Genomic DNA, 47,940 nt, shown 5'->3' with positions numbered 1-47,940 from the left:
TCGGCCAGCTGGAACGACAGCGGGTGGCCGAACTGGAAGGCCGGGGAGTAGTCCAGAGTGCCGATCTGGCGCGCCACGGCCTCGGTGATTTCCTTGTGGGTATCCGCGGCGCCACAGGTCCACAAGCCGGACAGGGCATCGAAGATCTTGCGCCCCTGGTCGTCGAACAGGTAGCTGCCTTCGGCCGCCACGATCAGGCGTGGGTCGCGCTGGAAGTTGCGGTTGGCGGTGTAGGGCATCCAGTGGGCATCCAGCTTGAGCTGGCTGGCGATACCGGCGGTAGCGGTTTCGGGCATGTTCATCGGCGGTTCCTCGGAAGACGATTAGGCAACGATGGATGTTGTTGCAGCTAAATTGGCACGGCGATAAAGTCTGAAAAAGCCAACATTTCTAATCTTCAGACAGGCCCTGACTAAACTAATGAGCCGACGCCCCGATCCACTCGCCCAAGTCAGCGATTTCGACATCCGCCTGCTGAAGATCTACCGCAGTGTCGTCGAGTGCGGCGGCTTCTCGGCCGCGGAAAACGTGCTGGGCATTGGCCGTTCGGCCATCAGCCAGCAGATGAACGACCTCGAGCAACGTCTCGGCCTGCGCCTGTGCCAACGCGGCCGCGCCGGGTTCTCGCTGACCGAGGAAGGTCGCGAGGTCTATCATTCGGCACTGCAACTGCTCAGCGCCCTGGAAAGCTTCCGCACAGAGGTCAATGGCCTGCACCAGCATTTGCGTGGCGAGCTGAACATTGGCTTGACCGACAACCTGGTGACCTTGCCGCACATGCGCATTACCCATGCGCTGGCCGAACTCAAAGACCGCGGACCCGATGTGCGTATCCAGATCCGCATGATCGCACCCAGTCAGGTCGAGCACGGCGTGCTCGATGGCAGCCTGCATGTCGGCGTGGTGCCGCAGACCAGCCCGCTTTCGGGCCTCGAATACCAACCGTTGTACAGCGAGCGCTCGCTGCTGTACTGCGCGGTCGGCCACCCGCTGTTCTATGCCGACGACCAGCAGATCGACGACGACCGCCTGAACAGCCAGGAAGCCATCACCCCCACCTTCCGCCTGCCGGCTGAAATCCAGGCGCATTACCAGGCGCTGAACTGCACGGCCAGCGCTTCGGACCGCGAAGGCATGGCGTTTCTCATCCTTACCGGGCGCTACATCGGCTACCTGCCAGACCACTACGCCACGTTCTGGGTGCAGCAAGGTCGCTTGCGTGCTCTCAAGCCCCGGCAACGCTTCTATGACCTGAGCCTCAGCTGGGTCACGCGCAAGGGCCGGCGGCCGAACCTGGTGCTGGAAAGCTTCCTCGAAAGCCTGGCTGCGACACGCTGATGCCAGTCTGTGCCGCAAACGCTTGTCACTTCGGCACAGGCAGGTAATCTTGTCCGACAGCCGCAGCCACTGACCCGTACGGAATCGTCCATGACCCTAGAAGTCCCTGCGCATCGCCTCTCCGCCTCGGGCAAGCCCGCGGGCCGCATCCGCCAGAAGAACGAACAGGCCATTATCCAGGCCGCCGAAGACGAGTTTGCCCGCCATGGTTTCAAGGGCACCAGCATGAACACTATCGCCCTCAAGGCGGGGTTGCCCAAGGCCAACCTGCATTACTACTTCACCAACAAGCTGGGCCTGTACATTGCCGTGCTCAGCAACATCATCGAATTGTGGGACAGCACCTTCAACGCTTTGAGCGTCGACGACGACCCTGGCGAAGCCCTGAGCCAGTACATCCGCACCAAGATGGAGTTCTCGCGGCGCAACCCGCAAGCTTCACGGATCTTCGCCATGGAGGTGATCAGCGGCGGCACCTGCCTCAGTGAGTACTTCAGTGCCGACTACCGCGAATGGTTCCGTGGCCGGGCCGCAGTGTTCCAGGCCTGGATCGAAGCCGGCAAGATGGACCCGGTCGACCCCGTGCACCTGATCTTCCTGCTTTGGGGCAGCACCCAGCATTACGCCGACTTCGCCACCCAGATCTGCCAGGTAACCGGCCGCAGCCGCCTGACCAAGCAGGACATGGAAGACGCGAGCAACAATCTTATCCACATCATTCTGAAGGGCTGCGGCATCAAGCCGGTTGCCTGATCGTCATTTATGCCTTCTACCCTGCTCGACCTCTGCGAATACCGCGAGGAAATCCGCAAAAGCCGCTTCATCACCCTGGCCGGGCCGATCAGCAGTGCCGCCGATGCGATGAGTTTCATCGAACGCCACAGCGACCTGGCCGCCACCCACAATTGCTGGGCCTGGAAGCTTGGCGCCCAATACCGCAGCAGCGATGACGGCGAACCTGGCGGTACTGCGGGGCGGCCGATCCTCGCGGCCATCGAAGCGCAGGACTGCGACCAGGTGGTGGTGCTAGTGATCCGCTGGTACGGCGGCATCCAGCTGGGCACCGGTGGCCTGGCCAGGGCCTATGGCGGCGGCGCCAACAAGTGCCTGCAACAGGCTCCCAAGCGGCTGCTGGTGCAGCGCAGTGAATACACCTGCAGTTGCAGTTTCAGCGAACTGGCACTGCTGAAGCTGCGTCTGGCGGAGGTTGACGGCCTGGTCCTGAATGAACAATTCACCGCCAATGGCGTGGACCTGCTGATTGCACTCGGCGACACCCACCTTGCGCCACTGCAGCAGCAGTTGGCCGACTTGAGCCGCGGGCGCATTCTGCTCGAAGCACGCTGAACATTGCCCACAGCAACTGTGGGCCGGCCTGTGGATAAGCTTGGGGCATTCGCTTGCAGGCTAATGTTTTCAAGGCGCCCAGAGCTTTGATCATATTTTGATCACTGTTTGATGACAGCCGCAATGTGCTGAATGCTCAGGAGTTATCCCCAGCGCAAGGCCGCAAGCGCCAGCCTGCGGCGCCTCAGCTTGCACACAATAACTGTGGAACAGCCTGTGGATAACCCGTGCGCCAACAGGCGAAGCGCCCGGCCACGCAAGGCTACGGGGCGACTGATCGTTTTTTAACCAGCCAGCGGGCAAGGCTTGAGATTGCCGGGCTGCTTTGCAGCCCTTTCGCGACACAAGGCCGCTCCTACAGGGGATCGCATACTCCTGTAAGAGCGGCCTTGTGTCGCGATGGGCCGCAAAGCGGCCCCGGTGCATTATCCTCAATACCTTTCTTTGCCAACCGATCACGGAGCGCATCCACATGGCTAACGCAAAAACCGCACTTATCATCGGCGCCTCGCGCGGGCTGGGCCTGGGCTTGGTGCAACGCCTGCACGAAGACGGCTGGAACATTACCGCCACCGTGCGCAACCCGCAGCAGCCCGGCGCTCTGGCGGATGTGCCAGGCGTGCGCATCGAACAGCTGGAAATGAACGACACGGCTCAGCTCGATGGCCTGAAGCAACGCCTGCAAGGCCAGCTGTTCGATCTGGTGTTCGTCAACGCGGGTGTCATGGGCCCCCTGCCACAAGATCTGGAGACGGTGCAGAACAAGGACATCGGCGACCTGTTCATGACCAACGCCGTGGCGCCAATCCGCGTGGCCCGCCGCCTGGTCGGCCAGGTACGCGAAGGCAGCGGCGTGCTGGCCTTCATGAGCTCGATCCTGGGCAGCGTGACTATCCCCGACGGCGGCGAAATCTGCCTGTACAAGGCCAGCAAGGCGGCCCTGAACTCGATGATCAACAGCTTTGTCGTGGAACAACAACGGCCCGACCTGTGCGTGCTGGCCATGCATCCGGGCTGGGTGAAAACCGACATGGGTGGCGAAAACGCCGAGATCGACGTACTGACCAGCACCCGCGGCATGCTCGAACAGATCAAGGCACAAAGCGGCAACGCTGGCCTGCGCTTCATCAACTACAAGGGCGAACCCTTGGTCTGGTGATTCACCAGGTCGCAGCCTGGCCGGGCGCAATGCCCGGCCAGGCTCTGTAGAATGGCGGCAACCGTACCTGATCGAGATGACCCACTATGTATGACTGGTTGAACGCCCTGCCCAAGGCCGAACTGCACCTGCACCTGGAAGGCTCGCTGGAGCCCGAGCTGCTGTTCGCCCTGGCCGAGCGCAACAAGATCGCCTTGCCCTGGGCCGATGTGGAGACCTTGCGCGGTGCCTATGCTTTCAACAACCTGCAGGAGTTCCTCGACCTGTATTACCAGGGCGCCGATGTGCTGCGCACCGAGCAGGACTTCTACGACCTGACCTGGGCCTACCTGCAACGCTGCAAGGCGCAGAACGTCATCCACAGCGAACCGTTCTTCGACCCTCAGACCCACACCGACCGCGGCATCCCCTTCGAAGTGGTGCTCAACGGCATCAACCAGGCGCTGAAGGACGGCCGTGAGCAGCTCGGCATCAGCAGTGGCCTGATCCTCAGCTTCCTGCGCCACCTCAGTGAAGAGCAGGCGCAGAAAACCCTCGACCAGGCGCTGCCGTTCCGCGACGCGTTCATCGCTGTTGGCCTGGACAGCTCGGAAATGGGCCACCCACCGAGCAAGTTCCAGCGTGTGTTCGATCGCGCCCGCAGCGAAGGCTTCGTCGCCGTCGCGCATGCTGGCGAGGAAGGCCCACCCGAATACATCTGGGAGGCCTTGGACCTGCTGAAGATCAAACGCATCGACCACGGCGTGCGCGCCATCGAGGACGAGCGGCTGATGCAGCGCATTATCGAGGAGCAGATCCCGCTCACGGTGTGCCCACTGTCGAACACCAAGCTCTGCGTGTTCGACCACATGAGCCAGCACAACATCCTCGACATGCTCGAGCGCGGCGTGAAGGTAACCGTCAACTCGGATGACCCGGCCTACTTCGGTGGCTACGTCACCGAGAACTTCATGGCCCTGCACACCCACCTTGGCATGACCGAAGATCAGGCTCGCCGATTGGCGCAGAACAGCCTGGACGCCCGGTTGGTGTAACTGGAACGGCGACGTGCGCTCAACCGACCTGTAACGTCGCCACGCGGGCAATGCGATTGATCTGCTGGATACCCAGCGCAGAAATATGCAATGCCCGCGAATCCTCGGCCTCGCGCATCCAGCCAGATTGCAGGAACAGCCGGAACAAGGCCTGCCCCAGCACGCCGCCCAGGTGCGGCCCCTGGTCGTTCCACTCGGTGCAGCGGCAGATCACACAGCCACGTTGCTGATGCGGCGCCAAGGCGTCGATGTAGACCCCGACCAAAGCCAACTGCGTCCGCCCCTCCTCGCTTACCATCAGCTGTCGACCACTACCCTCCAGCCAGCCGGCCACCACCAGACGGTGATACAGCTCGCCGGCCAGTTCCCCGCCCAGGTGATCACCGCAGCGACGCGCCCTGCGTATCGACATGGGCAGCGATGATACCGGCGCCTTGGCCCGTTCCCCCCTGGCGCTCTCCAGCTGGACACTGGCCAACGCCTCCACCGCTGCCCCGACTTGCGGGGTGGCCAGCCGGAAGTAGCGCTTGCGGCCCCGTGCTTCATGCCGGAGCAAGCCGGCCGACGACAACAACGAAAGATGAGCGCAGGCCGATGACGAGGTCAGGCCTGTCATTACCGCGAGTTCGTTGGCCAGCCGCGGCGTGCCATCGATCAATGCCCACAACATGGCACTGCGCTTGGGGTCGGCCATCAGGCTGGCAATCTGGCTGATACTGCTGGCTGCGTTCATGTCCCTGTAACTCCCTGCAAGTTCACTTGTGGATGCGATGGCCACCCCTGGCAGGGAAGCGCCTCTCGCTGGCACTGGCCTGGTTCGCCAGTATAAGCCGCAAAAAACGCCAGTCAGGCAGCGCCGCGCAGTGGCACCAACGGCATAAACCACTGGGTATGCCTACCCATGGCAAGCAGTGAAGTAGTGCGTGCAATCTGCCCGGACCGCGCGGGCAAGCGGCCCGGCACACATGGCAGGAGCAAGGAAACGACAGGCGGAAAAAACACCGGATGCAACTTCGGACGCGGCCGACAACCAACTTCCACAAGTAGCGCAAGCTAAAGCGAAGGTTCCACGTGCTTGCGGGCATTGCACCCCAAGCAGGAAAAAACATGTTGAAAACGTTTCCTCCAACCGTCAGTCAGGACACCGATGCAAGTCATGGCAGGCAGAAGGTGTAGCGCTACACTACATCCGCTCTACCCCTTTGGAGGTATGCCGCGATGAAAATTGTCGTCAGTGCGTCGAGCCGAAACCCAGCCTGCCCCTGGCAGGTTCAACTCGACCAACACGTGGTCAGTTTCCGCAGCGAGGCCGAGGCGCGTGCCTTTGTCGCCACGCTGGAAAACCGCCTGCAGGCACCTCACCCGCTTATGCGGGAGCCTTGGCCGACAAGCGTCGGGTCAGCAGCGCGACACTGACCACCAGCGCCCCGCACAGGCTGATCACCAGCGCCATCGGCACCGCACTGCCATCATGTAGCAGCCCGACCAGTGCCGCTGCGCCGGCGGCGACGCTGAACTGCAGGCAGCCCATCAACGCCGAGGCACTACCGGCCCGTGCGCCTTGGCCGCTCATGGCACAGGCAGAGGCGTTGGGGATGATGCAGCCGAGGCTGGAGATGCAGACGAAAAGCGGTACCAGCAGTGGCCATAGCTGTGTTGGATGCATTGCCGCCACGCCCAGCAACACCAGGCCCGCAGCCAGGTACAGCCACACTGCACGCGCCAGCAGGAACGCCGGCCCGCGTTTGGCCAGCAAGCGTGCATTGACCTGCGCCACAAGGATAAAGCCGGCGGCATTGGTGCCGAACAACCAGCCGTAATGCTCGGCCGGCACGCCGTAGAGCTTGATGAACACGAAAGGTGAACCGGCGATGTAGGCAAACATGCCGGCGATGGCTATACCACCGGTCAGGGCATGGCCGATGAACACCCGGTCAGCGAACAGGCGCAAGTACTGGCGCAAGGCGCCAGACAGCGGTTGCCGCGGTATGTGCTCGGGCAGGCTTTCCGGCAGGCCCAGGCTGACCGCCAACAAGCAGCCGGCGCTGAACAGGCTCAGGGCGAGGAAGATCGATTGCCAGCCGGCCACGTTCACCAGCACACCGCCCAGCATCGGTGCCAGAATTGGCGCCAGGCCCATGACCAGCATCAGTTGCGAGAACACCTTGGCCGAGGCCACCGGGTCGCACTTGTCACTGACGATGGCCCGCGACAGCACCATCCCGGCGCAACCGCCCAACGCCTGGACGAAACGCGCCAGCACCAGGGTGTCGAGGTTGGGGGCATAGGCACAGGCCAGGGATGCCAGGGTGAACAGGGTCACCCCGAACATCAGCGGCTTGCGTCGGCCAAAGCGGTCAGCCACCGGCCCGTAGGCCAGTTGCCCGATGGACAGGCCAAGGAAGTAGGCGGCCAAGGTGGCCTGGACATGTTTTTCGTCGGTGGCGAACGCCTGCGCCATGGCCGGGAAGGCGGGCAGGTAGAAGTCGATCGCCAAGGGCCCGAACGCACTGAGTGCGCCCAGGATGAGCACCATTCGCAGGTTCATCAGGAATCCATAGCAGGCTAAGCAAGTGCTCGATTCTACCTGCTGTAGACCCCTTCAGTACGAAAACATTTGCAACAAACTGGCCCCAGCAAGGGCAACTGCCTTGCTCTCAACCCAGGGGCTGGCGCGGTCCCTGTGGGAGCGGGCGTGCCCGCGAAGCAGGCGCCGCGGTGGATGGCACCGGCGGCGCCGGTGTTCGCGGGCGCGCCCGCTCCCACAGGTAAGTGTTCAGGCGACTTCGGCCTGATAACCCTCATCGCGAATGGCCGTGAGGATCTGCTCCTGCGCCAACTCGCTCTGCACCCGCACCTGCCTGGCCGCCAGGTCGACCTCCACCTTGGCCGCAGCATCCTGCTCCTGCACCGCCCGGGTCACGGCCTTCACGCAATGGCCGCAGGTCATGCCTTGTACATTGAACACTTGCATGGGGGTTACCTCCTTCAGGTTTTCCAAGAGTTTCAAGCTTGCCATCGGGGCAAGGTCAAGACCTGCCGACTACAGCCGGGGTGGAAATCCGCGCTCGCGTCGGCCAAGCTGCGCCTTTGATGATCAGGCAAGCAGGAGATTCTTCATGTTCAGGGCAGCATTGGGCGTCGTCGGGCTATTGAGCACGCTGGCTGCAGTGCCACCGGCCAGTGCCGAGGGCAACTCGGACTACAGCGTGCTGATCATTTCCCGGGAGCGCCTGGAGGTGGCCACCAGTTGCGAAATCGGCATCTACCTCAACGATCAGCTCTCCGGGCGCGTGTTTCAGGAGCAGTCGACCTCGTTCAACCTGCCGCCCGGCCCGGTGGACGTGCGCCTGCGCCTGCTGCCTGGGCAAATGCCCGGCTGCGCCCCCGGTGTGGAGGACCAACGCAGCACGCGACTGAACCTGCAGGCGGGCCAGATCAACAAATACCGGATCGCCATGGGGCAATATGGACTGGAGTTGAAGCGAGCCGGCCTGGGCTATTGACCTTACCTGCGTGGCAAGGTTGATGCTGGAGGCCTGTCCAAGGAGGAGAGCCATGCCCGCATCCACCACATACGACCTGCCGATCTCCGGCATGACCTGCGCCAGCTGTGCTGGCCGGGTCGAACGCGCCCTGCGCAAGGTCACCGGCGCTGAACAGGTCAGCGTCAACCTCGCCACCGAACAGGCCCGGGTCCAGGCCCCGGCCAACAGCCTGCCCGCACTGGTCGACGCCGTACGCGAAGCCGGCTACGGCGTGCCCACTCGCACCGTCGAACTGCAGATTGGCGGCATGACCTGCGCCAGTTGCGTCGGCCGCGTGGAGCGCGCCCTCGGCAAGCTGCCGGGGGTTGAACAGGTCAGCGTCAACCTGGCCAGCGAACGCGCGCACCTCGAAGTGCTCGCGGCCCTCGACGACAATCTGCTGATCGACGCCGTGCAAAAGGCCGGTTACAGCGCCAGCCTGCCGCAAACCGCCAGGGACGACCAAAACACTGCCCAGCGCCGCCTGCGTAACGAACGGCTGGCGGTCGGCGCAGCTTTGCTGCTCGCCCTGCCGCTGGTGGTGCCAATGGTGGTGCAGCCGTTTGGCATGCACTGGATGTTGCCAGCGTGGGTACAGTTTCTGCTGGCCACACCGGTGCAGTTCATTCTCGGCGCACGGTTCTACGTGGCCGCCTGGAAGGCCGTGCGCGCCGGTACCGGCAACATGGACCTGCTGGTGGCCCTGGGCACCAGCGCCGGCTACGGCCTGAGCCTTTACCAGTGGGCGCAAGCCCCCGCCGGCATGGCCCCGCACCTGTACTTCGAAGCCTCGGCCGTGGTGATTGCCCTGGTACTGCTGGGCAAGTACCTGGAAAGCCGGGCCAAGCGCCAGACTGCCAGCGCCATCCGTGCCCTCGAGGCCCTGCGCCCGGAACGGGCCTTGCGCCTGGTCGATGGCCGAGAGGAAGACGTGGCCATTGCCCAACTGCGCCTCGGCGACCTGGTGCTGGTCAAACCCGGCGAGCGCTTCCCGGTCGACGGCGTAGTGGAAGACGGCAGCAGCCATGCCGATGAAGCCCTGATAAGCGGCGAGAGCCTGCCAGTGCCCAAGCAGCCAGGGGACAGCGTCACCGGTGGGGCCATCAACGGCGAAGGCCGGCTGCTGGTACGTACCCAGGCACTGGGTACCGAAACCGTGCTGGCACGCATCATCCGCCTGGTGGAAGACGCCCAGGCGGCCAAGGCACCGATCCAGAAGCTGGTCGACCGGGTCAGCCAGGTATTCGTCCCGGCCGTGCTGGTACTGGCGCTGCTCACCCTGGTCGGCTGGTGGCTGGCCGGCGCACCGCTGGAAACCGCGCTGATCAATGCCGTCGCCGTGCTGGTAATCGCCTGCCCGTGTGCACTCGGCCTGGCCACGCCCGCAGCAATCATGGCCGGCACCGGGGTCGCCGCCCGCCACGGCATCCTGATCAAGGACGCCGAAGCTCTGGAGCGTGCCCATGCGGTCAACCGAGTGGTGTTCGACAAGACCGGCACCCTCACCTCCGGCAGCCCACGGGTGGTCCACAGCGAGGCGCAGGTGGGCAGCAGCGCCGACCTGCACCGCCTGGCCGGCGCCCTGCAGCGCGGCAGTGAACACCCGCTGGCCAAGGCGGTGCTGGATGCCTGTGCCGAACAGGGTCTGGAGGTACCCACCGTCGCCGACAGCCAGTCGCTGACCGGGCGTGGCATCGCCGGGCGCGTGGAGGGCCGTGAACTGGCGCTGGGCAACCACCGCCTGCTCGACGAAAGCGCATTGCCACCCGGTGACCTGGCCGCCAAGGCCCAGGCCTGGGAAGCCGAGGGGCGCACCCTGTCATGGCTGATAGAACGCGGCGCGCAGCCGCGGGTGCTGGGCCTGTTCGCCTTTGGTGACAGCCTCAAGCCCGGCGCCGCGCAGGCAATCGATACCCTGCACGCGCAACACATCAGCAGCCACCTGCTGACCGGTGACAACCGCGGCAGCGCCAAAGTGGTGGCCGATGCCCTCGGCATCGACGATGTGCATGCCGAAGTGCTGCCGGCCGACAAGGCCGCGACCGTGGCCGCGCTCAAGCAGGATGGTGTGGTCGCCATGGTTGGCGATGGCATCAACGATGCGCCGGCTCTGGCCGCCGCCGATATCGGCATTGCCATGGGTGGCGGTACCGATGTGGCCATGCAGGCCGCCGGCATCACCCTGATGCGCGGCGACCCCCGCCTGGTACCGGCCGCCCTGGAGATCAGCCGCAAGACCTATGCGAAGATCCGCCAGAACCTGTTCTGGGCGTTCATCTATAACCTGATCGGCATCCCGCTGGCCGCGCTGGGTTATCTCAACCCGGTACTGGCAGGCGCCGCCATGGCCCTGTCCAGCGTCAGCGTGGTGAGCAACGCGCTGTGGCTCAAGGCGTGGAAACCCACCAGCAACAACCAGGAGGCCCCATGAACATCGGCCAGGCCGCCCGTCGCAGCGGGCTCAGCACCAAGATGATCCGTTACTACGAGTCCATCGGCCTGCTCAAGCCCGCCACGCGCAGCGACAGCGGCTACCGCCTGTACCAGGCGGAGGACTTGCACAGCCTGGCCTTCATCAAGCGCTCCCGCGACCTGGGCTTTTCCCTAGAGGAGGTAGGCAAGCTGCTGACCTTGTGGCAGGACCGCCAGCGCGCCAGCGCCGATGTGAAAGCGCTGGCCATGCAACACATCGATGAACTTAACCGCCGCATCGAAGAGCTGGTGAGCCTGCGCGATACCCTTGGCGAACTGGTATCGCACTGCCAGGGAGACGAGCGCCCGGACTGCCCGATCCTCAAGGACCTGGCCAATGGCGCTGCGGGTGGCTGCTGTCACTGAGCCAGCCCGCAACCCTTTGGTATGCCATATACGTCCAAACACGACCAAATAGTCATCAACTGCGACTTTCTCCAATAAATACGGGCGTTTTCCTACATTAAACCCGGATGCTGCCGATGCAATTGATACCTGCCTCGTGTATCGAAAACAAAAAATCCGGGAGCGTCGATGAGCATCAAACAGAAACTGACCTGGGCATTCGCGGTCATCGCCGGCTTGCCCATCGTCCTTGTGGCCACGTTGGTGGTCCTCAACCTGCGTGGCGAAGCCCGCGACGGATTCCTCGATGGCAGCAGCCGGGAAATCCGCCAGGTCAGCAACGCGATGAACATCTTCTTCCAGGGCATCAACCAGAACGTCGAGTACATGGCCGCGCAGCCCCTGGTCGCCGCCACGGGCAGCGAACTGAACAAGTACATGAGCGCAACCCCGTCCTATGAGCTGGGCGAACAGGCCAGCAAAGTGCTGGAGTTCATGACCCGCCTGGCCACTACCCACCCCAGCTATGCGTACCTCTCCTACGGGGTGAGTGACGGTGGTTACGTCGGCTGGCCGGCCGGGCAGAAGTTCGTCAATTACGACCCGCGCACCCGCCCCTGGTACCAATTGGCAATGGCCAACCCTGGCAAGACCTTGCGTACCGGCGCCTACTACTGGGCTGCCGACGACGCAGTGCTGGTCAGTACCGTGCGCACCGTCGCCAACCAGCTGGGCAACCCTGGTGGCGTGGTCAACGTCGACGTCTCGCTCAAAGGCCTCACCGAGATCGTCCAGCAGATCAAGCTGGGTGAAAGCGGCTACGTGCTACTGGTGGAAAACAACGGCAACGTACTGGTCGACCCCCGTGACGCCAAGCACAACTTCAAGCAACTGGCGAGCTTTGGCGACGGGTACGCCGAGCTGGCCAAGCACGGCAAGGGGCTGGCTGAAGTGGAGCTCAATGGCGTGCGCTACATGGCCAACATCTACCCGGACGAACAGCTGGGCTGGACCCTGATCGGCCTGATCGAGCAGAGCGAAGTGATGCAGACCACCACTCGCCTGACCTGGTTGATCGGCGTGGTGGCCCTGGTACTGGCAGCGCTGTTCGCCGTGGTCGGTGCCACCTTTGCCAAGCTGATCGTGCGCCCGATCAACAGCGTTACCAGCGGCCTTGAAGACATCGCCCAGGGCGAGGGCGACCTGACCCGCAACCTGGAAATCCGTGGCCGCGACGAAACCGCGCAACTGGCCAGCTGGTTCAACCAATTCCTCGGTGCCATTCGCAGCCTGATCCAGCATATTGGTGCTGCCGCCAACAAGATCCTCAGCACCTCCAGCAGCTCGACCCGGGTCTCCAGCGACATGGCCGAAGCCGCAGGCCGCCAGCGCGAAGCGGTGGACATGGTCTCTACTGCTTTCCACGAAATGGTCGCCACCGCCAACGAAGTGGCACGCTCATGCAGCCAGGCGGCGCAGTCGGCCGACAGCGGCCAGCAACAGGCGCGCGAAGGCCAGCAGCAGATCGATGCGGCGGTACATAGCGTTGATCGCCTGAGCCAGGAGATCGAGCAGTCGGCGCAGTCGATCCAGCAGCTGGAGCGTGACAGCAACGCCATACAGTCGATCCTCGGCACCATCCGCTCAATTGCCGAGCAGACCAACCTGCTGGCGCTCAACGCCGCCATCGAAGCCGCCCGTGCCGGCGAGCAGGGCCGTGGTTTTGCCGTGGTTGCTGACGAAGTGCGGGCGCTGGCCAAGCGTACTGCCGACTCCACGGCCGAGATCGACGGCCTGCTGGGCAACCTGGCCAGCCGCACTGCCGAAGTGGCCGCACAGATGCACGCCAGCCTGGAGGTTTCGCAGCAGTCGGTGAGCCGCATCGGCCTGGCCCGTGACAGCTTCGGGCAGATTCGCGAGTCGGTGGATGTGATCCGCGACATGAACACTCAGATTGCCACGGCGGCCGAAGAGCAGCACCAGGTGGCGGAGGACATCAACCGCCACATCAGCCAGATTCACGGCGATGCGCAACTGGTGGCCGAACTGGCGCAGGCGGCGCGGGTGGATTCGGAGAGCCTGGCCGGGTTGTCCAATGAGCTGGATGCGCTGGTGCGCAGGTTCCGTACCTGATGTTGCCTGCGCCGGCCTCTTCGCGGGCACGCCCGCTCCCACAGGTACTGCACAGCTTGCAAAGCTGCGGTGATCCTGTGGGAGCGGGCGCGCCCGCGAAGAGGCCGGCACAGGCGACCAATCACTAAAGCCTCAATTCCCCCGGCGTCGCACCGAACAATTGCTTGAACGCCGCAATGTAAGCCGAGGTGGAGTCATACCCACACCCCAACGCCGCCTCGGTCACACTCTCCCCTGCCTCCAGCAACGCCAGCGATGACAACAGCCGCATACGCTGCCGCCAGTTGCGAAAGCTAAGCCCCGTCTCCCGCTGGAACAGCCGCATCAGCGTCTTCTCCGAACAGCCCAGCTCCCGCGCCCATTGCTGCAGGGTCTGCGGCTGATCCGGTGCCGCAATCAACCCATTGCACAGCGCCAACAACCCCGGGTGCCGCGGCAGTGGCAGCGAAAAGCCGACCTCGGGGAGCATGCGCAACTGGTCGAGCAGCACCGCCACCAGCCGCGCTTCGGCGCTGTCACCCTCCGGGTAGTCCGCCGGGAACAGGCAGAACTGCTTGATCAGTTCGCGCGCAAGCGGGGTCACTTCCAGTACCCGGCATTGCTCAGGTGCCCACGGGCAGGCATCCCGGCGCACGTAAAGGCTGCGCATTTCGGCCTGCATCGAGGTGACTACCTCGTGTTCGGCATCGGCTGGTATCCACACGCCCCACTGGGGTGGGGCGAAGTAGCTGCCTTCGCGGGTATACACCCCGAGGACGCCGCTGATGGTGTAGGAGAACTGCACCCAGTCGTGCTGGTGGCGGGTGGTCCACGAACCGGCGCCGAGGCTTTCGGCACGGGCATACAGCGGCCTGGGCAGGTGGTCCAACGCCGGAATGGCGCGAGGGTGTCCGATGATCGGCATGGCGGTTTCTTGTAGTTCTGGCCAGACAAGCCTAACAGCTGATTCGTGATCAAGTCAGGCGCGGTCTCTGTGGGAGCGGCCTTGTGTCGCGAAAGGGCCGCAAAGCGGCCCCAACAATTTTTGCTGTGACGCTGAAACCCCGGGGCCGCTTCGCGCCCCTTTCGCGACACAAGGCCGCTCCCACAAAGCTTGGCTTCACCGCTCGACGATGACAGTCACCCCTTGCCCACCCGCTGCGCAGATCGAAATCAGCCCCCGTCCCTTCCCCGCCTTCGCCAGCAACTTGGCCAGGTTGGCCAATATCCGGCCCCCGGTCGCGGCAAACGGGTGCCCGGCCGCCAGCGAACTGCCCTTGACGTTGAGCTTGCTGCGGTCAATTGCCCCGAGCGGCGCATCCAGCCCCAACCGCTCACGGCAATAATCGGCATCTTCCCAGGCCTTGAGCGTGCACAGCACCTGGGCGGCAAAGGCTTCGTGAATCTCGTAATAGTCAAAGTCCTGCAGCGTCAGGCCGTTGCGCGCCAGCAGCCGCGGCACCGCATACACCGGCGCCATCAGCAAGCCTTCGCGACCTGTAACGAAATCCACCGCAGCGGTTTCGCCATCGACCAGATAGGCCAGCACCGACAGCCCCTGCTGCTCGGCCCATTCCTCGCTGCCCAGCAATACCAGCGAAGCACCATCGGTCAGCGGTGTGGAATTGCCCGCCGTCAGTGTGCCCTGCCCGCTGCGATCGAAGGCTGGCTTGAGCCTGGCCAGTTGCTCCAGGGTCAGGTCGGGGCGCAGGTTGTTATCACGGGTCAACGACAGAAACGGCGTCAGCAGGTCATCCTGCCAACCTTCGGCGTACGCGGCAGCCAGCGCCTGGTGGCTGAGCAACGCCAGCTCGTCCTGTTCGGCACGGCCAATGCGCCACGCCTGGGCCATGCGTTCGCAATGCTCACCCATCGACAACCCAGTGCGCGGTTCGCCGTTGCGCGGCAATTCGGGTTTCAGGTGGTGAGGGCGCAGCTTGAGGAATGGCTTTAGCCGCTCGCCCAGGCTTTTGCCACGGTTGGCTTGCAGCAAGATATGGCGCAGGCCTTCATTGACCGCGATCGGCGCATCGGAGGTGGTGTCCACGCCACCAGCAATGCCGCAATCGATCTGCCCCAGGGCAATCTTGTTGGCCACCAGCAACGCCGCCTCCAGCCCGGTGCCGCAGGCTTGCTGGATGTCGTAGGCCGGCGTCTGCGGCGACAGGCGCGAGCCCAGCACGCATTCCCGGGTCAGGTTCATGTCTCGCGAGTGCTTGAGCACCGTACCAGCCACCACTTCCCCCATGCGCAACCCATGCAAGCGGTACCCTTCGATCAGCCCCTCAAGGGCGACGGTAAGCATCGCCTGGTTGCTGGCCGTGGCGTAGGCGCCATTGGAGCGGGCAAAGGGAATTCGGTTGCCGCCCAGGATCGCGACCCGGCGAAGTAAACGCATGCGCTTGTTCCTCCTGAAACAATTTGATCCGTACAGCCTAGGTGTTTTTACCGCATTCGAACGACCTTGCCACAAAGTTGGTCCACACTTTCAAGCTTGCCTTCCGGGAGACCACTCATGAGCGATCGCTACCTCGGCTTTGCCAACTCCAACCTCGGCCGCCGTCTTGTGGATGCCCTTGGCCTGCCACGCCCGGCGCCGCTGGAGCGCTGGCAGGCCGGCCGCCTGCGCCCGGTCGAAGGTGCCCTGGTACTGGGTGGCGGGCCACTGGCGAGCCAGGTCGAAGCCATTGCCCCGCGCCTGACCGACACGCTTTACAGCTTCAATACCGACCACCTGCAGGCCGAGCCGTGGGTGGCTGGCCTGGGGCCGAAGATCAAGGCCGTGGTATTCGATGCCAGTCACCTGTCCGACAGCGACGCGTTGAAGCAGTTGCGCGAATTTTTCCAGCCACTGCTGCGCAGCCTGGCGCCGTGCGCCCATGTGCTGCTGCTGGGCCGCGCGCCAGAAAGCCTCGACAACCCGTTGGCCAGCATTGCCCAACGGGCCCTGGAAGGCTTCAGCCGCTCGCTGGCCAAGGAACTGCGCAATGGTGCGACCGCGCAGTTGCTGTATGTCGGCCCCGGCGCGGAGGACCAGCTGGAAGGCGCCCTGCGCTTCTTCCTCTCGCCCAAAAGTGCCTTTATCTCCGGCCAGGTGCTGCGCCTGCATGCCTGCGCCAGCCAGGTCGAGGACTGGACCCGGCCGCTGGCTGGCCGACGCGCCCTGGTGACCGGCGCCGCGCGCGGCATCGGTGCGGCCATTGCCGAAACCCTGGCGCGCGATGGTGCCGACGTGCTGCTGCTGGATGTGCCGCAAGCCAGCCAGGACCTCGACGCCCTGGCCGCACGTTTGGGCGGCAAGGCGCTGCCTCTGGATATTTGCGCCAGCGACGCCGCAACACAACTGCTTGCGGCCCTGCCCGACGGCATCGACATCGTGGTGCACAACGCCGGCATCACCCGCGACAAGACCCTGGCCAACATGACCCCGGAATACTGGGACGCGGTGCTGGCGGTCAACCTCAAGGTACCGCAGGTGCTGACACAGGCGCTGTACGACAACGGTGCCCTGGGTGAAAACGCGCGAATCACCCTGCTGGCCTCGGTCAGTGGCATCGCCGGCAACCGCGGGCAAGCCAACTATGCCGCGAGCAAGGCCGGGCTGATCGGCCTGGCCCAGGCGTGGGCGCCCCGGCTCGCCGAGCGCGGCGGCAGCATCAATGCCGTGGCACCCGGTTTCATCGAAACCCACATGACCGCCGCCATGCCCATGGGCCTGCGCGAGGCCGGGCGACGCTTGAGTTCGCTGGGCCAGGGCGGCCGCCCGCAGGATGTAGCCGAAGCCATCGCTTGGCTCAGCCAGCCGGGCTCCGGTGCAGTCAACGGCCAGGTGCTGCGGGTATGCGGCCAGGCCTTGATGGGGGCTTGAGCATGAGCCGACACTGGCACGACCTGCACAGCCCGGCTTCGCGCGCCAGTCTGTACCTGCGCGCGGCCAGCAAGCGCAGCATAAGCGGCGACCAACTGCCGGACGATGGCCTGCGCTGTTTCATCCGCGTCCAGCCGGGCAACCTGGCCGCCTATCGACGGCTGTGCCACTTCACCGACGATGGCCGCCTGCCGGGTACATATCCACATGTCATGGCGTTCACGCTGCAGTTGCAGTTGATGACCGCGCCCAACTTCCCCTTCCCGCTGCTTGGCCTGGTGCACCTGCACAACCGCATCGAAGTGGTGCGCCCACTGGGCGGTATCGAAGGGCTGCGCTTTGCGGTGCATGCAGGCAACCTGCAAGCGCATGCCAAGGGCGGCACCTTCGACCTGGTCACCGAAGCCGAAGACGGCATCGGCCTGCTCTGGCGCGAGACCAGCCGCATGCTGGTGCGCGGGCTGAAGCTGGAAAGCGCGGCAGGTGAGCCTGCCGAGGACGAACCACAAGTGCTGCCAGAGGTGACCCGCTGGTACGCCGACAGCGATATCGGCCGGCGTTATGCCAAGGTTTGCGGGGACTACAACCCGATCCATCTCAGCGCAGCCAGTGCACGGTTGTTCGGCTTTCCCACGGCCATCGCCCATGGCATGTGGAGCAAGGCCATGGCCCTTGCGGCGCTGCGCGGGCACCTGCCGCACAGTGGCTATGCCTTCGAGGTGGATTTCCGCAAACCGGTGCGGTTGCCGTCCGAGCTGGTGCTCGGGGCCAGTGATGCCGGGGTTGCAGGTGAGCTGCGGCTGGATGGGCATGGAGGGGTGCTGCATATGGTCGGGCGCTGGGCACCTCTGTAGGAGCGGCCTTGTGTCGCGATGGGCCGCAAAGCGGCCCCGGCGATGCCAGCGGCGAAGCTGATAATCTGGGGCCGCTTCGCGCCCCATCGCGACACAAGGCCGCTCCTACAGGGACCTTGCCTGTATTGCCGGTATACGCTTGCTTTGCATCGGGCCTGCGCAGAAGCTATGCAGCATTAGGAGACCCCCGATGAACCTGCAAGAACTCACCCAACGCCTGCACCAGATCCGCGACAACAACGACTGGCGCGGCTTCCACAGCCCGAAGAACCTGGCCATGGCCGCCAGCGTCGAAATGGCCGAACTGGTGGAAATCTTCCAGTGGCTGAGCGAAGACCAATCGCGCCAGCTACCCGCCGACAAGCTGGCCCATGCCGGCCAGGAAATCGGCGATGTGGTGCTGTACCTGTTGCTGCTGTGCAGCGAGCTAGGCCTGGACATGGACCAGGTGGTGCGGGCCAAGCTGGCCGACAGCGAGAGGCGCTTCGCCCGATGAACGACCGTCACTTCGATGAGCTGGCCACCCGCTTTGCCGAGAAGATCTACGGCGGCGCCAAGGGCGCCATCCGCCTGGCCGTGCTGCAGGCCGACCTGGCCGAAGCCCTGCCCGACCGCCCGCTGCGCATCCTCGACATAGGTGCCGGCTTGGGTCACATGGCCCTGTGGCTGGCCCAGCGCGGCCACCAGCTGACCCTGGCCGAACCTGCCGCGCCGATGCTCGACGGCGCACGGGCGCGCTTTGCCGAGGCTGGCCAACCGGCCACCTTCATCCAGGCCCCCTGGCAAGACCTGCTCGGCCAGCTGACCGAACCCTACGACTTGGTGCTGTGCCACGCCGTGCTCGAATGGTTGGCCGACCCCGAAAGCATCCTGCCGGTGCTGCACCAGCTCACCGCCCCTTCCGGGTGGCTGTCGCTGGCCTTCTACAACCGCGACGCGCTGGTCTATCGCAACCTGCTCAAGGGCCACTTCCGCAAGTTGCGCAGCAACCGTCTGGAAGGAGAAAAGCAGAGCCTGACCCCGCAAAAACCACTTGATCCGCGCGAACTCAGGGCGCAACTTGAACCTATGTGGCAGGTTGAAAGCGAAAGCGGCGTGCGGGTGTTCCACGACTACATGCCCAAGGAATTCCAGGGCAAGGCCGAGCTGCTCGACCTACTGGAAATGGAACTGGCCTACCGTCGACACCCCAGCTTCGCCGGGCTCGGCCGCTACCTGCACTGGGTCTGCCGCCCCCGTTGACCTGCCCGCCGGGAGGAATACATGCCGTACCGTCTGTTGTGCCTGGCCGTGCTGCCGCTTGCCCTGGCTGGCTGCCAGGGCAGCAACCCCTATGTGGCCAGCAGCCGCCCGTTACCACCGGCACCGGCCCAGGCGGCCAGCACCTTCGATGCCAGTGCCTACCCGACACCGGCCCGTGATTACGGGCACTACCGCAGCTGGAGCTGGCGTAACGGCCAGTTGCCCAGTGGTTCGGTCGATACCGACCCGGCGCAACTAGCCGATGCCGTCAGCGGCGCGCTGGACCAGCATGGCCTGCGTCCCGCCCGGGGCGGCACCGGCGACTTGCTGGTCAGCGCCGACATACGCCTGGAAAAACGCTTGCGCCAGGTACGCGACTACGATGCCTACGACCCTTACTACGGCCCGTACCCCTACGGTGGCGTCGGCTATGGCGGCTACCGCAACGGCTATGGTGGCTATGCTAGCGTGCCCATCGTGCGCACCTACGAGGTGCAGGTGATGGTGGTGCGTATCGATCTGTACGACGCCCGCAGCGGCCAGCCGGTATGGAGTGCCAGCGCCGAAAGCGGCAGCGACAAGGACTCGCCGCGTGAACGCGAAAGCGCCCTGCGTGATTCTGTGCACAAGGCGCTCAACGGCTATCCTCCCAGTTGATATCCAACGGAGAACCATCATGTTGCGCCGTCTTGTTCTACTGTCATTCGCGTTATTGCTCGCCGCCTGCTCCAGCAATAACGTCCAGCAGGATTTCGATGCCAGCCGTGACTTTGCCGCCTATCGCAGCTGGGCATGGCAGGAGCCGGGCTTGCAGTACCGCCCGGACGACCCACGAATCAAGAGCGACCTGACCGAGCAGCGCATTCGCCAGGCAGTCGCAAGCCAACTCGACCAGCGCGGCCTGCGCCCGGTACAAGGTGGCGCGCGGCCGGACCTGACAGTGCGCGCTTACCTGATCGTCGAGCAGCGCCAGCAACAAATCACCACCAACTACGGCGGTGGCTGGGGAGGCTACTGGGGCGGCTACTGGGGTGGCCCGATGTACAACGAAACGCGAAGCGTCGACTATAAGGTCGCCACCATCCAGATCGACTTGTTCGATGGTCGTGACGGCAAGCTGGTGTGGCGCGGCAGTGCCGAGCAGATCATGAACAACTACCCGCCAAGCCCTGAGGAACGCAACAGCGCGATCCAGAACACCGTGGCCAAAGTGCTGGGCAACTATCCGCCGGGTAGCAAAAAGTAACTCCGAGCGCGTTTATGCATGCGCCACAGCCCCTGTGGGAGCGGGTTTACCCGCGAAGAGAACGACGCGGTGCATGGCACCGGCTTTGCCGGTGTTCGCGGGTAAACCCGCTCCCACAAGGGTCGCCTGCAAGGCCTGTTTCAACAGCGACAAAACCCTTCCCGACCACGCCTTTTTCCCTCTCCCGCTCCACTCGCCCGCAGGTTCTTGTCTATCTTCACTTAAGGAAACCTGACTGACCGGGTAGATGCGTTCAACATTTGGGAAAGGCGACCTGCCAATGCAAAGCATTGTTCTACTGCTGTGGCTTGCCTTGTGCTGCGAACAGGATGTGCGTCAACGCCAGATATCCAACATGCTCACCCTTGGCGTGGCTACCTGCGCACTGGCCTGGCTTTTCGCCACCGGTCACAGCTGGATCGGCGCGAATGCCAGCGATGCCGGCTGGGCGCTGGCCATCGTCATGCTGCTGACCCTGCCCGGCTACATGCTAGGCCGTTTCGGCGCCGATGACGTCAAGCTGATGGGCGCGCTGGCCCTGGCAACCAGCCCGCAATACGTGCTTGGCACTTTCATCGGCGCCGGTGTCAGCGTGTTGCTGTGGCTGCTCACCCGTCGGCGACTGTGGACATTGCTCAACCCCAAGGTGAAAAAACGTTTGCAAGCGCTGACCGAGGAAATGGGCGACAAGCAGGCGTTCGTCCCCTATGTGCTGGCCGGCTTTCTTTTGACAGCGGTATGGGTCCAGTGAGCTGGCCTATGTTCGTAACCTTGTACAAATCTTGTACATATTCGCTTGTTGCGACTATTTTTAAACTGCCAGAGCGTCTGGCCCGGGAGCAGGGCCGCATACGAACAGGGAGTGGATCGTGTCCAGACAAGTGAGTGAACTGAAGGTTTTGGTGGTAGACGACCAACCGATCATTGTCGAAGAACTTTGTGAATTCCTCGAAACCAAGGGCTATGGCTGTGTACCGGCCCATTCTGCTGACGAAGCCATCGAGCGCTACATGGCAAACCCGGACATTGGTCTGGTCATCTGCGACCTGCACATGCCGGAACGGGATGGCATCGAACTGATGCGCACCTTGAAGCAGACCAACGGTAACCAGCGCATTTTCGAAGCCATCATGTTGACCGGGCGTGCCGAGAAGCAGGATGTGATCCGCGCGCTACGTGAAGGCTTTGCCGACTACTACCAGAAGCCAGTGGACCTTGATGAACTGCTCGAAGGCGTACGTCGGCAGGAAGAGGCGTTGCTGGAACGCCAGCGCAACTTCCGCGACCTCGGCGGATTGAACCAGCGCCTGCAGAATCTGGCCGAATCGATTGACGAGCTCTACCAGGATTTGGAAAAAGCCCGCGGCCAGGGAACCCATCGGCGTGCAACAGATGTGGAAGAAAGTGAAAGCGAGCTGCCAGCGGCGTTCGAGAAGCTGTCACCACGCCAGCTGGAAGTGGCCCGCCTAGTGGGCAAGGGCAAGACCAACTACCAGATCGCCTGTGAGCTGGGCATCACCGAGAACACCGTGAAGCTGTATGTGTCGCAGGTGCTGCGCCTGACCCACATGCACAACCGCACCCAGCTGGCACTGGCACTGACACCCAGTTCGTCGCCGGTGCATCAGCGGTTTACTACTCATTGAGTGACCGGTAGGCACACCGTTTTTTGTAGGAGCAGCCTTGCGCTGCGAAAGGGCCCTCATGGCAAACAAAAGATTGCGCCTGAACTGGCCTCTTCGCAGCACAAGGCTGCTCCTACAGATCCTCGGTACACCTGTTACAACTGGATAGCCAGATTTAACGTTACGCGCGGACCACGATCCAGGCTGTCCAATGCCACATCCGCCAAAGGCTTGGCCACCTCCAGCGCCACATTGAACAAGCGCCCATCGCCCAACCGCACACCAAGCGCCGCCGAAGCCAGGTGGGCATCCTCCACAGGCCCCCGGTTATGCCAGGCCTGCGCCGTATCCAGCACCACATAGGGCTGCAACAACGCCAGCCAGCTGCGGTGCATGCTGTAGTTCACCTCGTAAGCCACACCCCAGCCCTTGTCTCCGTCCGCCTGGTCGCGCGGGTAGCCACGGCCGAAATTCTGCCCGCCAAACCCCGCACGCTCGCTGTCAGGCAAGCGGTCATCACTCCAGTACAAAGCCCCGGAGACCACCCCCTGCCAGTTACCGAGCAACCTGTCGCTCTGCAAGCCGGAAAGCCGCAACCGCAGAAAATCCAGATCGTAGTCGACATCGCTGCGCGCTCCCAGGTAATCCAGGCCCTGATAGACGCCGGCACTGACGATACGCAAACGGCCCCCGTCCACCTTGCGCCAGTCGCCCTCGAATGACAGCGCACGCACGTAGGTGTCGTAGTCCCGTGCCGGTGGCAGTCCGTCCACTTGGTCTTCGAAGTGCTCACTGACCGAATACACCTGCCCCTGCAGCTGCATCCATTCATCCGGCCTGACGATCACCGGCTGGCGCAGGCCGATCGCGTAGCGATCGCTGTCGCGCTTGCGGGTGATGTCACGGCCATCTTCCAGCCGAATTCGCGTGCCCGGTTCGCTGCGGTAGCGCGAGGCCGACACCAGTAGTTGGCTGCCACCTGCGTCAAGGTACTGGCTGTAGGCCAGGCGCTGGTAATGCACTTGGTCATCCCCTGGCGGCAGCAACAGGCTGGCCTCGAACTGTTCGGCAAAGCGGGTCTGAGCGTGGCTGGTTGCCGTCAGCAGCGCCTGCGCATCGTCGCGGTTGCCATCAGCCACGGTAACAGCAGCGCTGAACGGCCTGCGCTGGGCATGCACGGTCAACCGCGCGGCACCATCAGCGGTTTGCGCCACGGCCAGTTGCGGCTCTAACGTCACCCCTGGCAGGCGCTCGGCCAGGCCCAGGTAGCGCTCCAGCGTTTCCCGGGTCAGCGGGCGCTCGGTTGCAAGCCGCTGCAGCAACTGCTGCAGATAGGCGCTGGCCGGGCCGATATCGCCGTCTACGTGGTAATCACGGATATAACCTTCGACCAGTACCACATTGACCCGGCCCTCGGTCACCTCCTGCGGCGGCAGGTAGGCGTATGACAACAGGTAGCCTTCCTGCCGATAGCGCTGGGTCAGGCGTGCGGTGTACTGCTGCAGCTCGCCCAATGTGGTCTGGCGCCCGATCAGCGGTTGGTAGTGTTCGCGCAGCTCGCTCAGGGGGAACACCGTGCCGCCCTCGAAGCGCACTTTATGCAGCACCAGCCGGGTATCGGCAGGCGCCCAGGCGGGGCTGCCGCCATCCACCGCGGCCATCTGCAGGTGAGCGCTGACCGGGCGGTAGGCGTCTATCGGCAGGTTGGCGGCGGGCAGGCGACGTTCGTACTCATGGCTGTCAAGAAAACCCGGCAACGGTTCGCCATGGGCGGCAAGCGCCCAAGGCAGCAGCAACAAGGGCACGGCCAGAGAACGCATAGGGCGCTCCATGTTCCCTGGGACTGCGTTGCAGCCCTTCGCGGGCGCGCCCGCTCCCACAGAGATCGCGCTTTCCTGAACCCAGCGCCAAACCTGTGGGAGCGGGCGTGCCCGCGAAGGGCCGCAAAGCGGCCCCGAATTGCTTGACTGACAGGCATCAAGGGCGCCAGCCGGTCACACCCGTTACCTGCAAGCGTAGGTGCTGCCCCGGCCCTCGTCGAACGCCTACTCACTGACCTGGAACGCCACGCGCGCCGTCTCGCCGCTTTCATCCAGCGCGCTGATTTCGGCCTGGCCTACCTGCTGGAAGCGCACCAGCAGGCTGTCCTGCCCCTGGGTTTCGCCCAATGGCTGGCCGTTGAGGAACCACCAGCGCCGCCCGCCGCCCCCCAGCGCCGACACATATAGCTGCAACGGTTCGCTGCTGGTGACCGGGCGGCGCAGGTTGTCGCCCGGGCGCACGCCCACGATCGAAAGCGGTGGAGCGCTGGCTGGCACCTGCGGCGGGCAGGCCGGGTCGATGGCCGGCAGGCGCGCCGCACGCCGCTCCGCGCGTGGCAGCCAAGGCTCCAGCGGCGCGGGCCATAGAGCAATGTCGCGGGCCTTGGCGCCCGGGCAACTGCCATCGACGCGCAGCCCCTGGTCGTTGACCCATACGCTTTCACGCAGGCCCAGGCCGAGTGGCTGGTCGGCGGCCTGCAGGGTTGGCGGCGTAGTGCCGTCCAGAGTCCAGGCGAAACGCTGGCGCCGGCAATTGGGGTCCTGCTTGTTCATTGGCTGGCCCAGCGGCCAACAGATCGCCGCCACACCGACATTCGCCGGCACCCGCTCCACCGGCACGCTGATGCCACGCTGGCTGTCACGGTTGCTCAGCAGGTCGTGCACCTGCAGCATCAGCGGCGCTGCCGAAGCCAGCCCGAATTGGCCGGGTACCGGTGTGCCGTCGGGGCGGCCGATCCATACGCCGATCAGGTAGCGCGGGCCCACGCCGATCGACCAGGCATCGCGAAAGCCATAGCTGGTACCGGTTTTCCAGGCCAGTTGCGGACGTTGCACCAGCTCGGCATGCGGGTCGCGGTCGGGGCGCGCCTGGCCGCTGAGGATGCGCCGGATGATCCACGCAGCCCCCGGTGACAACAGGCGCCGCTCCAGCAACGGATCCTGCGGTTGCAGGCGCACCCGCGCACTATTGCCGCCCCGCGCCAGCGCAGCGTAGCCACCCACCAGATCCTCCAGGCGGCTACCCGCGCCACCCAGGATCAGCGACAGGTTGGGCTCGGCCAGGGGCGGTAGTATCAGCGGCATGCCCGCCATGCGCAGTTGCGCGGCAAAGCGTTTCGGGCCATAGGCCTCCAGCAGCTGCACCGCCGGCAGGTTGAGCGACAGCGCCAGCGCCGAACTGGCCGACACTGGCCCGCTGAAGCCCATGGAGAAGTTGCCGGGGCGGTAGTCGCCATAGCGTCGCGGCACATCCTGCAGCAGCGACTCGGAATGGATCAGGCCGTCATCCAGTGCCATGCCGTAGAGGAACGGCTTGAGGGTAGAGCCCGGCGAGCGCAAAGAACGCACCATGTCGACATGCCCGAAGCGGCGCTCGTCGGCCAGGTCGATAGAGCCCAGGTAGGCACGCACCGCCATGGTTTGCGCATCGACCACCAGTATGGCTGCGGAGGTGCGCTCCGGCAGCCGTGCGCGCCAGCCCAGCAGCAGGTCTTCAAGGCGCCGCTGCAACGCGGCGTCGAGCGTGGTGCGGATCAGCGGCGGGCTGTCGGCGCTGTTCAGGCGCCGGGCCAGCAGCGGCGCCAGGGTTGGTTCCTGACGTGGCGCCAGCACCAGCGGTTCTTCGCCAGCCTCACGGATTTGCTGGGCCGGCCACACCTGGTATTCGGCCAGGCGTTGCAGCACTTTGTCCCGGGCGCGCTGGGCTCGTTCGGGGTGGCGGTCCGGGCGCAGGCGGCTGGGCGCCTGGGGCAGCACGGCCAGCAGCGCCGCTTCGGCCGGGGTCAGGTGCATGGGCGACTTGCCCAGGTAGGCCCAGCTGGCGGCCGCCACGCCCTGCAGGGTACCGCCGAAGGGCGCACGGTCCAGGTAGATCTGCAGGATTTCGCGCTTGGACAGATGCCATTCCAGCTGCGCCGTGCGCCACAGCTGCCGCAGTTTGCCGGCCAGGGTGCGCTCATGCGGGTCGAGCAGGCGCGCGACCTGCATCGACAGCGTGCTGCCCCCCGACACCACACGCCCGCCACGCAGGTTCAGCCAGGCAGCGCGGGCCAGGGCCAGCGGGTTGACCCCAGGGTGGCTGTAGAACCAGCGATCCTCGTAGGTGAGCAGCGCCTGCAGATACAGCGGCGAAACCTCGTCGGGGCTGACCGGGTAGCGCCACACGCCATCGGCATCGGCGAAGCGCCACAACGGCGTGCCGTCCTCGGCCAGCACCACCCGGGCCAGGTCGTCGCCGGGCATGGGCAGCGGCCAGAGACGGTCGGCCAGCCACAACAGGCCGAACAGCACCAGCAGGCCGATCACCGTAGCGCGCAACAGCCTGCCCGCACGGGTACGCGGCCGCGTTAAGCTTGGCATCGGGAACCGACCTTGCCAGGTGATGGCCAAAGGCTTGGGAACGGCAACATCGCCGATTCGTTCATCAGGAAGCAACTATGCATGTAGAAGGTTTTTTCGAGTGGCTGGGGCAGGCGCTGGGGTCGTTGATCCGCTTCATCGTCGACGCATTGAGCGGGCTGTTCAACCTGCTGGCCAATGCCGGTGGCAATTTCATCGATGGCCTGGCGCGCACCTTGGGCATGGACACCTCGCTGCTCAGCATCCTCGCCCTGATCGTCGGGCTGGCGCTGCTGTATTCGGCCATCCGTGCGTTCATGCGCGCCTCGATCATCCTCGGGATCATCTGGCTGCTGCTGGGGTTGTGGGTGATGAGCTGGGTGATTCACTGACATTGAACTGCCCGGCGCAGACCTGTGGGAGCGGCCTTGTGTCGCGAAAGGGCTGCGCAGCAGCCCCAGGATCTCAGCTGCGCCGCTTGAAATGCCTGGGCCGCTTTGCGGCCCTTTCGCGACACAAGGCCGCTCCCACATAGTGCGCGCAACGCAGGTGCTTAGCGGGCTTTTACAGTCATCTCCCCTTGCCCATCCCCCACCGCCTGCAGGTTCGGCCGGTACATCGATTCGACCTGCGGCGGCGGCACGCGGTAGGTGCCCGGGGTCACCGCACGAGCCAGGTACAGCAGGTGGGTGGTGCCGTAGCTGTCCAGCTTGAGCGCCGCGACGTAACGGTCATCGCGATATTCCTGGTGCACAACGCTGGCGTTCTGCATCGACTCGCGCCATTCCTTCACCGCACTGCTGGCGTTGTCCAGGCTGGCAGCACTCTGCGCCAGGTTCTGGTTTTCCAGCTCCAGGCCTGCCGGTAGCAAGTCCACCACCAGCGCATCCGGCACCCTGTCTTCAGCCTTGAGCGCCAGATGCACCAACACCAGGTCGCCGCTGCGCAGGTTGTGCAGGTCCAACGGCTGGCCATTCATGCCCAGGTACTCACGACGGATCTGCATGCCGTTGCCTCCGGCAGCAGGCGCCTGGCGTGGGTAACCCGACAAGGTCAATTGCTGGTACAGCGTCTCGCTGCCTTGGTTCTGCACACTCAGCGGCGAAGCCAGCAACGGGCCTTCGAGCTTCATGCCGGACTCGGCATTGTTGAACTCGCGAACTTCGCCCGCGCTGTCCAGGCGCGCCTGCCACTGGCCTTCCGGCTTGCCCAGCAGACCACGGCCAGCCAGGAACAGCGCATTGCGCTCCTGGGTCGACAGCCAGCGGTTGGCCGCCAGCTCATCCGACAGGGCGAACAAGCGCTGGTCGACCTGGCGGCTGGCCAGGTTGCTTTCCTGCAGCAGCGCCAGGATCAGTGCCTGGTCGCGCAGAGCGCTACCATAGTCGGCCATCCAGCCTTTACCGCGGCTGATACCCAGGCCCGCCTGCAGGGCCTGCTCGGCACGCGGCTTGTCGCCCATCTTGTCCAGCGCCACCGCCAGTTGCACCAGCGGCAGGCCAGAGCGGGCGTCGGCGCGGCGTTCGAACAGGCCACGCAAAGCGCCCAACGGCGCCTGCTGGCTGCGCGACAGCACCAACGCCGCATAAGCCTGCACGGCGAACCGGGTGTGTTCGGCGTTCTCGCTGTAGTCGACTTCGATCAGGTTGCGCTCCTGCAGGTAGCGCAGCAGGCGCTCGCTGGCCTTCTTCAGCGCTTCGGCCGGCACACCATAGCCTTGGTCACGGGCGCGCAGCAGGAAGTCGGTGACATAGGCGGTCAGCCAGTATTCTTCTTCGCTGTCCGAGCTCCACAGGCCGAAGCTGCCGTTGTAGCGCTGCATACCCAGCAGGTGCTCGATACCCATCTCGATCTTGCGCTTGCGCACATCGGCAGGCTCGCCCTTGATGCCCAGGCGCTTCAGGCTGTCGGCATCGGCATACAGCGACGGGTAGAGGCCGCTGGTGGTCTGCTCCAGGCAACCGTAAGGGTAGGCTTCGAGGGCACGGATCTGCTCGGCCAGGTTCAGCGGCGGCCGGCTCGACAAGGCCAGGCTGGCTTCAAGCCCGGCGGGTTCGAAAGCGGCCAGGTCTGCTTCAGGCAGGGTCCATGGCTGGTCTTTCAAGGCCACGCGGTAGTGCTTGAGCATCGCCGGGTAGGCCGGGCGCACGCCCAGCGTCCACTCGCGCTCGAACGCGCCGGTCGGCTCGTTGGGCAGCTGCAGGCCAGTGACCCGCACATGCACCTTGCCTTGCCCAAGGCCTCCCTGGGCCTGTACCGGAATCATCAGCGTCGAGCGCTGGCCTTCAGCCAGGGCAACGTTCTGCACGGCGTTGGCCGCCAGGCTCAGCTGCCCTTCAGTACGAATTTCAACGTTCAACTGCTGAGCACGCCCTGACAGGTTGGCCAGGTCCAGCGCCAGGCTGGTGCGGTCGCCACCGGCCAGGAAACGCGGCGCCGAGAGCTCGGCGATCAGCGGCGCGGCGACCACGGTCTTGCCTTCGGCCATGCCGAACTGTTCCTCGGTCCAAGCCTGGGCCATCAGCCGCAGTTCGCCATTGAAGTCGGGGATATCGACCGTGGCCTGGCCCTCGCCCTTGTCGTCCAGGGTCACCGGCAGGCTCTGCTGGGCGACGATGGTCACCGTGGTGTTGGGGCGCTTGCCACCCTTGGCCATCGCCGCGTCACCGCCAAATGCCAGGCTGGCCAGGCGGCCCTGGCCGGCTTCGATCAACTGGCCGTAGATATCCAGCTGATCAGCACCGTAGGCCTTGCGCCCGAACAGGCTGGCGAACGGGTCGGGTGTCTTGAAGTCGGTGATGTTGAGGATGCCCACATCCACCGCAGACAACAGCACATGCACCTGTTTGGGCACGCTGCCATCGGCATTTGCAGCCTTGACCTTCACGGTCAGCGGCTGTTTCGGGCGTATTTTCTCCGGTGCCTGCAGGCTCACCGCCAACTTGCGTTCGGCGCGGTTCAGCGGCAGGTGCAGCACGCCTACCGCGCGTTTCGGCGTGGCGTTGGCCTTGCGCTCACCCGGGCGGATCACCAGCGCGCTGATGTACAGGTCGTGGCGTGCCCACTGCTTGTCCAGCTCCACATCGAACGTCTTGCCCTCGGCGGGCACGTCGATCTCCTGCCACCACAGCGGGCCATCGCTGGACTCGATCATCAGGTAGCCACTGCCGGCTGCGGGTGGGGTCACAGTAACCTTGGCGGTAGCGCCGTCAGCGTATGCCGGTTTGTCCAGCGCCAGCTTGACCTGGTCCGGCCGCACCGCACCGCCTTCGGCGTTGTCCTGGGCGCGATAGCCGGCCCAGAAGCGCGCGCTGGACACCAGGCCGGTCTGCGGGTCTTCCACCTCGACACGGTACGGGCCCCATTCCACCTGGAAGCTCAGCTTGGCGGTGGAGCCGGCCTTGACGCTTACGGTCTCTTCGCTCTGGGTGAGGAATTTCTCGTTATAGGCGTAGCTCCAGCCATCGCTTTGCGAGTAGTTCCAGTAGTAGTCGCGGCGCTCGCGTATCAGCCGCACCTTGAGGTCGTTGGCCGCCAGCTTCTTGCCGTTGCGGTCGGCCACCAGGAACTCGAACTCCACCGGCCCGTCACTGTCGGTTTCTTCGCCGTCGAACAGGCCGCGCAGGCCCGGCAGGCGCTCGGCCGGCCAGATGGGTTGTTCCAGGCGCCGGGTGATCGGCCGGCCTCCCGACTCCTGCAGGCTGGCTTGCACGGTCAGTTGCAGCGGCGAGCGGGCTTCGGCCCAGCGGCTTTCGATGTCGACTACGGCCTTGCCGGCCTGGTCGAGGGTGACTTCGTCCAGCTCCAGGTCCTGGTTCAGCTCGGTTTCGGTGACCGAGCCGAACTGGTAGCCAGGCAGCGCCGGTACCGCCTCGCGCAGCGGGCGAACATAGGCCTGGCCGCTAAGGCGGTTGCCGGCAGCCGGGGCGCCGTAGAGGTAACGGCCATTGACCTGGATGCGCGCATCCTGATCCGGAGACAACGGTTTGCTGCTGCCCTTGAGTTCCAGCGCCAGGCGCTCGGGCAGGAAATCTTCGACGAGGAATTCATACACCTGCTTGCGCCCGCCACCCAGGTCGAGCAGCAGTTGCCAGCGGCCGGTCGGGGCCTCGCTGGCCAGCTGCAGCTGGTATTGGTACAGGCCATTGCCGTCGGCTTCCCAGACGAACTTGCGGCTGACCTGCTCGTCCGGGCGACGCACTTCCACGCTCACCGGCTGAGCCTTGACCGGCTTACCGTCCTGGTCGCGCAGCAGGCCGTTGAGCAACACCGTTTCACCGGGGCGATACAAGTCACGCGGGCCGAAGATGAAGAACTGCAGCGGGTTGGCCTGCGGGCCGGTGATGTCGAACTCGGCTAGGTCCAGCGCCGCGCTGCTCAGGCGCAGCAGAGTGGTGTGCACACCCTGGGTGGCGATCAGGGTGTCGGCCTTTGGCGTGATCGGCAGCTGGGCGTGGCCATCGCTATCGGTGCTGGCCTGGGCCAGCAGCTTGCCCTTGTCGTCATGGATTTCCAGGTTGACGCCGTTCATTGCCTTGCCACCTTCCAGGGCCTGGACGAACACGTCGAGGCGGTCGCGGTAGCGATGCGCGGACACACCGATGTCACTGAGGGTGAACAGCGTCGCTGGCTGCGAGTAGTCGTAGGTGCCCGAGGCACGCATCACCGCCAGGTACACGCCTGGCTCCTGCAACGGCTTGATGCCGGCGATCGGCAGCAGCACGGTCTCGCGGGTGTTGCGGGCAGGGTTGAGGTCGAAGCGGCCGCTGTAGACCAGCTCGGCCATGTCCAGGGTTTCCTTGGACTGGTAGTAGTACAGGCTGCTGTTACGCCCCCAGTTGGCCAGGAAGGTCGAGAGCATGTCCGGCTTCACGCGGAAGAACTCGACATCGACCTTGTCGACGTTGAGCGCGATTACAGGCAGGCCTTCGGCCAGGCGCGTGGGCAGCAGCGAACCGCGGCTGGCGAAGCCGATGGTCGGCTGCATGTCGCGGGTTTCCAGGCGGGTTATCGACTCGCTGTCCAGCTGCTTGCCGTTGACGGCCAGCAGGCCCTTGTCGACGGTCAACACCAGTTTGCGCTGCGGCTCCAGGTGGCGCAGGCGCAGCTCCATCTGGTTGTCGGAAAGCTCCCAGGCGCCGTCGAGCTTGCCTTTGACGGTATCGACCAGATGCACTTTGCTGGCGAGATCCTGCTTGGCATCCAGCGGCGCGGAGAAGCTGATCGACAGCGTTGCAGCGCCATCGAGCTGCACTTCGGAGACATCCAGCACCGTCAGCTCGCGGCCCTCGTAGCGTTTGGCGAGTACAGCCGGGTCTTCGCGCTGGGGAGCCGGGGCGGCGGCGGGCGCTGTGGCCGCCGGTTTTTCGGATGGCGCCGGCTTGTCCGGCGTCGAAGAGTCACAGGCACTGAGCAAAGCCAGCGCGCAGGCCAGCAACAATCCTTTGTTGAACATGGAGTAGAACTCTTAGGCAGCGTGTACGTGAGGGCAGCAACTATAGCGCAACTATGGTCGCGCGAATTAGCTGCATGGCCGGTACACTGCTGGCAATTTAGAAAAGCGGGGGCGCTTTGCGCCCCTTTCGCGACGCAAGGCCGCTCCCACAGGTACTGCACAGGCTTCCGGTTTACACGATCCCTGTGGGAGCGGCCTTGTGTCGCGAAAGGGCTGCGCAGCAGCCCCAGAATTCCCCAGGACACCCGATGACCTCATTGACCACCGACTGGCGCCACCGCCCCACCCACCACAAGGTCTGGGCCCTGGCCGCTCCGATGATCCTGTCCAACATCTCCGTGCCGCTGGTAGCCCTGGTCGACAGCACGGTCATCGGCCACCTCCCGCATGCCCACCAGTTGGGTGCCGTGGCCGTGGGCGCCACGCTGTTTACCTTCATGGTCGGCCTGATGGGCTTCCTGCGCATGGGTTCCACCGGTTTCGCCGCCCAGGCCGCCGGCCGTGGCGACGGTGCAGCGTTGCGTCAGGTGCTGGTACAAGGGCTACTGCTGGCGGTCGGCTTCGCCCTGCTGATCGGCCTGCTGGCGCTGCCCTTCAGCCAGCTGGCGTTGCACGCGATGCAACCCAGCGCGGCTCTGCAGCAAGCCACCGAAGACTTCTTCCATACCCGCCTGCTCGGCCTGCCGGCAGCATTGGCCAGCTACGCCCTGGTCGGCTGGTTCCTCGGCACCCAGAACGCCAGGGCTCCGCTGGCCATCCTGCTGACCACCAACCTGCTGAACATCGCCTTGAACCTGTGGTTCGTGCTTGGCCTGAACTGGGGCGTGCTGGGTTCGGCGCGGGCGTCGGTGATTGCCGAATGGAGCGCTGCCCTGCTCGGCCTGGCCCTGACACGCCCGGCCTTGCGTGCCTACCCAGGGCAAATCGTATGGGCGGCGCTCAAGCGCTGGCAGGCCTGGCGGCCGCTGCTGGCGGTGAACCGCGACATCTTCCTGCGCAGCCTGGCATTGCAACTGGTGTTCCTGCTGATCACCGTGCAAGGCGCTCGCCTGGGCGAAGCCACGGTGGCGGCCAATGCCCTGATACTCAACGGCCTGCTGCTGACTGCGTATGCGCTTGACGGGTTGGCGCATGCGTTGGAGGCGCTTTGCGGCCATGCCATCGGCGCCCGCGACCGTGACACCCTGCGCCGCTCGCTGGTGGTGGCCTGTGGCTGGTCGCTGATCACCAGCGTGGGGTTTGCCGGGTTGTTCCTGCTGGGAGGGCACCTGTTCATCGATTTGCAGACCGACATCGAGAGCGTGCGGGCAGCGGCTTATCCGTACCTGCCGTACCTGGCATTGCTGCCGTTGATTGCGGTATGGAGCTACTTGCTGGATGGGCTGTTCATTGGCGCGACCCGGGCGCGGGAGATGCGCAATGCAATGCTGGTGTCGGTGGTGATTGCGCTGCCGTTGGGAGTGCTCATGGGTGGGTTGGGCAACCATGGGTTGTGGTTGGCGTTTCTCGGGTTCATGGCGTTGCGGGCGGTGACGTTGGGGTGGGTGGGGTGGCGGCTGCAGGAAAAAGGTGAGTGGATTCAGTAATGCCGGGGCCGCTTTGCGGCCCATCGCGACGCAAGGCCGCTCCTACATGGATTGCGGTACGGCACGGTATCGCGATCTCCTGTAGGAGCGGCCTTGTGTCGCGAAATGAGGGCGAAGCCCTCACCTGCGGATTTACAGCCACACACAATCCCAATGTGGATACTCGCCAGCCCGCCGCACCAGGCCAGCCCGAATCGGGTTGGCGATGATATAGCGAGCAGCGGCCTTCACATCCTCCTCCTTGCGCAGCGCCCGGTCATAAAAGCCGGGCTGCCAGATGTGTTGTCGCTCGGCACCTTTACGGTAGAGCGCGCAACTGCTTCGCGACTTGAAGGCACACATGAGTTTACCCAGGCTGGTCGGGCCGAGCTCGATCAGCCAATGCAAATGGTCCGGCATCAAGACCCAGGCTAGCGAACGGCAACTCCCCTCTCGATCACTCAGCCGCAATTGATGAATGGCCGAACGCGCAAACCAGAGGTTCTCGAACAACGGGAGGCGATGGCGTGTGATGGTGGTTAGCAGGTAGAGCCGGCCTGGCTCTGAAAAGCGCCCTTGGCGCAAGCGATGGTTGCCGTGAGGATCCATGTCGACTTCCTTTGAACATTGCATTCACAGGATAGGCGTAGCGATGAAGGACATCGCCGGTGGATCATTACCGAGTATGACGCGGTGAGGGCTGCGCCCTCAGATCGCGACACAAGGCCGCTCCTACAACAGATCGCGCCCCATGTGGTTTCGCGATTTCCCGTGATATCGCAATTCCATGTGGTTTCGCGGTCCCCTGTAGGAGCGGCCTTGTGTCGCGATGGGCCGCAAAGCGGCCCCCGAGCTTCATGACGACAGATACGACGACCGGGTCAGACCAAGGCGCAGGGCATCCAGGTACTGGGTCCGCTCACGCGCGGTGATCCTGGCGCTGGCCACCTTGTCACGGTAGTGCGTCATCAATTCCTCCGGCGACAGGTGCACGTAGCGCAGCATGTCCTCGATGGTGTCGTGGGTCTCGATACCGGCGTGGTACACGCTACCGTCGGCATTCTGGTAGATGTTCACCGAGTCGGTGTCGCCAAACAGGTTGTGCATGTCACCAAGGATTTCCTGGTACGCACCGACCAGGAATACACCCAGCAGGTAGTCCTCGCCCTCCTTCACCGCATGCACCGGCATGCTGGTCTCGATGCTCTGCTCGTCGACGTACTGGTTGATCTTGCCGTCGGAGTCGCAGGTCAGGTCCTGCAGCACGGCACGACGCATCGGCTCTTCGTCCAGGCGGTGCAGCGGGATGATCGGCAGTACCTGGCCGATGGCCCAGGTGTCCGGCAGGCTCTGGAACACAGAGAAGTTGCAGATGTACTTGTCGGCCAGCTTGTCGTTCAGCTCGTCCAGCACCTGGCGGTGCGAGCGCTGGCGGGCTTTCAGCGAGTTGTGCAGGCGGCGGCACACGGCAAAGTAGCACTGCTCGGCCAGGGCCTTCTCGGCCAGGCTGATCTTGCCATCGGCATACTGCGCAGCCACGTCACCCATGTAGTGGGTGGCGCGCCAGTAGGTCTCGGTCACCATCTCGATGTCGGTCGGGCCGAGCAGGTCGACCAGCCACTGCACGGTCTCGGGCAGGGCTTCCTTGTTCTCGATGGTCGGCACGTCGTCGTTGTGCTTCTCGACGTCGGTCACCTGGATGACCAGCATGGCGTGGTGCGCGGTCAGCGAACGGCCGCTCTCCGAGAAGATGTGCGGGTGCGGCAGGCCCTGCGCGTCGCAGAACTCCTTGAGCATGCCCACCACCACGCCAGCGTAGTCGTCCATGTCGTAGTTGATCGAGCTGGCATTGCGCGAGTGGGTACCGTCGTAGTCCACGCCCAAACCGCCGCCCACATCGATATGGTCGACCGGCAGGCCCAGCGCACGCAGCTCACCGTAGTAACGGATGGCTTCCTTGAAGCCGTGCTGGTAGTCGGCCAGGTTGGCGATCTGCGAGCCCATGTGGAAGTGCAGCAGGCGGATACCCTGGTCCAGGCCGGCATCGCGGAAGCGCTGTACCACCGAAATAAGCTGGGCGGCGGACAAGCCGAATTTGGACTTCTCGCCGCCGGTGTCGGCCCACTTGCTCGAAGCCAGCGACGACAGGCGCACGCGCAGGCCGACCTGCGGCTTGACCTTGAGCTCGGCGGCCTCCTCGATCACCAGAGCCACTTCCGACTCTTTCTCGATGACGATGAACACGTTGTGGCCAAGCTTCTGGCCCATCAGCGCCAGGCGGATGAACTCGCGGTCCTTGTAGCCGTTGCAGACGATGGTGCCGCCCTTCGGTGCCAGCGCCAGCACCGCCAGCAGCTCAGGCTTGGAGCCGGCTTCCAGGCCGATGGAGACGTTCTGCGTGGCGATGATGTTCTCCACCACCGCTTCCTGCTGGTTGACCTTGATCGGGTACAGCGCGGTGTACTTGCTCTGGTATTCCAGGCGCGCGATGTTGGCATCGAAAGCGCCGGTCAGCTGGCGCACGCGGTCCTGCAGAATGTCGGGGAAGCGCACCAGCAATGGCAGCGACAAGCCGCTCTGGCGCAATTCGTCGACCTGTTCGAACAGGTCGATCGGTGCACTTTTCGGGCCGTTGGGGCGCACTTCGACGCGCCCGGCTTCATTGATGGCGAAATAACCAGCGCCCCAATGGCGGATACCATAAACACTGCGGCTGTCGGCCACGGTCCATTGGCTACCATCGTCTTTGCGTGTGCGTCGTACGGACATTCAAGTCCCCTATAGATAAGTCGAAGACACTGCCCCGCAAGGTGGCGGGCGCAGTGTAAAAGCCAAAAATGACGATTCGTCCGTGCCCTGGGGTAGACCCTGGTCATGGCAACGAGTTTAGAAAGCACTGGGCAAAAAATCGCGTGGCCGCATCAGCCGCCGGACTTTTTCGCCTTGAAGCCCTGCTTGGTCAGCTCACCGATCAGCAGCTCGACATGGTCGCCCTGGATTTCGATGACCCCATCCTTCAGGGCGCCACCGGTACCGCAACGGCGCTTGAGGGTAGTGGCCAGCTCCTTGAGCTGGTCGAGCGGCAGCGGCACGCCGGTGACGGTGGTCACGGTCTTGCCGCCGCGGCCCTTGCTTTCGCGGCGCACACGGGCAATGCCATCGCCTTCGGGGATGACCTGCTGCTTGCAGGTACAGGCATCCACCGGCTGGCCACAGTCGGGGCAGTGCCGACCGGCGTCGGTGGAGTAAACGAGACCGCCAAGGGCGGCGAAGGAAGAAGCTTTCTTGGCCACTTTTGTTCCTCTGTGCTGAGGACAAAAACTGGTCGGCCCCAGGGGGTTGAGCCCGACCGCGAAGCCCCACTCTGGCAGGGGCGGCGCTACCACCGCAAGACCTGCGGCAGCCCGAAAAGGGCGCGCAGTGTAACGATAAATCCGGCTGTTGCTAAGTACCGGAATGCGGCATTTTGCGAATGTTTTGCGACTATCAGGGTACCGGGGCTGCTTCGCAGCCCTTTCGCGACACAAGGCCGCTCCCACATTGATCGGTGTACGCAGGACCTTGTGGGAGCGGCCTTGTGTCGCGAAAGGACCGCAACGCGGTCCCAGCTTTAAGTCAGGCTGGCTTTATAGCGCTGCAACGCCGCCAACGAGTCCGGGCAATACGGCTTCGTCAGGCTTTCTTGCTCCGCCTGCTCCAGGCCAATGAAGCGCGCCTCGCTCACCTCTTCCGGCTGCAAGCGCAACGGCGCATCCGACACCGCCGAATACACCGCACACCACAAGTGGTTATCCGGCTGGTCAAAATAGAACCGCTCATGAAAACGCAGCTCTACACCGTCGATCCCCAGCTCCTCGGCCAGCTCCCGCGCCGCCGAATCGGCATACGCCTCCCCTGCCGTCACCATGCCGCCTGCCGCCACATCCCAGTACCCCGGGTACAGCGCCTTGCTCAAGGTGCGCCGGTGCACGCACAGTTCACCGGCACTGTTGAACAGCAGAATGAACGTGCAACGCCCGATCAGGCCGCGCTCGCGCAGTTCGGCGCGGGGCAGGGCCCCCAGCACCTGGTCGGCTTCGTCCACCCAGGTGACCAGTTCTCGGTCGGAAGCCGCCCGGTGGGCGGCCTCGTTCGGGCTGATAGCCATCATCAACCTTGCGACAGCAGCTGACGCAGGTCGATGACCGCCGCGTTGGCCCGGGAAATGTAGTTGGCCATGACCAGCGAGTGGTTGGCCCACATGCCGAAGCCGCTGCCATTGAGCACCATCGGGCTCCACAGTGCTTCCTGCGAGGCTTCCAGCTCACGGATGATCTGGCGCACGCTGACCGTGGCGTTCTTCTTCGCCAGCACGTCGGCAAAGTCCACCTCGATGGCGCGCAGCAGGTGCGACAGCGCCCAAGCCTGGCCACGGGCTTCGTAGAACACGTTGTCGATCTGCAGCCATGGGGTTTCCACCAGCTCCTCGTCCACCTGCGGCGCCTGGCCGGCGACCACCGACTCGGTCTTCAGCGTGGTGTTGAGCTTGACCCGGCCAACGCTGGCCGACAGGCGCTGTGACAGCGAGCCCAGGCGGGTAGCCACATCACCCAGCCAGTTGTTCAGGTTATCGGCACGGGTGTAGAAGATCGCGCCCTTGTCGCCGGCAGCCAGACGGGTCTGGTAGCGGGTGAGCGACTTGATGCCCTCTTCGAACTCCGACTCGCTCGACGGCAGGATCCAGCTCTTGTTGTCGAAGTTGAAACGCGGCTCGGCCTTGGCCAGGTCGGCGTCTTCGGTGGACTGCGACTGCGAACGTGCGAAGTCCTTGCGCAGGGCGCGGGACAGGTCGCGCACCTGGACCAATACGCCGTATTCCCAGCTCGGCATGTTGTCCATCCACAGCCCTGGCGGGAAGCGGTCGTTGGAAATGTAGCCACCCGGCTTGTTCAGCAAGGTGCCGGCCACGGTCTTGAGGGTTTCGATAGTGGTGTAGCCCACCACCATCTGCTGGCCAGTGCGCTCGGCTGCAGCCTGGGCGCTCTGCTGCACCGGGAACAGCTCCGGCTCCTGGCTCCAGTACCAGCCAAGGCCGATACACACCAGCAGGTACAACCCGATCAGGGTCCCCAGGGCACGGCTCCAGAGGCCGCCAAGGTAGCTACGGGCAGCGGCGCCACGGCCGTCGACACGCTCGCGGGGCTCGGCTTTGGCCTCACGGTTTTTCCAGTCCAGCATGGCTTTGTCCTTAATCAGTCACGACGGTTCAGGGGCTTGGACCACAGGCCTGCGCCAGGGTGCCACGGCAAGCCCGCGTGGCAGCACTATAAAGCAGACACCGCCTTACGCATAAGCGACCAATCGGTCAGCAACTGAATATTCGTTCTGGCCGCTTTGTTGATGCAGGGCAGTCACGCACCTGAAAAGAACTGCTAGCATAGAGCCATCATTGCCGCTGCACACCCCAACCTACAAGTAGCCAGGACATGAGCCAAGCAGCCGAGCCGAGCCCGCTGTGCCCCGCCCAACAGCTGACGCGTAGCGGCCTGCGCAAGGACGACCCGCTCGATCAGGTGCTGCTGCCGCCCCTGCGCAGGCCGGTGTACATCCTGCTGCAGGACCACGAGCGAGCCCAGCGCCTGGCCCAGCAACTGGAATTCTTTGGCCTGGTGGTGCAGACGCTTGCCAGCGCCGCAGCTTTTCTGGCCTCGATCAGCGAATATCCGCCCTCGGCCATCATCATGGATGTCGACTTCAATGGTGCCGGCCAAGGCCTGCTGCTGGCTGCCCAGGTGCAGCAGGGGCTGGCCCGACATATACCGCTGCTGTTCTTCAGCCACCACGAAACCGACACCCCGACCCGCCTGGCAGCCGTGCGCGCCGGTGGCCAGGACTTCCTCACCGGCACCCTGGAAGCCTCCAGCCTGCTGGAAAAGGTCGAACTGCTGACCAATGCCACCCAGCACGACCCGTTGCGCGTGCTGATCATCGACGACTCGCGCACCCAAGCCCTGTACACCGAGCGCGTGCTGGCCAGCGCAGGCATGATCACCCGCAGCCTGACCGACCCGATCCGCACCATGGCCGAGCTGGCCGACTTCCAGCCCGACCTGATCATCCTCGACCTCTACATGCCAGCCTGCACCGGTCCTGAGCTGGCCAAGGTGATCCGTCACAGCGACCGTTATGTGAGCGTGCCGATCATCTACCTGTCTGCCGAGGACGACCTGGACAAGCAGCTGGATGCCATGAGCGAAGGCGGTGATGACTTCCTGACCAAACCGTTTCGCTCACGCCACCTGATCACCACTGTGCGCAACCGCGCCGCCCGTGCCCGGCACCTGAAGGCGCGCATGGTGCGCGACAGCCTGACCGGGTTGTACAACCACACCCACATTCTGCAACTGCTGGAAGACTGCAGCTTCCGCGCCCGTCGCGAGCAGCAGCCGTTGAGCTTTGCCATGCTCGACATCGACCATTTCAAGAAGATCAACGATCGCCACGGCCACCCCATGGGCGACCGGGTGATCAAGAGCCTGGCGCTGTTTCTCAAGCAGCGCTTGCGCAAGACCGATTTCATTGGCCGTTACGGTGGTGAAGAGTTCGCCATTGTCATGCCCAATACCGCGCTGGACGCGGCGCACAAGGTGCTGGACGAAATCCGCAAGCGCTTTGCCGAGATACTCTACCCGGCGCAGCCGCGGGACTTGCAGTGCACCTTCAGTGCAGGGGTGGTGCAGCTGGATGAGGGGCTGGATGCGCTGACCATGGCCAGTGCGGCGGACGAGGCGCTATACCGGGCCAAGCATGCCGGGCGTAATTGCGTGGTGCGTGTAGAGCCCTGAGTTCTTCATCGCCTGTACCGGCCTCTTCGCAGCACAAGGCTGCTCCTACAGAGCGTGCGATACCTGTAGGAGCAGCCTTGCGCTGCGAAGAGGCCAGTGCAGGCGGTCACCAATAGAGGCACTGTGCCACTTTTTTTATGGCGCCCTCCCCCTGTCGTCATCACCCCGTCACAAAATCGCAATAACTTCAGCCACCGACCTCTCCCCTCCCCGCAGGAAGCTCGCGGCTATGCGCCTGAAGTGGCTGACCAATTTCAACACCCTGTTGCTGGTAACCGTGTGTATCGCCCTGGGCGCCACCTTGTGGTGGTCGCAGCGGGCCCTGGAGCGCCCTTACCAACTGATGGAGCGCTACCTGGGCCTGTCCCAGCAGTTCCAGAACCAGGCGGCCCGCAACATCCAGGCTTACCTGGCCAGCGGCGATGCCCTGCGCCACGCTGCGGCGATGGAGGCTAACCAGCAGCTGCAGGCCGCGCTGGCCGAATGGCCCGGCGAACTGGCCGACAAACTGCGCCCCAGCCTGGACAACCTGCAAGCCTTTACCGCCGAAGAGCTGCTGGCCGCGGGCAAGCTGGCCGGCGACCCGCAAGCGCTGCTGCTGCAGGCCGAGCGGGAACTGGGGGCCAACTTCGAACAACTGGCCGGCTACGCCCGCGACAGCGGCAGCGCCGACGCCAACCGCTACCTGGTGCCACTGCTCGAAGCCACCGTGCACCTCGGTCGCCTGTCACTGGCCCGGGACAAGCTGGTCAGCAGCGGCCGCCCGGAGCTGGCCGACGAAGTGGAGCGCGAGCTGCAACTGATCCGCGCCCAGGCCCAGGCGATCGATGCCTTGCCCTTGCTGGGCGTAACCCGCACCGCTGAATCCGGTGCCGACGACTTCGCCGCGATGATGGGCCTGGAAACCCAGGCCAGCGCCCAGCAGGAAGACATTGCCGTTGGCCTCAAGCGCGAGCTGCAGAGCCTGATCAGCCGCTACCCGTCCGAACTGCAGCGCACCCGCGAACAGATCGAGCGCCGCGTCGCCCTGGCCGCCAGCACCGGCCAGCGCCTGGAGGCCGTGCAGCAGGCCATTGCGGCGCTGGAGCCCGAGGTACGTGCCCAGCATGCGAAAATTGCCGCCGAAGTACGCCTCATCCAGGGCCTGATGATCGGCCTGATCCTGCTTATCGCCCTGCTTATCGACACCTTGCAACGTCGCCTGGCGCGTACCCTGACAGGCCTGGCCCCAGCCTTGTCGGGATGGGCCGAGGGTGACTTCGCCGAAGCCATTGCCCTGGGCAGGACCAACCGCGAACTGCGCGACATCCAGGAATCGCTCAACCGCCTGCGCCAGTACCTTGTGGAGCTGGTCGGCACCATCCGCCACAACGCCGAGCAGGTGGCTGGCAGCAGCCATGCCTTGGCCGGCATGAGCGCCGCCCTGCATGACGGCGCCGAACGCCAGGCCGGCGACACCGGGCAGATCCGCGATGCCCTGGGCGAACTGGAAGCGACCATCCAGCAAGTGGCCGGCGACGCCAGCGCCGCGGCCGATGCCAGCCGCGATGCAGGGCGTGCAGTGGAGCAGGGCCAGGCGGTGATCGGCCAGAGCCTGTCGGGTTTGCGCGAGCTGGTCGACGAGGTGCAGGGCAACGCCCGCATGATCGAACAACTGGCGGAGGAGTCTGCAACCATCGGCGGCGTGCTGACAGTGATCCGCTCGATCGCCGAGCAGACCAACCTGCTGGCGCTGAATGCCGCAATCGAAGCGGCCCGCGCCGGTGAAATGGGCCGTGGCTTTGCCGTGGTGGCCGATGAGGTGCGTTCGTTGGCACAGCGCACCACCGGTGCTACCGGCGAAATTCAGGCCCTGATCGACCGCTTGCAGCAGGCAGCCAGAAGTTCGGTGGCCGGGATGCGGGCGCAGCTTGAGCATGCCGAGGCCACGGCCAACCAGGCCCAGGCGGCGGATGGGGCGCTCGACGAGATTGTCTGCGCCATTCGCACCATTTCGGACACTGCGGTGCGGATTGCCGATGTCACGGCGCAGCAGAGTGGCGCCGTGAGCGAGATCCGCGACCACAGCGAGCGGATTCATGAGTTGGGTGAGGACAACCTGCAGCGCATTGGCGAGGGGCGCGAGCAAGGGGAGCAGCTGCTGAGCCTGGGGGGTGAGCTGAACCGGGCTGTGCGGGCCTTCAGGGTTTGAGAAGGCATATGCTGTACCTTTGTGGGAGCGGCCTTGTGTCGCGAAAGGGCCGCAACGCGGCCCCGGCAATATCAGCTGTGATGCACCGATCCTGGGGGCGCTTCGCACCCCTTTCGCGACACAAGGCCGCTCCCACAGGTACAGCATATGCCTTGAGGTCGGAGCGGGTTCACCCGCGAAGAGGCCGGCACAGGCAGCACCTGAGCCAGCGGCCATGTGTCGCCCCCGATACCAGCATGGCCCCAACCCGCACCAACTCCGCTATCATGCCCAGCACGTTCCACCTCGCGAGTCCGCCATGCGCCGCCTGTTTTTCCTGCTGTTCCTGCTGCTGGCCAGCCCTGTCTTCGCCACGGGCCTGCTCGACAACCGCCCCAGCGCCACCCTCGGCGCAGCCTCGCTGGCCAACAACGCCGACTTCCTGCCGGTACACGAGGCCTTCAAGCTCAGCCTGGTCCAGGCCGATGCGCAAACCATCAAGCTGCGCTTCGTCGCTACCGACGGCTACTACCTCTACCGGCACCGCTTCCAGTTCCGCACCGAACCGGCCGACATTGCCCTGGGCACACCAAACATCCCCAAGGGCGAAGCCAAGCACGATGAGTTCTTCGGCGATGTCGAGGTGTACCACGGCGTGCTCGATATCGAGCTGCCGCGCAACGACCCGCGTGCCTTCACCCTGCTGGTGGGCTACCAGGGCTGCGCCGACAAAGGCCTGTGCTACCCACCGGAAACCGCACGCCTGAGCATTGATGGCGAAGGCGGCGCAAGCACCCCGGCCAGCGCTGAACACGCCTGGACCTGGAAGTCGCTGCTGCTGTTCTTCCTCGCCGGGGTGGGCCTGACGTTCACCCCCTGCGTGCTGCCGATGCTGCCGATCCTCTCCGGCGTGGTGCTGCGTGGCCAGGCCGGCGGCCTGCGCGGGCTGGCACTGTCAGTGGCCTACGTGCTGCCGATGGCAGCCAGCTTCGCGGTACTCGGCGCCCTGATGGGGTTGTTCGGCGCCGGCCTGAACCTGCAGGCACGCCTGCAGTCGGCCTGGGTGCTGGTGCCCTTCGCGCTGTTCTTCGTGGTGTTCGCCCTGGCCATGTTCGGCCTGTTCGAACTGAAACTGCCGCAAGCCCTGAACAACCGACTGAACAATGTCGCCAGCCACACCCGAGGCGGCTCGCTGCTGGGCGCGGCAATACTGGGCGTACTCTCCAGCCTGCTGGTTTCGCCCTGTGTGTCGGCGCCGCTGGCCGGTGCGCTGCTGTACATCAGCGCCAGCGGCGATGCCCTGGGCGGCGCACTCAAGCTGTTCGCCCTGGGCCTGGGCATGGGCGCACCATTGCTGCTGGTGGCCACCGGTGGCGCAGCCTGGCTGCCGAAAAGCGGCCCTTGGCTGAACACGGTGAAGAACGCCATTGGCGTCCTGCTGCTGGGCTTGGCCATCGGCTTGCTCAGCCGTGTGCTGCCAGGCCCGCTGACCTTGCTGCTGGTCGGTTTCCTCGCAGCTGGCGTGGCGCTGTTCCTCGGCGCCCTCGAGTTCGTGGTCAAGACCGCGCGCCAGCGCCTGGCCCAACTGCTCGGTCTGGCCCTGCTGGTGTACGCCCTGGCCTGCTGGTACGGCGCCCTCAGCGGCCAGGGCGACCCGCTGCGCCCGCTGCCGCCGGTAACCCTGCTGGCCACCGACAACGGGCCGGCGGTGCAGGCGGATAGCTGGCAGACCATCACTACCCCCGCCGCACTGGAAGCTGCGTTGGCCCAGGCCAAAGCAGCCGGCCAGCCGGTGCTGCTGGACTGGTACGCCGACTGGTGCATCAGCTGCAAGGTGATCGAACGTGAGGTGCTAACCGCCCCGCAGGTGCAAGCGCAACTGGTCGGCTTCAAGCTGATGCGTTTCGACATCACCGAAAGCAATGCCGAACAACGCAGCCTGCTCGACCGCTACCAGCTGTTCGGCCCCCCCGCCTTGTTGTTCTTTGCCGCGAACGGTAGCGAAATAACCGCTGATCGGGTCATTGGCGAGATAAATACCGGTGAATTTGCGCAAACGTTGACACGCGTGCGTGGCAAAGTCGGTCTATAACTTCCCGCGAGCTGTGAAAAATCCTCAAATCAGTGACCGAATTTAAATATTTGGTCACATACTTCGCGCGAACCTCGGACATCGTGCTGGCTATTGCCGGGAACTGGACACTTGCCGTCGCTTTACGGCACACTCGCCGCGCTGTGTCGAATTGCCCTACAAATCCAAGGAATCCGCAGATGGCAACGCTACTGGTGCTTCACGGCCCCAACCTCAACCTGCTCGGTACCCGCGAGCCTGGCCACTACGGCGCCGTGACCCTGGCCCAGATCAACCAGGACCTGGAGCAACGTGCCCGCGCCGCAGGCCACCATCTGCAGTACCTGCAGAGCAATGCCGAATACGAACTGATCGACCGAATTCACGCCGCACGCAACGAGGGTGTGGACTTCATCCTGATCAATCCGGCTGCTTTCACCCACACAAGCGTCGCATTACGTGACGCATTGCTTGCGGTGAGCATCCCATTCATCGAAGTGCATCTGTCCAACGTGCACAAACGCGAACCGTTCCGCCACCACTCCTACTTTTCCGATGTTGCCGTAGGGGTGATCTGCGGCCTGGGCGCCAGCGGTTATCGCCTGGCCCTGGAGTCCGCGCTGGAACAACTGGCTGCCAACGCACAGCCCAAATGATGAAAACCCTGGCCTCAGTGGGCCAGGGTTCGAGAGAAACGTTTCAGATACGTTTTTTTGTATTTCGCCCCCTGACCGAACCTTTGGGAGTTGATGATTAATGGATATCCGTAAAGTCAAGAAACTGATCGAGCTGCTGGAAGAGTCTGGCATCGACGAGCTGGAGATCAAGGAAGGCGAAGAGTCGGTCCGTATCAGCCGTCACAGCAAGACCCCGGCTGCCCAGCAGTTCTACGCACCTGCCCCGATGGCTGCCGCTCCTGCTGCTGCCCCGGTTGCCGCTGCTGCCCCTGCCGCCGAAGCCGCTGCCGCCGCCCCGGCCCTGAAAGGCACCGTGATCCGTTCGCCAATGGTAGGTACCTTCTACCGCAAGCCTTCGCCGACCTCGCCGAACTTCGCTGAAGTTGGCCAGACCGTGAAGAAAGGCGACACCCTGTGCATCGTCGAAGCCATGAAGATGATGAACCACATCGAAGCCGATATTGGCGGTGTCATCGACGCCATCCTGGTAGAAGACGGCCAGCCGGTTGAGTTCGACCAGCCGCTGTTCACCGTCGTTTGAATCGCGGAGAGCCAACGATGTCTGGGAAGCTCGAAAAAGTCCTGATCGCCAACCGCGGGGAAATTGCCCTGCGGATCCTGCGTGCCTGCAAAGAGCTGGGTATCAAGACAGTCGCCGTGCACTCCACCGCCGACCGTGAACTGATGCACCTGGGCCTGGCAGACGAGTCGGTCTGCATCGGCCCTGCATCGTCCAAGGATTCCTACCTGCATATCCCGGCGATCATCGCTGCCGCCGAAGTGACCGGCGCCACCGCGATCCACCCGGGCTACGGCTTCCTGGCGGAAAACGCCGATTTCGCCGAGCAGGTGGAAAAATCCGGTTTCGCCTTCATCGGCCCGAAAGCCGACACCATTCGCCTGATGGGCGACAAGGTTTCGGCCAAGGACGCGATGATCAAGTCGGGCGTACCGACCGTGCCGGGCTCCGATGGCCCACTGCCGGAAGACGAAGAGGTCGCCCTGGCGATCGCTCGTGACGTCGGCTACCCGGTGATCATCAAGGCCGCCGGTGGCGGTGGTGGTCGCGGCATGCGCGTGGTGCACAAGGAAGAGGACCTGATTGCCTCGGCCAAGCTCACCCGTACCGAAGCCGGCGCCGCCTTCGGCAACCCGATGGTCTACCTGGAGAAGTTCCTGACCAACCCACGCCACGTGGAAGTACAGGTACTGTCCGACGGCCAGGGCAACGCCATCCACCTGGGCGACCGTGACTGCTCGCTGCAGCGCCGTCACCAGAAGGTACTGGAAGAAGCGCCAGCCCCGGGCATCGATGAGAAAGCCCGTCAGGAAGTGTTCAAGCGCTGCGTCGATGCGTGCATCGAGATCGGCTACCGTGGTGCGGGTACTTTCGAGTTCCTGTACGAGAACGGCCGCTTCTACTTCATCGAGATGAACACCCGCGTGCAGGTTGAGCACCCGGTGTCGGAGATGGTGACCGGTATCGACATCGTCAAGGAGATGCTGAGCATCGCCGCTGGCAACAAGCTGTCGTTCCGCCAGGAAGACGTGGTCATCCGTGGCCATGCGCTGGAATGCCGTATCAACGCCGAAGACCCGAAGAAGTTCATCCCGAGCCCAGGCAAGGTGAAGCACTTCCACGCTCCGGGCGGCAACGGCGTACGTGTGGATTCGCACCTGTACAGCGGTTACTCGGTTCCGCCGAACTACGACTCGCTGATCGGCAAGCTGATCACCTACGGCAAGGACCGCGACGAAGCCATGGCGCGCATGCGCAATGCCCTGGACGAGATCGTCGTCGACGGCATCAAGACCAACATCCCGCTGCACCGCGACCTGGTGCGTGATGAAGGTTTCTGCAAAGGCGGCGTCAACATTCACTACCTCGAGCACAAACTGGCTAACGAAGAGTGATCGAGTAGTGTGATGCACCGAAAACCCCGGACTTGTGCCGGGGTTTTTTATTGGCTGCCAGGCCCTGGGGCCGCCTTGCGGCCCTTTCGCGACACAAGGTGTTCTGGTCAAGTATTTCCGGACACCAGTTACGGTGATCAAGCCGCCTGCTGCTCCATAGCTATTGGCGACAAGTAGTTGTTGTAGCTATGGAGTCTGATTCGGTTGTATCGCATGAAGAAGCTGGTCATGTCCTGCTTGGCCTCTTCAATTTCCTTGTAGCCCTTGGGCGGCACCCATTCTGACTTGAGCGTCCCAAAGAAACGCTCTGTCGGTGCGTTATCCCAGCATTGTCCCCTCCGGCTCATGCTCTGCGTTATCCCATGCTCAAGCAGCTCGGACTGGAAGCGCTGGCTGGTGTATTGGCAGCCTTGATCCGAGTGAAACATCAAGCCTGCATGCTTGCCCCTGACCCCTACCGCCATCCTCAGCGCCTTGCTAACCAAGTTGGCGTCGTTGATCAGGGAAAACGCCCAGCCAACGATCCGACGCGCGAACAAATCAATCACTACTGCTAGGTGATACCAGCGCTTCCCGACCATCAAACTGGTCACATCACCGCACCAGACCTGGTTAATTGCTGTTGGCTCAAAGTTACGCGCGAGCAGATTCTTGGCCACAAACGCTTCAACGCCTTTGGAGCGATTTCGATGCGGACGGCGTTGCTTGCTGTCCAG

Annotated in this window: 40 protein-coding genes and 2 pseudogenes; 27 read left to right on the top strand and 15 right to left on the bottom strand. The window is 64.2% G+C overall.

Annotated elements, in window-relative coordinates; all coding sequences use genetic code 11:
• Window positions 1-302, bottom strand: a pseudogene (locus JV551A3_RS04590) (aspartate aminotransferase family protein); the annotation flags it as partial.
• 118 nt (window positions 303-420) lie between these two features.
• On the opposite strand from JV551A3_RS04590, the gene JV551A3_RS04585 reads away from it, so the two are divergent.
• The 5 genes from JV551A3_RS04585 (at window position 421) to JV551A3_RS04565 (ending at window position 4,878) form a co-directional block, all read left to right on the top strand.
• Entirely contained in the window at window positions 421-1,338 is a 918-nt protein-coding gene (locus JV551A3_RS04585; protein ID WP_025337589.1) for a LysR family transcriptional regulator, read from the top strand.
• A 90-nt stretch (window positions 1,339-1,428) separates the two neighbouring features.
• Complete coding sequence (locus JV551A3_RS04580; RefSeq protein WP_112254164.1) at window positions 1,429-2,091, top strand: TetR/AcrR family transcriptional regulator; 663 nt, start codon at window positions 1,429-1,431, stop codon at window positions 2,089-2,091.
• Between the two features lie 9 nt (window positions 2,092-2,100).
• Window positions 2,101-2,685, top strand: a complete 585-nt coding sequence (locus JV551A3_RS04575; protein WP_133970170.1) for an IMPACT family protein — start codon at window positions 2,101-2,103, stop codon at window positions 2,683-2,685.
• 472 nt (window positions 2,686-3,157) lie between these two features.
• The gene (locus JV551A3_RS04570; protein ID WP_133970169.1) at window positions 3,158-3,844 is read left to right on the top strand and encodes an SDR family oxidoreductase; all 687 of its coding nucleotides are present in this window, start codon (window positions 3,158-3,160) and stop codon (window positions 3,842-3,844) included.
• A gap of 86 nt (window positions 3,845-3,930) precedes the next feature.
• Complete coding sequence (locus JV551A3_RS04565) at window positions 3,931-4,878, top strand: adenosine deaminase (protein ID WP_133970168.1); 948 nt, start codon at window positions 3,931-3,933, stop codon at window positions 4,876-4,878.
• 19 nt (window positions 4,879-4,897) lie between these two features.
• Here the strand turns inward: JV551A3_RS04565 and JV551A3_RS04560 are convergent, their stop codons facing one another.
• A complete protein-coding gene (locus JV551A3_RS04560) occupies window positions 4,898-5,611 on the bottom strand; it encodes an ArsR/SmtB family transcription factor (protein ID WP_112254160.1) in 714 nt (237 codons plus the stop codon).
• 485 nt (window positions 5,612-6,096) lie between these two features.
• On the opposite strand from JV551A3_RS04560, the gene JV551A3_RS30915 reads away from it, so the two are divergent.
• The gene (locus tag JV551A3_RS30915; protein ID WP_133970167.1) at window positions 6,097-6,294 is read left to right on the top strand and encodes a hypothetical protein; all 198 of its coding nucleotides are present in this window, start codon (window positions 6,097-6,099) and stop codon (window positions 6,292-6,294) included.
• Here the strand turns inward: JV551A3_RS30915 and JV551A3_RS04550 are convergent.
• Both JV551A3_RS04550 and JV551A3_RS04540 read right to left on the bottom strand, forming a co-directional pair.
• Window positions 6,245-7,426, bottom strand: coding sequence for a multidrug effflux MFS transporter (locus tag JV551A3_RS04550; protein ID WP_112254158.1), 1,182 nt, complete (start codon window positions 7,424-7,426; stop codon window positions 6,245-6,247). The two genes, JV551A3_RS30915 and JV551A3_RS04550, sit on opposite strands and share 50 nt — an antisense overlap.
• Before the next feature lie 228 nt (window positions 7,427-7,654).
• The gene (locus JV551A3_RS04540) at window positions 7,655-7,852 is read right to left on the bottom strand and encodes a heavy-metal-associated domain-containing protein (RefSeq protein WP_046616858.1); all 198 of its coding nucleotides are present in this window, start codon (window positions 7,850-7,852) and stop codon (window positions 7,655-7,657) included.
• Between the two features lie 145 nt (window positions 7,853-7,997).
• Between JV551A3_RS04540 and JV551A3_RS04535 the strand changes: the two genes are divergently transcribed.
• The 5 genes and pseudogenes from JV551A3_RS04535 to JV551A3_RS31315 all read left to right on the top strand — a co-directional run bounded on the left by JV551A3_RS04535 (window position 7,998) and on the right by JV551A3_RS31315 (window position 13,355).
• Complete coding sequence (locus JV551A3_RS04535) at window positions 7,998-8,384, top strand: hypothetical protein (RefSeq protein ID WP_061303955.1); 387 nt, start codon at window positions 7,998-8,000, stop codon at window positions 8,382-8,384.
• A gap of 52 nt (window positions 8,385-8,436) precedes the next feature.
• Window positions 8,437-10,836 carry a heavy metal translocating P-type ATPase gene (locus JV551A3_RS04530; protein WP_133970166.1) on the top strand — a complete coding sequence of 800 codons (2,400 nt, stop codon included), beginning with the start codon at window positions 8,437-8,439 and terminating at the stop codon, window positions 10,834-10,836.
• Window positions 10,833-11,243 carry a Cu(I)-responsive transcriptional regulator gene (gene cueR / locus JV551A3_RS04525; protein WP_063911119.1) on the top strand — a complete coding sequence of 137 codons (411 nt, stop codon included), beginning with the start codon at window positions 10,833-10,835 and terminating at the stop codon, window positions 11,241-11,243. Before JV551A3_RS04530 ends, cueR begins: the two co-directional genes overlap by 4 nt.
• Before the next feature lie 168 nt (window positions 11,244-11,411).
• A pseudogene (locus JV551A3_RS31320) lies at window positions 11,412-12,497 on the top strand (cache domain-containing sensor histidine kinase); the annotation flags it as partial.
• A 90-nt stretch (window positions 12,498-12,587) separates the two neighbouring features.
• Complete coding sequence (locus JV551A3_RS31315) at window positions 12,588-13,355, top strand: methyl-accepting chemotaxis protein (RefSeq protein WP_372239043.1); 768 nt, start codon at window positions 12,588-12,590, stop codon at window positions 13,353-13,355.
• A 124-nt stretch (window positions 13,356-13,479) separates the two neighbouring features.
• Here JV551A3_RS31315 and JV551A3_RS04515 read toward each other — a convergent pair whose 3' ends face one another.
• Together JV551A3_RS04515 and JV551A3_RS04510 are read right to left on the bottom strand one after the other, a co-directional pair.
• Window positions 13,480-14,259, bottom strand: a complete 780-nt coding sequence (locus JV551A3_RS04515) for an AraC family transcriptional regulator (RefSeq protein WP_133970165.1) — start codon at window positions 14,257-14,259, stop codon at window positions 13,480-13,482.
• A gap of 195 nt (window positions 14,260-14,454) precedes the next feature.
• Window positions 14,455-15,732: an acetyl-CoA C-acetyltransferase gene (locus tag JV551A3_RS04510; RefSeq protein WP_133970164.1), complete on the bottom strand. Its 1,278-nt coding sequence runs from the start codon at window positions 15,730-15,732 to the stop codon at window positions 14,455-14,457.
• Between the two features lie 117 nt (window positions 15,733-15,849).
• Here JV551A3_RS04510 and JV551A3_RS04505 point away from each other — a divergent pair, with 117 nt between their 5' ends.
• The 8 genes from JV551A3_RS04505 (at window position 15,850) to JV551A3_RS04470 (ending at window position 22,190) form a co-directional block, all read left to right on the top strand.
• Window positions 15,850-17,202: a 3-oxoacyl-ACP reductase gene (locus JV551A3_RS04505; RefSeq protein WP_133970163.1), complete on the top strand. Its 1,353-nt coding sequence runs from the start codon at window positions 15,850-15,852 to the stop codon at window positions 17,200-17,202.
• Between the two features lie 2 nt (window positions 17,203-17,204).
• Entirely contained in the window at window positions 17,205-18,056 is an 852-nt protein-coding gene (locus JV551A3_RS04500; RefSeq protein WP_133970162.1) for a MaoC family dehydratase, read from the top strand.
• A gap of 190 nt (window positions 18,057-18,246) precedes the next feature.
• Complete coding sequence (locus tag JV551A3_RS04495; protein WP_013970728.1) at window positions 18,247-18,552, top strand: MazG-like family protein; 306 nt, start codon at window positions 18,247-18,249, stop codon at window positions 18,550-18,552.
• Window positions 18,549-19,298 carry a methyltransferase domain-containing protein gene (locus JV551A3_RS04490; RefSeq protein WP_133970161.1) on the top strand — a complete coding sequence of 250 codons (750 nt, stop codon included), beginning with the start codon at window positions 18,549-18,551 and terminating at the stop codon, window positions 19,296-19,298. The genes JV551A3_RS04495 and JV551A3_RS04490 overlap by 4 nt, the downstream gene beginning before the upstream one ends.
• Before the next feature lie 21 nt (window positions 19,299-19,319).
• Window positions 19,320-19,955: a DUF4136 domain-containing protein gene (locus JV551A3_RS04485; protein WP_133970160.1), complete on the top strand. Its 636-nt coding sequence runs from the start codon at window positions 19,320-19,322 to the stop codon at window positions 19,953-19,955.
• A gap of 19 nt (window positions 19,956-19,974) precedes the next feature.
• On the top strand, window positions 19,975-20,544 hold the full coding sequence (locus tag JV551A3_RS04480; protein ID WP_133970159.1) for a DUF4136 domain-containing protein: 570 nt from the start codon (window positions 19,975-19,977) through the stop codon (window positions 20,542-20,544).
• Window positions 20,545-20,824: 280 nt separating this feature from the next.
• Window positions 20,825-21,295, top strand: a complete 471-nt coding sequence (locus JV551A3_RS04475) for a prepilin peptidase (protein WP_133970158.1) — start codon at window positions 20,825-20,827, stop codon at window positions 21,293-21,295.
• A gap of 118 nt (window positions 21,296-21,413) precedes the next feature.
• On the top strand, window positions 21,414-22,190 hold the full coding sequence (locus JV551A3_RS04470) for a response regulator transcription factor (RefSeq protein WP_133970157.1): 777 nt from the start codon (window positions 21,414-21,416) through the stop codon (window positions 22,188-22,190).
• A gap of 134 nt (window positions 22,191-22,324) precedes the next feature.
• Here JV551A3_RS04470 and JV551A3_RS04465 read toward each other — a convergent pair whose 3' ends face one another.
• On the bottom strand, window positions 22,325-23,989 hold the full coding sequence (locus JV551A3_RS04465; RefSeq protein WP_133970156.1) for a ShlB/FhaC/HecB family hemolysin secretion/activation protein: 1,665 nt from the start codon (window positions 23,987-23,989) through the stop codon (window positions 22,325-22,327).
• Between the two features lie 225 nt (window positions 23,990-24,214).
• A complete protein-coding gene (gene pbpC / locus JV551A3_RS04460) occupies window positions 24,215-26,569 on the bottom strand; it encodes a peptidoglycan glycosyltransferase PbpC (protein ID WP_133970155.1) in 2,355 nt (784 codons plus the stop codon).
• 77 nt (window positions 26,570-26,646) lie between these two features.
• Between pbpC and JV551A3_RS04455 the strand changes: the two genes are divergently transcribed.
• Window positions 26,647-26,940, top strand: a complete 294-nt coding sequence (locus JV551A3_RS04455) for a hypothetical protein (RefSeq protein ID WP_112254144.1) — start codon at window positions 26,647-26,649, stop codon at window positions 26,938-26,940.
• Window positions 26,941-27,101: 161 nt separating this feature from the next.
• On the opposite strand, the gene JV551A3_RS04450 is transcribed toward JV551A3_RS04455, so the two are convergent.
• Entirely contained in the window at window positions 27,102-32,003 is a 4,902-nt protein-coding gene (locus tag JV551A3_RS04450) for an alpha-2-macroglobulin family protein (protein ID WP_133970154.1), read from the bottom strand.
• 248 nt (window positions 32,004-32,251) lie between these two features.
• Here JV551A3_RS04450 and JV551A3_RS04445 point away from each other — a divergent pair, with 248 nt between their 5' ends.
• On the top strand, window positions 32,252-33,589 hold the full coding sequence (locus tag JV551A3_RS04445; RefSeq protein WP_133970153.1) for an MATE family efflux transporter: 1,338 nt from the start codon (window positions 32,252-32,254) through the stop codon (window positions 33,587-33,589).
• A gap of 132 nt (window positions 33,590-33,721) precedes the next feature.
• Here JV551A3_RS04445 and JV551A3_RS04440 read toward each other — a convergent pair whose 3' ends face one another.
• The 5 genes from JV551A3_RS04440 to JV551A3_RS04420 all read right to left on the bottom strand — a co-directional run bounded on the left by JV551A3_RS04440 (window position 33,722) and on the right by JV551A3_RS04420 (window position 38,785).
• Window positions 33,722-34,177, bottom strand: a complete 456-nt coding sequence (locus tag JV551A3_RS04440) for an REP-associated tyrosine transposase (protein WP_133970152.1) — start codon at window positions 34,175-34,177, stop codon at window positions 33,722-33,724.
• 246 nt (window positions 34,178-34,423) lie between these two features.
• Window positions 34,424-36,337 carry an arginine decarboxylase gene (speA, locus tag JV551A3_RS04435; RefSeq protein ID WP_112254139.1) on the bottom strand — a complete coding sequence of 638 codons (1,914 nt, stop codon included), beginning with the start codon at window positions 36,335-36,337 and terminating at the stop codon, window positions 34,424-34,426.
• A gap of 152 nt (window positions 36,338-36,489) precedes the next feature.
• Entirely contained in the window at window positions 36,490-36,861 is a 372-nt protein-coding gene (locus tag JV551A3_RS04430; protein WP_133970151.1) for a translation initiation factor Sui1, read from the bottom strand.
• 317 nt (window positions 36,862-37,178) lie between these two features.
• Entirely contained in the window at window positions 37,179-37,715 is a 537-nt protein-coding gene (locus JV551A3_RS04425) for an NUDIX hydrolase (RefSeq protein ID WP_133970150.1), read from the bottom strand.
• A gap of 2 nt (window positions 37,716-37,717) precedes the next feature.
• A complete protein-coding gene (locus JV551A3_RS04420; protein ID WP_112254136.1) occupies window positions 37,718-38,785 on the bottom strand; it encodes a DUF2333 family protein in 1,068 nt (355 codons plus the stop codon).
• A gap of 248 nt (window positions 38,786-39,033) precedes the next feature.
• Between JV551A3_RS04420 and JV551A3_RS04415 the strand changes: the two genes are divergently transcribed.
• The 6 genes from JV551A3_RS04415 to accC all read left to right on the top strand — a co-directional run bounded on the left by JV551A3_RS04415 (window position 39,034) and on the right by accC (window position 47,224).
• Entirely contained in the window at window positions 39,034-40,392 is a 1,359-nt protein-coding gene (locus JV551A3_RS04415; protein ID WP_133978376.1) for a diguanylate cyclase, read from the top strand.
• A 229-nt stretch (window positions 40,393-40,621) separates the two neighbouring features.
• On the top strand, window positions 40,622-42,583 hold the full coding sequence (locus JV551A3_RS04410; RefSeq protein ID WP_133970148.1) for a methyl-accepting chemotaxis protein: 1,962 nt from the start codon (window positions 40,622-40,624) through the stop codon (window positions 42,581-42,583).
• A gap of 298 nt (window positions 42,584-42,881) precedes the next feature.
• A complete protein-coding gene (locus JV551A3_RS04405) occupies window positions 42,882-44,654 on the top strand; it encodes a protein-disulfide reductase DsbD (protein ID WP_133978374.1) in 1,773 nt (590 codons plus the stop codon).
• Between the two features lie 179 nt (window positions 44,655-44,833).
• The gene (gene aroQ, locus JV551A3_RS04400; RefSeq protein ID WP_003255330.1) at window positions 44,834-45,289 is read left to right on the top strand and encodes a type II 3-dehydroquinate dehydratase; all 456 of its coding nucleotides are present in this window, start codon (window positions 44,834-44,836) and stop codon (window positions 45,287-45,289) included.
• Between the two features lie 100 nt (window positions 45,290-45,389).
• Window positions 45,390-45,851 (top strand): acetyl-CoA carboxylase biotin carboxyl carrier protein, encoded by a 462-nt coding sequence (gene accB, locus JV551A3_RS04395; RefSeq protein ID WP_133970146.1) that lies wholly within the window; start codon window positions 45,390-45,392, stop codon window positions 45,849-45,851.
• Between the two features lie 17 nt (window positions 45,852-45,868).
• Entirely contained in the window at window positions 45,869-47,224 is a 1,356-nt protein-coding gene (gene accC, locus JV551A3_RS04390) for an acetyl-CoA carboxylase biotin carboxylase subunit (protein WP_112254131.1), read from the top strand.
• Window positions 47,225-47,361: 137 nt separating this feature from the next.
• On the opposite strand, the gene JV551A3_RS04385 is transcribed toward accC, so the two are convergent.
• Window positions 47,362-47,940 (bottom strand): IS3 family transposase (locus JV551A3_RS04385; RefSeq protein ID WP_167494819.1); only part of this gene is annotated, 579 nt, incomplete at its 5' end.

Origin of the sequence: Pseudomonas inefficax, from assembly GCF_900277125.1 — a bacterium.
Lineage (GTDB): Bacteria > Pseudomonadota > Gammaproteobacteria > Pseudomonadales > Pseudomonadaceae > Aquipseudomonas > Aquipseudomonas inefficax.
Note: the sequence above shows the minus strand (reverse complement) of the source record. Positions and strands in the feature narration are given on the sequence as shown.

Bases quoted from the DNA above. Each gene is read 5' to 3' on its own strand.
- JV551A3_RS04585 (WP_025337589.1), top strand. From the start codon at position 421: ATGAGCCGACGCCCCGATCCACTCGCCCAAGTCAGCGATTTCGACATC.
- JV551A3_RS04580 (WP_112254164.1), top strand. From the start codon at position 1,429: ATGACCCTAGAAGTCCCTGCGCATCGCCTCTCCGCCTCGGGCAAGCCC.
- JV551A3_RS04575 (WP_133970170.1), top strand. From the start codon at position 2,101: ATGCCTTCTACCCTGCTCGACCTCTGCGAATACCGCGAGGAAATCCGC.
- JV551A3_RS04570 (WP_133970169.1), top strand. From the start codon at position 3,158: ATGGCTAACGCAAAAACCGCACTTATCATCGGCGCCTCGCGCGGGCTG.
- JV551A3_RS04565 (WP_133970168.1), top strand. From the start codon at position 3,931: ATGTATGACTGGTTGAACGCCCTGCCCAAGGCCGAACTGCACCTGCAC.
- JV551A3_RS04560 (WP_112254160.1), bottom strand. From the start codon at position 5,611: ATGAACGCAGCCAGCAGTATCAGCCAGATTGCCAGCCTGATGGCCGAC.
- JV551A3_RS30915 (WP_133970167.1), top strand. From the start codon at position 6,097: ATGAAAATTGTCGTCAGTGCGTCGAGCCGAAACCCAGCCTGCCCCTGG.
- JV551A3_RS04550 (WP_112254158.1), bottom strand. From the start codon at position 7,426: ATGAACCTGCGAATGGTGCTCATCCTGGGCGCACTCAGTGCGTTCGGG.
- JV551A3_RS04540 (WP_046616858.1), bottom strand. From the start codon at position 7,852: ATGCAAGTGTTCAATGTACAAGGCATGACCTGCGGCCATTGCGTGAAG.
- JV551A3_RS04535 (WP_061303955.1), top strand. From the start codon at position 7,998: ATGTTCAGGGCAGCATTGGGCGTCGTCGGGCTATTGAGCACGCTGGCT.
- JV551A3_RS04530 (WP_133970166.1), top strand. From the start codon at position 8,437: ATGCCCGCATCCACCACATACGACCTGCCGATCTCCGGCATGACCTGC.
- cueR (WP_063911119.1), top strand. From the start codon at position 10,833: ATGAACATCGGCCAGGCCGCCCGTCGCAGCGGGCTCAGCACCAAGATG.
- JV551A3_RS31315 (WP_372239043.1), top strand. From the start codon at position 12,588: ATGGCCGAAGCCGCAGGCCGCCAGCGCGAAGCGGTGGACATGGTCTCT.
- JV551A3_RS04515 (WP_133970165.1), bottom strand. From the start codon at position 14,259: ATGCCGATCATCGGACACCCTCGCGCCATTCCGGCGTTGGACCACCTG.
- JV551A3_RS04510 (WP_133970164.1), bottom strand. From the start codon at position 15,732: ATGCGTTTACTTCGCCGGGTCGCGATCCTGGGCGGCAACCGAATTCCC.
- JV551A3_RS04505 (WP_133970163.1), top strand. From the start codon at position 15,850: ATGAGCGATCGCTACCTCGGCTTTGCCAACTCCAACCTCGGCCGCCGT.
- JV551A3_RS04500 (WP_133970162.1), top strand. From the start codon at position 17,205: ATGAGCCGACACTGGCACGACCTGCACAGCCCGGCTTCGCGCGCCAGT.
- JV551A3_RS04495 (WP_013970728.1), top strand. From the start codon at position 18,247: ATGAACCTGCAAGAACTCACCCAACGCCTGCACCAGATCCGCGACAAC.
- JV551A3_RS04490 (WP_133970161.1), top strand. From the start codon at position 18,549: ATGAACGACCGTCACTTCGATGAGCTGGCCACCCGCTTTGCCGAGAAG.
- JV551A3_RS04485 (WP_133970160.1), top strand. From the start codon at position 19,320: ATGCCGTACCGTCTGTTGTGCCTGGCCGTGCTGCCGCTTGCCCTGGCT.
- JV551A3_RS04480 (WP_133970159.1), top strand. From the start codon at position 19,975: ATGTTGCGCCGTCTTGTTCTACTGTCATTCGCGTTATTGCTCGCCGCC.
- JV551A3_RS04475 (WP_133970158.1), top strand. From the start codon at position 20,825: ATGCAAAGCATTGTTCTACTGCTGTGGCTTGCCTTGTGCTGCGAACAG.
- JV551A3_RS04465 (WP_133970156.1), bottom strand. From the start codon at position 23,989: ATGCGTTCTCTGGCCGTGCCCTTGTTGCTGCTGCCTTGGGCGCTTGCC.
- pbpC (WP_133970155.1), bottom strand. From the start codon at position 26,569: ATGCCAAGCTTAACGCGGCCGCGTACCCGTGCGGGCAGGCTGTTGCGC.
- JV551A3_RS04455 (WP_112254144.1), top strand. From the start codon at position 26,647: ATGCATGTAGAAGGTTTTTTCGAGTGGCTGGGGCAGGCGCTGGGGTCG.
- JV551A3_RS04450 (WP_133970154.1), bottom strand. From the start codon at position 32,003: ATGTTCAACAAAGGATTGTTGCTGGCCTGCGCGCTGGCTTTGCTCAGT.
- JV551A3_RS04445 (WP_133970153.1), top strand. From the start codon at position 32,252: ATGACCTCATTGACCACCGACTGGCGCCACCGCCCCACCCACCACAAG.
- JV551A3_RS04440 (WP_133970152.1), bottom strand. From the start codon at position 34,177: ATGGATCCTCACGGCAACCATCGCTTGCGCCAAGGGCGCTTTTCAGAG.
- speA (WP_112254139.1), bottom strand. From the start codon at position 36,337: ATGTCCGTACGACGCACACGCAAAGACGATGGTAGCCAATGGACCGTG.
- JV551A3_RS04425 (WP_133970150.1), bottom strand. From the start codon at position 37,715: ATGGCTATCAGCCCGAACGAGGCCGCCCACCGGGCGGCTTCCGACCGA.
- JV551A3_RS04420 (WP_112254136.1), bottom strand. From the start codon at position 38,785: ATGCTGGACTGGAAAAACCGTGAGGCCAAAGCCGAGCCCCGCGAGCGT.
- JV551A3_RS04415 (WP_133978376.1), top strand. From the start codon at position 39,034: ATGAGCCAAGCAGCCGAGCCGAGCCCGCTGTGCCCCGCCCAACAGCTG.
- JV551A3_RS04410 (WP_133970148.1), top strand. From the start codon at position 40,622: ATGCGCCTGAAGTGGCTGACCAATTTCAACACCCTGTTGCTGGTAACC.
- JV551A3_RS04405 (WP_133978374.1), top strand. From the start codon at position 42,882: ATGCGCCGCCTGTTTTTCCTGCTGTTCCTGCTGCTGGCCAGCCCTGTC.
- aroQ (WP_003255330.1), top strand. From the start codon at position 44,834: ATGGCAACGCTACTGGTGCTTCACGGCCCCAACCTCAACCTGCTCGGT.
- accB (WP_133970146.1), top strand. From the start codon at position 45,390: ATGGATATCCGTAAAGTCAAGAAACTGATCGAGCTGCTGGAAGAGTCT.
- accC (WP_112254131.1), top strand. From the start codon at position 45,869: ATGTCTGGGAAGCTCGAAAAAGTCCTGATCGCCAACCGCGGGGAAATT.